The 56,785-nt window shown below is 62.8% G+C and carries 54 protein-coding genes and 1 pseudogene (2 of these 55 only partly in view); 35 read left to right on the top strand and 20 right to left on the bottom strand.

The features are described from left to right. The 5 genes from I6F17_RS08035 to I6F17_RS08015 all read left to right on the top strand — a co-directional run. Positions 1-789 carry the 3' portion of a pilus assembly protein TadG-related protein gene (locus I6F17_RS08035; RefSeq protein ID WP_225125399.1) on the top strand. It extends 585 nt beyond the left edge of the window, so only the last 789 of its 1,374 coding nucleotides appear in the window; its start codon lies off the left edge, out of view; the stop codon is at positions 787-789. Then, positions 789-1,205, top strand: coding sequence for a TadE family protein (locus tag I6F17_RS08030; protein WP_225125402.1), 417 nt, complete (start codon positions 789-791; stop codon positions 1,203-1,205). Before I6F17_RS08035 ends, I6F17_RS08030 begins: the two co-directional genes overlap by 1 nt. 442 nt (positions 1,206-1,647) lie before the next feature. Continuing rightward, on the top strand, positions 1,648-3,276 hold the full coding sequence (locus tag I6F17_RS08025) for a type II and III secretion system protein family protein (RefSeq protein ID WP_225125403.1): 1,629 nt from the start codon (positions 1,648-1,650) through the stop codon (positions 3,274-3,276). Between the two features lie 14 nt (positions 3,277-3,290). After that, a complete protein-coding gene (locus I6F17_RS08020; RefSeq protein ID WP_036008116.1) occupies positions 3,291-3,695 on the top strand; it encodes a hypothetical protein in 405 nt (134 codons plus the stop codon). Between the two features lie 82 nt (positions 3,696-3,777). Further along, positions 3,778-4,314: a tetratricopeptide repeat protein gene (locus tag I6F17_RS08015; RefSeq protein WP_085969012.1), complete on the top strand. Its 537-nt coding sequence runs from the start codon at positions 3,778-3,780 to the stop codon at positions 4,312-4,314. 37 nt (positions 4,315-4,351) lie between these two features. Here I6F17_RS08015 and I6F17_RS08010 read toward each other — a convergent pair whose 3' ends face one another. The 10 genes and pseudogenes from I6F17_RS08010 to I6F17_RS07965 all read right to left on the bottom strand — a co-directional run bounded on the left by I6F17_RS08010 (position 4,352) and on the right by I6F17_RS07965 (position 15,449). Next, positions 4,352-5,122 carry a hypothetical protein gene (locus tag I6F17_RS08010; RefSeq protein ID WP_225190415.1) on the bottom strand — a complete coding sequence of 257 codons (771 nt, stop codon included), beginning with the start codon at positions 5,120-5,122 and terminating at the stop codon, positions 4,352-4,354. 700 nt (positions 5,123-5,822) lie between these two features. Next, positions 5,823-6,554, bottom strand: coding sequence for a TetR/AcrR family transcriptional regulator C-terminal domain-containing protein (locus I6F17_RS08005; RefSeq protein WP_225130249.1), 732 nt, complete (start codon positions 6,552-6,554; stop codon positions 5,823-5,825). A gap of 277 nt (positions 6,555-6,831) precedes the next feature. Continuing rightward, complete coding sequence (locus I6F17_RS37700) at positions 6,832-7,488, bottom strand: TetR/AcrR family transcriptional regulator C-terminal domain-containing protein (protein WP_225130254.1); 657 nt, start codon at positions 7,486-7,488, stop codon at positions 6,832-6,834. Between the two features lie 30 nt (positions 7,489-7,518). Then, a pseudogene (locus I6F17_RS07995) lies at positions 7,519-9,098 on the bottom strand (DHA2 family efflux MFS transporter permease subunit); the annotation flags it as partial. Continuing rightward, a complete protein-coding gene (locus I6F17_RS07990) occupies positions 9,095-10,123 on the bottom strand; it encodes an HlyD family secretion protein (protein ID WP_225130248.1) in 1,029 nt (342 codons plus the stop codon). The pseudogene I6F17_RS07995 and the gene I6F17_RS07990, both read right to left, overlap by 4 nt. Before the next feature lie 104 nt (positions 10,124-10,227). Then, positions 10,228-10,599 (bottom strand): NAD(P)-binding oxidoreductase, encoded by a 372-nt coding sequence (locus I6F17_RS37695; RefSeq protein WP_346657039.1) that lies wholly within the window; start codon positions 10,597-10,599, stop codon positions 10,228-10,230. Positions 10,600-10,875: 276 nt separating this feature from the next. Next, a complete protein-coding gene (locus tag I6F17_RS07980) occupies positions 10,876-11,088 on the bottom strand; it encodes a carboxymuconolactone decarboxylase family protein (RefSeq protein ID WP_225130247.1) in 213 nt (70 codons plus the stop codon). Positions 11,089-11,199: 111 nt separating this feature from the next. After that, positions 11,200-12,129 carry an MBL fold metallo-hydrolase gene (locus I6F17_RS07975; protein ID WP_225130246.1) on the bottom strand — a complete coding sequence of 310 codons (930 nt, stop codon included), beginning with the start codon at positions 12,127-12,129 and terminating at the stop codon, positions 11,200-11,202. Between the two features lie 96 nt (positions 12,130-12,225). Beyond that, positions 12,226-13,443, bottom strand: coding sequence for an NAD(P)/FAD-dependent oxidoreductase (locus I6F17_RS07970; protein WP_225130245.1), 1,218 nt, complete (start codon positions 13,441-13,443; stop codon positions 12,226-12,228). 1,160 nt (positions 13,444-14,603) lie between these two features. Then, complete coding sequence (locus tag I6F17_RS07965) at positions 14,604-15,449, bottom strand: AraC family transcriptional regulator (protein WP_225114641.1); 846 nt, start codon at positions 15,447-15,449, stop codon at positions 14,604-14,606. A gap of 492 nt (positions 15,450-15,941) precedes the next feature. Between I6F17_RS07965 and I6F17_RS07960 the strand changes: the two genes are divergently transcribed. Next, positions 15,942-16,874 (top strand): AraC family transcriptional regulator, encoded by a 933-nt coding sequence (locus tag I6F17_RS07960; RefSeq protein WP_225130244.1) that lies wholly within the window; start codon positions 15,942-15,944, stop codon positions 16,872-16,874. Positions 16,875-16,900: 26 nt separating this feature from the next. Here I6F17_RS07960 and I6F17_RS07955 read toward each other — a convergent pair whose 3' ends face one another. Continuing rightward, complete coding sequence (locus I6F17_RS07955; protein WP_225130243.1) at positions 16,901-17,755, bottom strand: catalase; 855 nt, start codon at positions 17,753-17,755, stop codon at positions 16,901-16,903. A gap of 533 nt (positions 17,756-18,288) precedes the next feature. Here I6F17_RS07955 and I6F17_RS07950 point away from each other — a divergent pair. Then, positions 18,289-18,444: a hypothetical protein gene (locus tag I6F17_RS07950; protein ID WP_225130242.1), complete on the top strand. Its 156-nt coding sequence runs from the start codon at positions 18,289-18,291 to the stop codon at positions 18,442-18,444. Between the two features lie 304 nt (positions 18,445-18,748). Here I6F17_RS07950 and I6F17_RS07945 read toward each other — a convergent pair whose 3' ends face one another. From I6F17_RS07945 to I6F17_RS07925, 5 genes are all read right to left on the bottom strand, one after another. Next, on the bottom strand, positions 18,749-19,396 hold the full coding sequence (locus I6F17_RS07945; RefSeq protein WP_131870224.1) for an XRE family transcriptional regulator: 648 nt from the start codon (positions 19,394-19,396) through the stop codon (positions 18,749-18,751). A gap of 101 nt (positions 19,397-19,497) precedes the next feature. Then, positions 19,498-20,073, bottom strand: a complete 576-nt coding sequence (locus tag I6F17_RS07940) for a sarcosine oxidase subunit gamma family protein (RefSeq protein WP_225130241.1) — start codon at positions 20,071-20,073, stop codon at positions 19,498-19,500. Further along, the gene (locus tag I6F17_RS07935) at positions 20,066-23,050 is read right to left on the bottom strand and encodes a sarcosine oxidase subunit alpha family protein (RefSeq protein WP_225130239.1); all 2,985 of its coding nucleotides are present in this window, start codon (positions 23,048-23,050) and stop codon (positions 20,066-20,068) included. Before I6F17_RS07935 ends, I6F17_RS07940 begins: the two co-directional genes overlap by 8 nt. Continuing rightward, positions 23,047-23,316: a sarcosine oxidase subunit delta gene (locus I6F17_RS07930; RefSeq protein WP_225130237.1), complete on the bottom strand. Its 270-nt coding sequence runs from the start codon at positions 23,314-23,316 to the stop codon at positions 23,047-23,049. Before I6F17_RS07930 ends, I6F17_RS07935 begins: the two co-directional genes overlap by 4 nt. Before the next feature lie 11 nt (positions 23,317-23,327). Continuing rightward, complete coding sequence (locus tag I6F17_RS07925) at positions 23,328-24,578, bottom strand: sarcosine oxidase subunit beta family protein (protein WP_225130235.1); 1,251 nt, start codon at positions 24,576-24,578, stop codon at positions 23,328-23,330. 137 nt (positions 24,579-24,715) lie between these two features. On the opposite strand from I6F17_RS07925, the gene I6F17_RS07920 reads away from it, so the two are divergent. Genes I6F17_RS07920 through glnT form a run of 4 tightly spaced genes read left to right on the top strand, consistent with a single transcriptional unit; the run spans position 24,716 to position 29,003 of the window. Next, positions 24,716-25,609 (top strand): glutamine amidotransferase family protein, encoded by an 894-nt coding sequence (locus tag I6F17_RS07920; protein ID WP_225130233.1) that lies wholly within the window; start codon positions 24,716-24,718, stop codon positions 25,607-25,609. Continuing rightward, positions 25,609-26,304: a protein glxC gene (locus I6F17_RS07915; RefSeq protein WP_225130231.1), complete on the top strand. Its 696-nt coding sequence runs from the start codon at positions 25,609-25,611 to the stop codon at positions 26,302-26,304. The genes I6F17_RS07920 and I6F17_RS07915 overlap by 1 nt, the downstream gene beginning before the upstream one ends. Positions 26,305-26,321: 17 nt before the next feature. Next, complete coding sequence (locus I6F17_RS07910; protein WP_225130229.1) at positions 26,322-27,671, top strand: FMN-binding glutamate synthase family protein; 1,350 nt, start codon at positions 26,322-26,324, stop codon at positions 27,669-27,671. A 33-nt stretch (positions 27,672-27,704) separates the two neighbouring features. Then, entirely contained in the window at positions 27,705-29,003 is a 1,299-nt protein-coding gene (glnT, locus tag I6F17_RS07905; RefSeq protein ID WP_225130227.1) for a type III glutamate--ammonia ligase, read from the top strand. A 14-nt stretch (positions 29,004-29,017) separates the two neighbouring features. On the opposite strand, the gene I6F17_RS07900 is transcribed toward glnT, so the two are convergent. Then, positions 29,018-30,121 carry a murein L,D-transpeptidase family protein gene (locus tag I6F17_RS07900; protein ID WP_249782404.1) on the bottom strand — a complete coding sequence of 368 codons (1,104 nt, stop codon included), beginning with the start codon at positions 30,119-30,121 and terminating at the stop codon, positions 29,018-29,020. 551 nt (positions 30,122-30,672) lie between these two features. Beyond that, on the bottom strand, positions 30,673-31,533 hold the full coding sequence (locus tag I6F17_RS07895; protein ID WP_225130225.1) for a helix-turn-helix transcriptional regulator: 861 nt from the start codon (positions 31,531-31,533) through the stop codon (positions 30,673-30,675). 209 nt (positions 31,534-31,742) lie between these two features. On the opposite strand from I6F17_RS07895, the gene I6F17_RS07890 reads away from it, so the two are divergent. The 19 genes from I6F17_RS07890 (at position 31,743) to I6F17_RS07800 (ending at position 50,160) form a co-directional block, all read left to right on the top strand. Further along, on the top strand, positions 31,743-33,317 hold the full coding sequence (locus tag I6F17_RS07890; RefSeq protein ID WP_225130223.1) for an ABC transporter substrate-binding protein: 1,575 nt from the start codon (positions 31,743-31,745) through the stop codon (positions 33,315-33,317). A gap of 32 nt (positions 33,318-33,349) precedes the next feature. Further along, a complete protein-coding gene (locus I6F17_RS07885) occupies positions 33,350-34,315 on the top strand; it encodes an ABC transporter permease (protein WP_050991902.1) in 966 nt (321 codons plus the stop codon). Continuing rightward, the gene (locus I6F17_RS07880) at positions 34,315-35,148 is read left to right on the top strand and encodes an ABC transporter permease (protein WP_036041939.1); all 834 of its coding nucleotides are present in this window, start codon (positions 34,315-34,317) and stop codon (positions 35,146-35,148) included. The genes I6F17_RS07885 and I6F17_RS07880 overlap by 1 nt, the downstream gene beginning before the upstream one ends. Next, positions 35,145-36,833, top strand: coding sequence for an ABC transporter ATP-binding protein (locus tag I6F17_RS07875; RefSeq protein ID WP_225130221.1), 1,689 nt, complete (start codon positions 35,145-35,147; stop codon positions 36,831-36,833). Before I6F17_RS07880 ends, I6F17_RS07875 begins: the two co-directional genes overlap by 4 nt. Continuing rightward, positions 36,830-38,125 (top strand): ArgE/DapE family deacylase, encoded by a 1,296-nt coding sequence (locus tag I6F17_RS07870; RefSeq protein ID WP_225130219.1) that lies wholly within the window; start codon positions 36,830-36,832, stop codon positions 38,123-38,125. Before I6F17_RS07875 ends, I6F17_RS07870 begins: the two co-directional genes overlap by 4 nt. Positions 38,126-38,165: 40 nt before the next feature. After that, positions 38,166-38,801 (top strand): pyridoxamine 5'-phosphate oxidase family protein, encoded by a 636-nt coding sequence (locus I6F17_RS07865; protein ID WP_036029306.1) that lies wholly within the window; start codon positions 38,166-38,168, stop codon positions 38,799-38,801. Between the two features lie 623 nt (positions 38,802-39,424). Continuing rightward, a complete protein-coding gene (locus I6F17_RS07860) occupies positions 39,425-40,783 on the top strand; it encodes an extracellular solute-binding protein (protein ID WP_225130217.1) in 1,359 nt (452 codons plus the stop codon). Between the two features lie 123 nt (positions 40,784-40,906). After that, on the top strand, positions 40,907-41,830 hold the full coding sequence (locus I6F17_RS07855) for a sugar ABC transporter permease (protein ID WP_225130253.1): 924 nt from the start codon (positions 40,907-40,909) through the stop codon (positions 41,828-41,830). Continuing rightward, complete coding sequence (locus I6F17_RS07850) at positions 41,827-42,789, top strand: carbohydrate ABC transporter permease (RefSeq protein ID WP_036041947.1); 963 nt, start codon at positions 41,827-41,829, stop codon at positions 42,787-42,789. The genes I6F17_RS07855 and I6F17_RS07850 overlap by 4 nt, the downstream gene beginning before the upstream one ends. After that, positions 42,786-42,989: a hypothetical protein gene (locus tag I6F17_RS07845; protein ID WP_036041948.1), complete on the top strand. Its 204-nt coding sequence runs from the start codon at positions 42,786-42,788 to the stop codon at positions 42,987-42,989. The genes I6F17_RS07850 and I6F17_RS07845 overlap by 4 nt, the downstream gene beginning before the upstream one ends. Before the next feature lie 10 nt (positions 42,990-42,999). Continuing rightward, the gene (locus tag I6F17_RS07840; protein ID WP_225130215.1) at positions 43,000-44,097 is read left to right on the top strand and encodes an ABC transporter ATP-binding protein; all 1,098 of its coding nucleotides are present in this window, start codon (positions 43,000-43,002) and stop codon (positions 44,095-44,097) included. After that, on the top strand, positions 44,090-45,112 hold the full coding sequence (locus I6F17_RS07835; protein ID WP_225130213.1) for an ABC transporter ATP-binding protein: 1,023 nt from the start codon (positions 44,090-44,092) through the stop codon (positions 45,110-45,112). The genes I6F17_RS07840 and I6F17_RS07835 overlap by 8 nt, the downstream gene beginning before the upstream one ends. A gap of 13 nt (positions 45,113-45,125) precedes the next feature. Then, a complete protein-coding gene (dhaL, locus tag I6F17_RS07830) occupies positions 45,126-45,749 on the top strand; it encodes a dihydroxyacetone kinase subunit DhaL (protein ID WP_225130211.1) in 624 nt (207 codons plus the stop codon). After that, positions 45,746-46,138: a dihydroxyacetone kinase phosphoryl donor subunit DhaM gene (dhaM, locus tag I6F17_RS07825; protein WP_036041954.1), complete on the top strand. Its 393-nt coding sequence runs from the start codon at positions 45,746-45,748 to the stop codon at positions 46,136-46,138. The genes dhaL and dhaM overlap by 4 nt, the downstream gene beginning before the upstream one ends. 34 nt (positions 46,139-46,172) lie before the next feature. Next, the gene (locus I6F17_RS07820; protein WP_225130209.1) at positions 46,173-46,475 is read left to right on the top strand and encodes an HPr family phosphocarrier protein; all 303 of its coding nucleotides are present in this window, start codon (positions 46,173-46,175) and stop codon (positions 46,473-46,475) included. Position 46,476: 1 nt separating this feature from the next. Beyond that, positions 46,477-48,096: a phosphoenolpyruvate--protein phosphotransferase gene (gene ptsP, locus I6F17_RS07815; protein ID WP_225130208.1), complete on the top strand. Its 1,620-nt coding sequence runs from the start codon at positions 46,477-46,479 to the stop codon at positions 48,094-48,096. A 1-nt stretch (position 48,097) separates the two neighbouring features. Continuing rightward, the gene (locus I6F17_RS07810) at positions 48,098-48,511 is read left to right on the top strand and encodes a hypothetical protein (RefSeq protein WP_225130252.1); all 414 of its coding nucleotides are present in this window, start codon (positions 48,098-48,100) and stop codon (positions 48,509-48,511) included. A 36-nt stretch (positions 48,512-48,547) separates the two neighbouring features. Next, on the top strand, positions 48,548-49,531 hold the full coding sequence (gene dhaK / locus I6F17_RS07805; protein WP_225130205.1) for a dihydroxyacetone kinase subunit DhaK: 984 nt from the start codon (positions 48,548-48,550) through the stop codon (positions 49,529-49,531). A gap of 311 nt (positions 49,532-49,842) precedes the next feature. Further along, positions 49,843-50,160 (top strand): hypothetical protein, encoded by a 318-nt coding sequence (locus I6F17_RS07800; RefSeq protein ID WP_225130256.1) that lies wholly within the window; start codon positions 49,843-49,845, stop codon positions 50,158-50,160. Positions 50,161-50,178: 18 nt separating this feature from the next. Here I6F17_RS07800 and I6F17_RS07795 read toward each other — a convergent pair whose 3' ends face one another. After that, positions 50,179-51,087, bottom strand: a complete 909-nt coding sequence (locus I6F17_RS07795) for a DMT family transporter (protein ID WP_225130204.1) — start codon at positions 51,085-51,087, stop codon at positions 50,179-50,181. Positions 51,088-51,514: 427 nt separating this feature from the next. Here I6F17_RS07795 and I6F17_RS07790 point away from each other — a divergent pair, with 427 nt between their 5' ends. Then, on the top strand, positions 51,515-52,372 hold the full coding sequence (locus I6F17_RS07790; protein WP_225130202.1) for an SDR family oxidoreductase: 858 nt from the start codon (positions 51,515-51,517) through the stop codon (positions 52,370-52,372). A gap of 64 nt (positions 52,373-52,436) precedes the next feature. On the opposite strand, the gene I6F17_RS07785 is transcribed toward I6F17_RS07790, so the two are convergent. Continuing rightward, complete coding sequence (locus I6F17_RS07785) at positions 52,437-52,952, bottom strand: ferritin-like domain-containing protein (RefSeq protein WP_036008066.1); 516 nt, start codon at positions 52,950-52,952, stop codon at positions 52,437-52,439. Between the two features lie 87 nt (positions 52,953-53,039). Here I6F17_RS07785 and I6F17_RS07780 point away from each other — a divergent pair, with 87 nt between their 5' ends. From I6F17_RS07780 to msrA, 4 genes are all read left to right on the top strand, one after another. Further along, on the top strand, positions 53,040-53,234 hold the full coding sequence (locus I6F17_RS07780; protein WP_036029310.1) for a hypothetical protein: 195 nt from the start codon (positions 53,040-53,042) through the stop codon (positions 53,232-53,234). 482 nt (positions 53,235-53,716) lie between these two features. Then, positions 53,717-56,038 (top strand): molybdopterin guanine dinucleotide-containing S/N-oxide reductase, encoded by a 2,322-nt coding sequence (locus I6F17_RS07775; RefSeq protein ID WP_225130200.1) that lies wholly within the window; start codon positions 53,717-53,719, stop codon positions 56,036-56,038. 20 nt (positions 56,039-56,058) lie between these two features. Next, positions 56,059-56,481, top strand: coding sequence for an OsmC family protein (locus I6F17_RS07770; protein ID WP_036029314.1), 423 nt, complete (start codon positions 56,059-56,061; stop codon positions 56,479-56,481). A gap of 269 nt (positions 56,482-56,750) precedes the next feature. Continuing rightward, on the top strand, positions 56,751-56,785 hold the start of the coding sequence (gene msrA / locus I6F17_RS07765) for a peptide-methionine (S)-S-oxide reductase MsrA (RefSeq protein WP_036008049.1). The gene runs 481 nt beyond the window's last position; 35 of the gene's 516 nt are visible here — the first part of the coding sequence; it begins with the start codon at positions 56,751-56,753; its stop codon lies beyond the right edge, outside the window.

The raw sequence follows: 56,785 nt of genomic DNA, 5'->3' as shown, positions 1-56,785 counted from the left end.
GGCACGGGTTGCCCGATAATGTCGGATGCCAGTGTTCAGTTTGCCAGCACTGCCTCTTTCACCGGTTCGGGATGGGCCGTCTTGGGTGTAACCGGCTGTAGTCCAGCCAGCACCTGCGCCAATCCCGGCGTCACGTACAACTATTTCATGCCGTATGCCAACAATCCACTTAGCAAATTGGACAGCCAATCGTTCAATAGCTTGACCTCGAGCGGGAAGCCAAACGATTTGGCATGCAGTGGTACGTTGACGCCTAATACCCCGCCGAGCAGCACTAACCTGTACCGCAACCTAACGTGCACGACCGGGAACGCGGTAGATTTTAGTCCGGGCACGTACTTTTTCTACAATGGCACGATAAGATTCAATGGCGGAACCATCACTTGCAGTGCCTGCACACCCTGGCCACCGGCTGGCACAGGTTTAGGCGTCACTCTTGTATTACTCGGGGATTCCAGCATTTCCATCTCTGGCGGCGCTGTAGTTAATCTGTCCGCGCCTTACACCAACACTTTCTCTTCTGATCTGAACGGCGTTCTGATTGATGATCAAGCACCGAGCAAGAGCAGTAATCAGGTCACCATCAACGGTGGTTCGGTTAAGCTGGGTGGTGCGATGTATTTCCCGCACGTCGACGTGACCTGGAACGGAGCGACGCAAAGTACCAATACGACCTGTTCACAAGTGATCGCCAAAACTCTCACCATGGGCGGTGGCGGCTTCCTGAGCACGGATGGATGTAATCCGGTCACCGTCCCTTACACCCAAGTTGTCCGCTTGGTGCAGTGATGAGAAAGCTCGATCAGCGGGGCATCGCATCGTTCGAGTTCATCCTCGCCTTTGTGTCCCTTTTTATGTTGATCTTCGCCATCTTCGATCTCGGACGCTATGCGATCACGATGCAGTCCTTGCGGACGCTCGCGAGCGCCGGGGCCCGAGCGGTCATGATCAGCTGCTACACGCCCGCCTTGCTTCAAAGCCCGCCTCAGTCGCCGTCAAGCTGCGCGGGCGATCCCATGTCCACGACCGCTAAGCAGACTGCCGCGCCGTTCCTGTATCGCGGCGGTCTCACGCCGACGCTGAGCGTGGCATCCAGCGGCAGCAATTTGACCGTGACTGCTTCTCAAGCCGGCTTCACGATGCTGATGCCGATATGGGGCACAGCACTCAATGCGCCGAGCGCGTCAACGCAGATTCCCTTCTAGGCAAAATATGGCAACGTACCTTACCCATCTTGGCCTCGGGTCGGCGCTCGAGCTGGACAAACCCCTCGGAATCGAACTGCGCCAAAGCAATCTGAGCCTGGCCAAGTGCCGTTTGGAGACGACGAGCCGACGCCGTTCGATCGTGAGCCACGACGGAATCGCGCAAACGTGGTCGTGCTACAGCAGTTCTGAACGGAGCTGCAGAGAGAAATGATGCGCGCCCGCAACATTGGAAAGTTTTCTTTGCCACTTGAGGCTGTGCGGTAAGCGTCTCTTCTTGCACGCAGGCAGCATCAAGGACGATGATCTTGGAAACGCGAAGTAACGAATTGTAGTCGGACATCTTGTAAGCTCTGCGGCGTGGTGCGCAGAGGGGAACTATTGGGGATATCGAGCACGTAGATTTGCGGGGGAGCCGCGGATCGCAGTTGGGGGGACTCGAATGGGTGGCGGTCGCATTTCGGGTAAGATAAGGAGGCTTCTCGCCTTCAGCGTGATGGGTCTTGGGGCGGCGCTCGCCTCCTTTGCGTCCGCTGACCCCGCGACAGCGGCAGACCGGCGGGGCTCCTCCGGCGGCGGCGTCTTCGTCAGCGAAATGAACGACGTCCAGCGGGTCAAGGTGGTGGTCAACAAGTCACGCACCTTCAAGGTCGATACGGCTTTCGCAACTATCGTGGCCGGCTCGCCCGACATTGTGGACGTGAAGTCGCTCAGCGATCACCTGATCTACGTCCAGGGCAAGCAGACCGGCACCACCAACGTCATCCTGCTCGACTCCTCGATGAAGCAGATCGGCATCCTCGACGTCGAGGTCGTGATCGATACCGGCAATCTCCAGCAGAACATCCGCAGCAGCACTGGCGGGCACGGGATCCGGGTCTCGGCTTCCGAGGGCCAGGTGGTGCTCAGCGGAACGGCCGCCGATGCGGTTACGGCCGAGCGGGCCATGGCGATCGCCACCAGCACAGTCGCGAAGGGGGGCACTGTCGTCAACGCGATGAGTGTCGCGGCGCCGCAGCAGGTGATGCTGGAGGTGCGTTTTCTTGAGGTCACCCGGGATGCCGGCCGCGACCTCGGTGTGAACCTGTACGCAGCGAATGCCAACGGGACCAACGTCGGAAACACGGGGCGTGGCGGAGTGGTGACCAGCTTGACCGGCCGGCGACCGATCGGAGGTGTCAATGGGCCTGTCGGTGCTCCCCCAACGGGTAGCCTCCCAGTACTAGCCACGGCAAATACGCTTCTTGGCACGGGGGGCGGCATCGCTCCGGTACCTTTCGGAAGCTTGTTGACCAGCATCGTCAGAACGAGCAATGGGGGTTCGGTGGACCTATTGATCTCGGCGCTTGAGACCAAGGGACTGGCTCGCAGGTTGGCCGAGCCGAACTTGACCACGCTTTCCGGAGATGCAGCGCGCTTCCTGGCCGGTGGTGAATTTCCGGTGCCGATACCAAACACGACCGCGACTGGCTTTCCGACCATCACAATCGATTACAAGAAGTTCGGTGTCGAACTGGCCTTTGTCCCCACCGTGCTCTCGCGGGGGGTCGTCAACCTTCGGGTGGAGCCGTCGGTCAGCGAGCTTGATTTCGCCAATGCGGTGACGATTCAGGGAACGACGGTTCCGGCGTTGACCCGCCGCGATGCACGCACCACGGTGGAGCTGCGGGACGGCCAGAGCTTTGCGATCGCCGGCCTGCTGCAAACCCGCAACCGCCAGGACGTGTCGCAATTGCCCTGGATCGGCTCTGTGCCCGTGCTGGGAGCCTTGTTCAGCAGCAAGTCGTACCAGCAGGAGGAAACCGATCTCGTCATCATCGTGACGCCGCGCCTGGTCGCACCGGCCGCGCCCGGTCAGCAATTGGCGTCACCGCTCGACTCCCGCCTTCCGGCCAACGACGTCGATTTCTTTCTCAATGGCCAGATGGAAGTGCGCAAGCGTTACAATGACTACGTCAACTCCGGAGGCGACGTTAAAGGACCCTATGGTCACATCATCGCTCCCGAGGTCACTGCGACCATTCCGGCACCGGCTGTTGCGAACCAGCCCGTCGTAAAAACGCTCAACTGAGAAGGAAGCGGGAGATGACCATCAGGTATCTGGCTCTGTTCGCACCGCTGCTGCTCGGGGGATGTTACGGGGTGGCTGGTCATGACGAGGTGGACCGCTATTTCCAGCGTTCCGACACCATCACGATGAGTGCCGGCAATGCCAAGGAGGTCAACGCGGTCACCCACACAATCCATCCATGGCCGCGAAACGTCGGTGATCGCAGGATCACGTACGACGCCCGGCGCGTGGGCGCCGCCGTGACTCGCTATGGCAACACGAAACAGCCGGTGGATCAGCTTCCCGACATTGGCGATGCGACGAAACAAATGGGCGTGCGGACTGCCCCAACCCAGAACGTCAACATAGAAGGATTGGGGGCTGGATCGACTGCTGGAGTATCAGTGCCGGTTGGTGGAGTAGGCGTAGGCGGCAGGTAACGATTTTTAGTGCGTGGTTTTGGCGATGTTGTTTGCGAACGGCGCAGTGAAGTTGCTGCGACGTGCGGGGGACCAAGGGGTTATGCGACGTATCATCTTCATGCTGACCTGTTGCTGGTTGGGGATCGGCCTTGCGGGGTGTGATCATACGCTGAGGCAGGCTGCCGTCGTCGCTCCCGTCGAGCCGCCTGGGGGGGACCCCGTGCAGGAGCCGACGGACGTCAAATATTATCCCTCGGACGAGCCGGTACGGCTGGGCTTGGAGCATTTCAACCGCGGCAGCTACGGGTTAGCCAATCGCTATTTCAGGGATGCGGTCGAGAAATCGCCGAAGGACGTGACGGCCTGGGTTGGACTCGCGGCGAGCTATGATCGGATACGTCGCTTTGATCTCGCCGATCAGGCCTATGCCCAAGCGATCCGGCTGGGCGGCGAAACCGTGCAGGTTCTGAATGACCAGGGATATTCGTACATGCTGCGCGGCAATCTGAGTGCGGCGCGCCGAAAGTTCGAGAAGGCCTATTCGCTCGATCCAGGCAACCCGGTTATCGCCAATAACCTCGAGCTTCTCAATGGCAGCCGGCGGTTCATTGAAAGACCACCGAACAACCAGCCTTAAGAGGGCGATCGACTACTGCGATCGCGGCCAGTTCTCGTCAATTGGGCCCAATTACAGCATCAGCGTGACGGCTGCCGCTGCGGACGATGACAACAACGCCATTGCGAACGGTAAATCTCGCGCCGAGCAGCTTCCGCACCCTGTCCGTGATCGGAGAGGAAAAGGGAACGGTTTCTCCCACGACGGGATCGCCGACCTTTGTCGTCTCAGTCGCGGGGCCAGCAACTGGTGCAGGCTTGATATAGTCTCGGACAAGCTGAATCTCTTCACGTGACAGGATGAGCGGAGCCTGGTCGGGTTGGATCTCCGACGGCGGTTTGGGTATTCCACTGCTTGCCTTTTCGCGCATCTCGTTCGTGCTTGCGATCTGATCGAGCCTGGCTACTCGTAGCTTGAGTGCGATGATATCACGTTGCAGTGTTGCGATCTCCAATTTGCGCGCGTTGACCTGCATGAAGACAATGATCGCGCAAACGCAACTCACGACGAAGCCGACGCTCAGCAGTGCGATCAACCAGCGCTCGAAATTTCCCGTCGACCCCCCGGTCGTTCGGGGGAGTTGATCGCGCTGGAGATGGCGCCGCCAGATGCGACGTGCTCGGTCGATCCAATTGGTAGGGCCCGTTACGCCGGTCCCCGCCCGGCCCGACCCAAAATGCGCGGGTGACGAGGCGGCTTTCTCTCGGGCCGGTTCAACGGACGACGACGTGTCGACTTGCTCAAGCCCAAGATTGTCGGGGACGCGATCCGCCGTCGTCAGATGCGCGGCAGGGTGGAACGGATCCATCTGCTTATCGAGCCGGCCCATCTCCGCTCTCCATGCAGCCATCTATCAACTTCGCCAGTTCCGCCGACGCGGCAGAATGAGGGTACCCGAGGATTCGATCAATCGGAACGGAAAAGGCTCCAATCCGCCGCGTGAGCCGCTCTAACGGTAGCTTGCAAGAGACACGGCGCCAACCAGATGCCAGAGTCTACCCCGCGGATGCTCCGACCGCGCGGATGTTAGCCGGTGAAATGCAGCACTTTGATCGTGCGACGAACGCCCACTTTCAGTCGGATAAGCCCGGTCGTGCGACCAGCAAGTCATTGATTGTTCTCAACCCAAGGCTGACTCCTAATCAGCGGGTCCCAGGTTCGAGCCCTGGTGCGCCCACCAAGTTCTTCAAGGACTTGCCCTAGCGAACCGTTTGAGACGACCGAACTCAAAACGGTTTTTGAAACGGTGATTTTGGCGACCAATCGGCGGGGCCATTCTCGGCATTGTGATCTACTTTACCCGCCGAGGCGGAGGCGAAGCCGACTCGAAGGCCGCCCGACAGAACCGCTTTCAACGTTCTGTCTGGATTAGAGCCGGCCGACATAGCCGGCATCTTCCCACTTCGGTTCTTTGTCGTCGGCGACGCATGGGGGCAGCTGCGCCGCGCTGCGAGTATGTAGAGAGACCGGCGCATCCTGGCCATGGCAACCCCACCTCACAGTAGGATTGTCGCTGCGAGTGGCACCAGTCATGCCGTCAATGCCGCTCGAGCAACGATTCCTGTCCTCTCGTCAGGCTCGGCGCCGTCGAGAAAGACTTTCACCGCGGTGCGAGCGCGCAAATCGATGTCGGAAAGCGTTGGTACGTCGCCGAGCTGAAGCACGGCCTCCAGATGGACGTTTCCATGGAGCATCCCAAGAAACTGGCGGGCGCCGCCTTCGCAATGTGCTAGATCGATTTCTCCGGCCTGCTTCGCTTTTGCCAGAATTTTCGTAAGGACCGCGATGGCCGGCGTAGGTCCATGTTGCGCGTAGGCCCGTGTCGCATCGGGGTAGCGGTCCGCTTCAAGTATGGCTGTATAACAGACCTCCAGCAACGACGACGTCATCATCGTTTCGAGGAGATTGCGCCCAATGATGATGAGTAGTTCCCTGAGTGGCAAGGAAAGCTGGTCGGCACTGACACTCAGCGCGTTAGACGAGTAATGGCTGACGACTTTGGTGAACTGGTCGATGAGAAGTTGCTGCACGTTCTCGCGCCGCGTTGACCTTTCGCGCAGTAGCTGCCGGTAGAGACCGTGCGGCGTCCATGTCCAGCTCGGTCGGCCGAGCAAGAACGCCGAGAGAACCGCGCAGTTCGACCAACCGCGAAGCTGGCTCGCTTTGCCCGGGACCGCTTCGCGGACCCGCAGGATATCGCCCGTCGCACCCCACCGAAGAAATCTGACGGCATCGGCCGGTGGCAGGATCGTCACCATCATGCGCGTCCACCACGGCTCAACGAGCAGCCAACTCCCCGTGCTCGTGGGTCGCATGGCAAAGACATGCTTATGCCTGTGATGGACGAAGCGATGCCACCATTGCCGTCGAAGGCCGGGCACGAAACAGACGATCCAGTCGGCGGGGTCGACTGTCACCAGGACCCATTATCGTCGATGCTGTTCGCCAGGTCCGCCGGGACGTCGCCGACGACCTTCAGTCTTGAAGGGCTCTCGCTCGGGCCAGACCATCTTGACCGGCCAATATCATTGGCTGCGCTCATCGCTTCATGCTCCTCGTGCTCCCACATCCATGAATGAAGCTTTCGATACTGGCTCTGACGCGGTCGGCGGCTGGGGCTTCGAGGCTCATTGCCGGAGTCAGCATCAGCGCCTGGTAGAGCGGTTCTCTCAGTAGTCCCAGCAATTGCTCGGCGTATAGCTGAGCGTCCGATATCGACAGGATCCCCCGCTCATTTGCTGCGGACAGAAACTCCCGTAGCTTGAGTGTGACAATCGCTTGTCCCGCCTCGTGCACCCGCTTCTTCAGCGCAGGATTGCGTGCACCCTCGGTCATCATCATCCGAACGAGTCCGACCAGGGTGGTCGAGTATTCCTTCCAGGCGACGCGTCCGAACGCGATGAGTGTTTCGCGTGCATCATCTACGGTGCCGGGGCGCGCTCTCCTCACCAATGGCTGCGATATGAGGGAGGCTTTGTGTTCGGCGATCGCGACAATGAGATCGTCGACGCTCTCGAATGCCGATAGAATGTCTTCCGTCGAGTATCCGCTTCGATCCAAGATATTGTCGAGGTCAGCGGGCGCGCCGCTCGGATTGGCGAGAGCCTCGCTGACCGCCAGCACGATCTCGGCGCGAGGGTCTGGCCTCGACACGGCATTGGCTTGGCGGGAGGGTTTCGACGTGGGGTATGTCATGTACGGCTCCTCGGTTCGGGCTAACTGCGCCGCGCGCTTCTTCGCGTGCAGGGCAAACGCGATCTTGATGGTGACCAGAACCGGCGCAGCGATGACGAAAAGAAGAGCGATGGCAGCGAACGCGGTGTCGAAAGCGATGACCGTGGATTGACCGGTGAGGGCTCGACCCAACAGACCCATCGCAGTCCGGCCGGCGGCCACGCTGTCCATTCCTCGTGCTGCGAGCATGGCACTCGTCGTTCCCAGCCGCTCGCTGACCGCGGGAAGGCCTGCGGTAACACTGGCGCTGAGCACCGTGGCATTGGTGGTGACATTGTGGTCGATCATGGTCTGGAGCCCGGCTACCCCCATGAGGCCACCGAGCTGGCGCCCGGCGTTGAAAAGACCGATGCCGGACGCTCGATTGCGGTTGTTGAGGTCGCTGAAAGCGATAAGGGTGATCGACAGGAAGAGGAAGCCAAGTCCAAAGCCGCGTAGCTGGATGGCGGTCATCATGTCGTCGGCGCCACTTTCGCTGGTCGAGCCGGACAGCATCCACATCGCGGCCATGATCATCAGGATTCCGAACGGCACGGTGACGATCGGCGGGGCGCCGCGGACCTGCATGAGGAAGGCGGCCACGAGGAGGGCGCCAACAAAAAACGCGCCGCTCGGCAACAGGAGCTGGCCGGCATCGGTAGGCGTGAACGCGAGAACGGACACGGCAAACGATGGGATCAGATACGCGCTGCCGAACAGGGCGGCACCAGCGACGAAACTCACGATGAAGGCGAAGGAAAAATCGCTCGACCGGAACAGGGTGAAATCGAACAGGCCTTGGCTTTTGGCCATCGCCTGTTGGCCGAGAAACGCCAGCGAAGCAGCTGCGCCGATCACGGTCAGCCACGCGATGCGAGGCTCCTCGAACCAGCGCCATCGGCTGCCTTGGTTGAGAACATAGGTGAAGCAGAAGAATGTGACTGAGATCAGAAAGAAGCCGACCCAGTCGAACGGAAGGCGCGCAGCCGCAACGGGCCTGGGGCCGTCTGCGATCAGCAGAAGTCCGATAGCGGCGAGGGCTACCGGAACAACGCCGAAGAAGATCCATGCCCACGACTGGCTGTCGATCAACCATCCCTGGAGCGCCGGAGCGATGGTCGCAGGAGCGACCACGGACCCCATCGCAAACAAAGCCTGAAGGATCGGCTGGTAGGATCGCGGATAGGCGAGAAAAATGATCGACTGTCCCGCGACAAGCAAGGTGCCGCCGGAGAAGCCCTGAATGATGCGGAGTGCGACCAGCAGATCTAACCGATACGTGATGGCGGCGATGCCGCAGGCCGTGCCCATGACCAGCGTCGAACCGATGATCAGGCGGCGCGGACTGGTGCGTGTCATGAGCCAGGAGGCGGCCATGAACCCGACTAGCTTCGTTGCGGTGTATCCGATGTCCAGCCAGGCGAACTCGTCGGGAGTCGCATGGGTGTCGCCAATGATGTCGTTGCGCGCCCGAGCGACAGGACGGTGCTTGCGATTGCCTCCGTCAGAGTGGCGAGCACGATGCCCGCGACAAGAATGATTCCTGCCGCGCGCCTGTCGTAGCCTGGCGTGGCGTCGGCGATCGCGGTCATGTGCCGCTTCCTCGATCTATTTCGACACGCGCCGACAGGCCAGGCACGACGCGGCCGGGCAATGGATTTCTGTCGAAGCGGATTTTCACAGGCACGCGTTGAACGACACGAATGAAGTTCCCCGTCGCATTGTCAGTGGGGAGCAGGGTGAACGCAGAACCGCTGCCGGGCGCAAAGCTGTCCACCACACCTTCAATCGTCTGGTTCGGATAGCTGTCCACCTTGATGCGGGCGCGCTGACCGGGCCGGATATGTTCGATCTGGCTTTCCTTGAAGTTCGCCACCACCCACACGTCCTTCACCGGAACGATGTCGAGCAAGGTGGTGCCCGGCGCGACAAGCCGGCCGACGCGAACCTGGCGGTTGCCGACGACGCCGTCGACCGGCGCATGCACCACGGTGTGGTCGAGATCGATCTGGGCGAGATCGCGTGCGGCGTGCGCTTGCGCCACTGCAGCAAGTGCAGCTTCGCGCTGGCTGGCAAGGACGGCGATGCGTGCCCGCTGGGCCTCCACCGTTGCCCCCGCCGCCGATACGCCCGCCTCGGTTCTCGACAACGCCGCATCGCTTTCATCGACCTGCGCCTGGCTGACCGCGTTGGTGCGGATCAGTTCGCGGCGGCGATCGGAGGCCTTCCGCGCCAGATTCATCTCGGCCACGCTCGCAAGTCTTTGAGCTTCGGCCTGCCGTATCAGGGCGTGCTGGAGTTGGATCTCCGCATCGACATTGGTGAGGCGGGCTTGGGCGGCTTCGACATTGGCCTCGGCTTGCGCCAGGCGTGCGCGGTAGTCGCGATCGTCGATCCGGAACAGGACGTCGCCCGCACGAACGGTCTGGTTATCCTGAACCTCCACGGCCGTGACGTAGCCTGCAGCCTTCGGCGCGAGCGACGTCATTTCGCCGCGAATATAGGCGTTATCGGTGAATGTCTCGTTCGAATGGGCATATGCCCAGCCACCAGCCACAAGTACGACAGCGCCGAGGCACAGCACCAAGCCGACCGCCTTCTTGTTAACATGCACCACGATACCCTCCTGCAACGGTTGTTGTCGCTGACAACTCTGCCAATTCACTCGCTTTCCGGCCGCCATCGACGGAGATCGCGGTTCACCGCAATTCGTCGCCAAACCTAGTTGCGCACCGTTATGGCCTTCTTGTATGTCGCGGGGTCATCGAGGATCTTGACCAAATACTCGGCCACGTCCGCGCGGGTGGCTGTTGAGGTGATGTTCCAGCGCAGATCGGTCCCGGCCTTCAGGTTTCCGCGAGCACGCTTGAATGTCAGCGTCGCCGGTCGAACGATCGTCCAATCGCAGTCACTCTCCCGGACAGCTGCCTCCTGCGCCTCCTTGTCTGCCATCACCTCCTTGAGTGCGAGCTTGACCATGAAGCCTGCGCCAAAACTCCCGGTGCGGTAGCTCTCACCGACACTCACCGAGCTCTCAACGATGAGTCGGCCCTGGCCTGGAGGCATGGCGGCCAGAATGTTCTTGGCTCCCACCGAGCAAACCGGGACACCGGGCTGGCGTCGACCTCAGATCCTCCTTCGCCTGGGGTACCATCCCCAACGTGCAGATCACCGCATCCGCACCTTGGACCGCAGATGCCACCGAGGCTGCATCCATTGCATCGCCCTCGACGATCCTGAGATTCGGATGCGTCAAGGGCATGCGCTTCGGGTCACGGACAAAGGCAGTGACGACGTGACCCGCGGACAAGGCGGACTCAACGACGAGCCGTCCTGTCGACCCCGTTGAACCAAAGACAACGACGTTCATCACACTCTCCCATCGCGCGGCTTCGAGGCGCGATCGCCGTACGGAGTGGTTTGGTCCGTGTAGCCAGCAGCATCTTTGCGCGGACACTCAGGTTGCGCCCGGGTCATCAACGGGAGCGCGCACTCGCCGTGGTGGGTGGCTTCCTTGATATGCATGTGCACGCAGAAGGCGCAGCTGTTGACCTGCGAGGCGCGCACGGTCTCGTGTTTCATCGAGGTCGAGCTCCAAAAGGATTTTGAGTGAGCGGGCCGCGCTCCGGTGCCGGTAACGCGGCCCTTATCGAATGAGGTGCTTACGATGCGCCTCTCGTTCGGACCGTGCGGTCAGTAGTCCCAGAAGACCGGGACCCAACGAAAGGCGTCGCCGTCGACTGCCACATGTCCGACGGACGGGAACGGCAGGTGAGTGGCCACCAGCAGTCCACCGGTCTCAGCCAGTTCCCGCAACAGACTGATACGAACGCGGGCCGACTCCTCGGGATCGTGTTCGAAGCCGTTGTACCAGTCGGGGTGCTCGAACCCGACCGCGAACACGAGGTCGCCGGCGAACGTCAGCCGGTCGCCGCCGGACGCCACGCGGACCACGCTGTGCCCGGGGGTGTGGCCGCCGGTGCGAGTGACGATCACTCCCGGTGCCACCTCGTACTCCTCCTCGAACGGCCGTAGCTGGCTGCGGTACTCTTTCACGAACCGCTTGGCGGTCGATCGAAGCGCGTCCGGGAAACCCGGCGGCATTGCGACGTGGGAGAAATCGGGCGCCTCCCAGAACTTGACCTCGGCGGCCGCCACGTGAATCCGCAGGTCCGGACGTAGCCGTTCCTTGACCCCTTCGACGAGCAGCCCACCAATGTGGTCCATGTGCATGTGGGTCAGCACCACGTCGGTCACGGACGCAAGATCGATGCCGGCGGCCGCCAGTCGCTTGATCAATTGCCCGGCGCGCGGCAAGTGCAAGTCCGGGTCGAGCCCAAGCCCAGCATCGACGAGTATGGTCCGGTCGCCGCTACGCACCACGACCACATTCAGCGCCCAATCGTAAGCGTCGGCCGGCAGGAACATGTCTTTCAGCCAGGTCGCCCGGACGGCCGGGTCGATGTTGTGTGCCAACATCGCGGTTGGGAGCGGTAGCACGCCGTCGCTGACGACCAGCACGTCAATGTCGCCGACCTGAACCGCGTAGCGCGACGGAACCAGTTCGTTGGGCCCCGGTCCGCCGGGGTGTGAGGTGTTGGCGAAGCTCGTGTCGACGTCCATGTTCGATCTCCTGTTTCATGTTCAAGGCTACTGGCTGGTCTCGGTTGAGCTGGCCGCGCAGCCAGCGAGAAGCGCGGCCCATTTCGCGTGAAGCATCTAGAAGAAGCCACTCACGTCAGTCACACGCTCCGGATCGGCAGCGGCCAGCGCGGCGGCACGCTCGGGCTGCGGCGGATAGATCCAGACGGTGTTGATCTCCTGCTTGGTCTTCTTGGCGACCTCGCCGACCATCGCCACTTTGCGTTCCCAACCAACGGTGAACAGCGCACCGGCTTCGCCGAGGTCGAGGCAGGTGACATAGCCCTTCTGGTGATAGGGCTTGGTCGGAACGCCCAGCAGTTCGGCGGCGGCGTTGTTGCCGGCAAAAGCGCCCATTCGCGTGGCGTGCTGACACGACATCAGCGCGTAATTGCCGATATCGTCGCTTGCGGCCCTGGCGGCATCGCCGGTAGCGAAGACACCTGGCACTGATGGCACGCGCAAATCCCGGTCGACCAGTAGGCGGCCGAAATTGTCGCGCTCGGCCGGGATCTGCTGGGTCAACGGTGCCGCGCGAATACCTGCCGCCCAGATCACGGTCTCGGCCTCGATGTGCTCGCCGTCGGAAAGCGTGACGCCGGATTCGTCCAGCGATGTAATGCCGGCGCCAAGCCGGGTCTCCACGCCGAGCTTGCGCAGGGCCTCTTCGATGACAGGACGGGGGCCTTCGCCCATATCAGGCGCGATCGCCTTGTTGCGGTCGACGATGATGACGCGCGTCTTGGCGTCCTTGCCGAGGATTCCGCGCAGTCGCGAGGGCATCTCGGTGGCCGCCTCGATGCCGGTGAAACCGCCGCCGGCAACGACAACCGTGTCACGCCCGTTCGCCGCCGGCCGTTTCGCCAGGCCGTGCAAATGCTTGTCGAGGGCGATTGCATCATCGAGCGAGTCGACGCTAAATCCGTGCTCGCTGAGGCCCGGAATGTTCGGACGGAATAGCCGGCTGCCGGTCGCCACCACCAGCCGGTCGTAGGAAAGGGTCTTCTTCGCACCCTTGGTGGCGACGATGCCCACCGTGCGGGATTTGGCGTCGATGGTTTCGGCGCTGCCTTGCACGTAAGTAACATCGACGGCCTTGAGCACATCCAGCAGCGGCGCCGTCAGGGTCTCGGGCTTCGGTTCGTACAGCCGCGGCCGGACCACCAGCGTTGGCTCTGGCGCGACCAGCGCGATCTCGAGCTCCTCGGGCGAAACGCCCTGGATATCGCGCAGGCGGGCTGCGGAAAGTGCGGCGTACATGCCAGCGAAGCCGGCTCCTATGATAACAAGTCGCATGTGACCTACTCCTTTGGTTTGATTTTCTCGGTAGTGCACCGCCGCTTCTCTTGGGCGGCAAGCATCCTCCGATCGACGTCGACGCGAACAGGCGGACCGAGGACCGGCGGGCCTATGGTAGGCAGTTCGGTGCCGAAGACATCGGCATGGGGTTTTCACAAGCCGCGCGGCAGCCTCCGAAAGGGGATGCCCAGGCACGGTTAAGGGTCACGGGCAAAGCTGGGCTCGGGCCCCAGTTCTGGTAGGGGAGCTGGGCGCCTACTTTGGACATGATGGAAATCACGGGACTGGTCCGTTGCACGGCCTGCGCTGGAATTTCCACCTCTTCCCCCGCTGCTGAAGTGAAGCGAACTCCCAACGAAAGTCCGTACACGAGTGCGGTCACGAAGCCTTTTCGGCGTGAAGTGATTGCAAGCCGGTCGACCAAGTTCTTCCTGAGCATGTTGTCTCCGTCTGCTGGGGCGTGGGGCACCCTCATGATCTAGCGGACCGAAGATGCGACTGCGCCAGAGCGATTGCTGTACCTGCAGAGCGATTGCTGCTAACGCATGCGGCGTTGCGCTAGGGCTTTCGCCCAGCCAATCGCTGAACGCCACGGCGAGGGCGTACGAGACCGCGTAGCCGAGCTCCGCCGCCAGCGACAAAAAACCATGCGTCGGCGACTTGCAGCATGTTCATGGTGATCGAGCGGTACTGTGGCGCAGCCGAACGGGCGGCGAGATCCCGGTGCTTTCCTTGAAGGCTCGGAAGAAGTGGAAGCTCGACAGGCCCGCCTCGCGAGTGAGACATCGGTATCGATGTCGGCGCAAGTGTTCGCCGGTGCGGCGGCATTGCCATCGGCGACAACGCGTCAATGACAGGCTGGATCGCGGTCCAAGAGATCGCAGGGGATGCCGTGCCGGACAACGCGCTCGACTGTTGCCTGCGGATTACAGCATCACGTTTCAAGAACCCGGGAATACCCATCGCGAGGTCGAGACCGGTCGATGAGTGTCATCGTGCGAGAACGCGCCGCTCCAAACACCGCCGATTTCCCACTCACCGCTAGAACCGCAGTGATGCCGTGGGGGAAAGCCATGGACGTGGTCGGCCATAAGTGCGACTGCGTCGTGGACAGTTCCCGCTGTGGGGAAAAGCTTGTTACGGTAGACCGAATGCCGTCAACGCTTGTGACGTCTCCAGTCGCTTGGCGTTTCGCCGGTCAGTTTCTTGAATGCCGCGGCGAAGGCGGTCTGGGAGGAGTAGCCGAGGGCCGCCGCGATCGAGACGACGGATTCATCGCTATCGCGCAGCATGCTCATGGCCTGCTCGAGCCGGTACTGGCGCAGCCAGGCATGAGGCGAAAGCCCGGTGCTTTCCTTGAAGGCACGGCAGAAATGAAAGCGCGATAGACCGGCATCCGAAGCCAGCGCCGCGAGCGAGACGTCCGAATCGCTGTCCGAGCGCAAGCGGTCGGTGGCACGGAGCAGGACCTTCGGCGAAAGCCCGCCCATTGTTGGCTGGATCGTCGTTGGCGAGCCGGTGTGCGCAGCCAGAAGACGCGTGGCCAGAAGGTCTATTAATTGGTGCCTGAACAGCGTATCCAGCGCCTCATTGCTCTCCAGGACATCCGTCGCGCTCAAGATCAATCGGGACGTAATGGGGTCGTGATGCGCCGTTCGCTCCACGAGGTCGATCGGTGTGGCGGTGTTGGCTTCGTCAGCAACGCGCTTGAGCACTGCGTGAGGAAGATAGAGCTGAACGACATCAACAGGTTTCGGAATATCCCATCGTGAGCTTGATCCTTCCGGAATGATTATCAATACACCGGGCCGAAACGTTCCGATCGCAACCGATCTGCCTGTCCGACGCTCCATGCGCTGCATCGAGCCGTTGTAAGCCATAATGACGTGATGGCTCATAGGCTCGACGACGTCGTGCAATGGCTCATGTTTCCAGTGAGCGATCGCGCTCCCAGAGGGGTCCAAAGCCATGCTGAGTGGTTTGGTGTGAAGCACGCGTGCCATCTCAACATCGGCAGGACGGCGGTCGGCAACCTGCAAATAACGCTGCTGCGCGCCGGAAGCGTCTGACTGGTTTTGTTGGTGCGAATGATCGCGCAAGATTGGCTGGCTCATGAACTGTCCTAGCTTCGAGGAGCATCGTTGAGCGTTCGGCGCGCGTTCTAAGCGGGTAGAGTCCCAGCGTCTTTCTCAAAACTCCCATGCTTTGCCTGATCCTGCTGTAAGCTGATGCTAAGTGCCCGCGCCGCGATTAAAGTCGCAATCAGCGCGGCGGACGGTGGCGGTTAGCTGCTGTCGAAATAGGCAATCGACGCCGGGAGCCGTCGTAAGCGGCAGCGAATGGACAAAATCGCTGACGTTCTCGAGCAGACATCGAGCTTTGTGTCACGAAACTGCCACGACGAAACTGGACGACCGTGCGCTAGCGTCAGATAATGGGTTCACGAAATCACGTGCGGGCGCTTGTCAGTCCAACTTCGCTGAGAGAGTTATCCTATGACCCAGGCGAGCGCCTTCGGCCGGAAGCTCGGGCGGTTTTTGCACCTGAAGGATGCGCCGCCCTCGCTGATAACGAGGTCACTGCGCGGGGTGGAGCTCGCGGTCACCGAAACCCGGGATGACAATCCAGTGCCGGGTCTTTCCGGTTCCTTTACCGCGGAGGATGCTTTCGTCGTCAGCCTGAAACTTCACGATTATCCCGACTGCGAACTCTGGGAAAATGGCAAGTGCGTGATGAAAGCGGATGTTCCCGCGGGAGCGACCTATCTGTACGATCTCAAGCGCGATCCGCGCTACGTGATCGACAAGCCGTTCCACTCCCTGTTTTTCTATTTGCCGCGCTCGGCGCTCGACGGCCTCACTGAGCACGCCCGCATGCCGCGCGTCGGTCAGCTTGCCTGTGAACTCGGCGTAGGCCATGACGACACGGTCGTCCGTCATATCGGCGCGTCATTGCAACAAGCGCTGCGTCGGCCAGACGAGACGAACCAGCTTTTCATCGATCACATGATGCTCGCGCTCACCGCACACGTCGCCCAGGCCTACGGCGGGCTACGTCCCTGCACTGAACCGAATCGCGGCGGTCTTGCGCCGTGGCAGGTCAAGCGCGTCTGCGAAAGGCTGGAATCTGATCTCGGCGGAAAGCTTTCGTTGCAGGAAATCGCGGCCGAGTTCGATCTTTCGATCAGCCACTTTTCGCGCGCGTTTCGCATCTCCACCGGCCTGCCGCCGCACCAGTGGCTGCTGCGCCAGCGTGTGAAGGCGGCCAAGCAACTGATGACGGTTCGCGACCTGTCGCTGTCGGAAATTGCAATATCGGCCGGGTTCGCCAATCAAAGCCACTTCACGAGGGTGTTTTCGTCTGTGGTCGGCGTCAGCCCGGGAACGTGGCGCCGCGAGGCGCAGGGTGCACCGGAAAGCGAGAAGTGATCGGGCCCCGGCAGAAGCCTTTTCGCTCAGCGACGCGTTGCCTGCGAGATAGCGTAAGCGGCGCGACGCACCGCAAACATCTCGTCCAACGGATGACCGATTCCTTCGGCCAGAGTTGCCGGATTGAACACGGGTTCGTCGCAGGCATCATTTTCTTCGACACCAGTGATCACGATCGTTCCCAGCCGTACCGCTTCGCGTCCGTCCTCATCGGGCCATCGGACGGTCACGTCCATGACCGGGTCGCCCGGACGGTCCAGCAGCGCCATCACACTGAACCTCATATCGCGAGCCGCGATCCGGGATTCGAGGTCGTGCTCGGTGGGTTTTGCGTTGGCTGCGGCCCTGCGCCTCGCCGCCTGTTCGCCGACTGGCGTGACCTTGAACTTGATGAACCTTGTCTCGCCTCTTGAACTGGTCGCGGGAAACGCGTGCACGCCCCAATAGGTTGTTGAGGCAAAGCTTGCGGCAGGCGGATGCGCGGCGATGTAGCTCGCCTGATGCAGCGTCTCGGGATTGGCAACTGAAAATGTCTCGACCACTTCCAGATCCGGCTTGCCGTCGGGTCCTGGAGTACGTGCTCGAAGGAAAGCCAGCATCTGGTCGGGGGTCCTCGCGAAATGAACCGGGGCACTCTGGGTTAAAATATCCGAGCGCTCGCCATCGCTGCCAAGCCGGAAGCTGAATCCGCGCAATAACAGGTAGTTGGTGTCTGGGCCTTCCGCCACCGAGAAGCGCGCCAGGAGGCGCGAAGGCTTGGTGAAGCTACAGGATTTCGTGACCTCCCGCGCCTGGTCCGATGGGGTATAGGTGCCGCGAACGCATCGGCCATTGGCAAAGCTTGCACGTGACTTTGGCGGAAGGCCGCCAACCGTCTTCATGGCGGCGACTATGGATGCGGAGCCGGCAAGGCCGCGGGGGAACTTGGGCAGGACGGGACCTCGTGATCTAGAGTTGGTAAAGTTCTTGGGCAGGACAACTTTGGGCGTCTTTCCCGAATCCTTCCCGCCTTGTCCGTTTCTGCGACAAAGCTTGCCGACGGCAGCATCCCCGATGCGTACCGTTCGCAGGACCTCAGTTCGCTTCTGGTCCGGAGCTGACGCGAACGCTGCAGCTGGCGAAGCCCGCCTTGAGGGGAGCAGACGAGCAGCCGCTTACGTTCTGACGCTTAGCAATCGCGGAGCTCTCTCTGGACAGAGAACCTCCAAAAGACGATCGGCCACTCTCACCTAGGGCGTCAGCTCGACCACTGCGTTGGGGCTGCCCAGTCCGGTGCTGCACCACCGCCAATACACCTTCAGAAGCGAACTTCGGCCGAGGCTGATGCTTGGCCCGCCATTTCGGGCCAGGACCACGCATGTAGTGCAGCTCGGGCCGGTAGCTATCGCGTAGGTCCAAAAATAGGTTCTGAAGAATGCTGGCGATGTCGGACACGGTCACAGCCGTCTTCGAGCAAAAAACAGACTTTGCGGACCAGCGCGCAGAAGCCGGTGCGATCACACGAGGACTGACAATGTTTTTCCAGATCATCGTTTTTCTCCGTCCGCTTGGATGTCGGCCGATGATTTAGCGGATCGGGTCTGCTGCTGCGCCAGAGCGATTGCCGTACCTACAGAGCGATTGCTGCTAATGCATGCGCCCGGCCACTCGGTCGGGCCTCCGCAGGTTCCGCGAGAGCTCAGCCAAGTGCCTTCTCCCGCCGATGGCACGAACCCGACATCCCACCCGGATCAGCCAGGCCGACGAGCGCTTCGGACGTAAGCCGGAGCGGCTTGTTGGAGATACCACTTACGGGGCGGCTCCGATGCTGAACCGGGCGAGGAGAGAGGCATAGCGCCCCATAGGTCAGAACCCGACGCGCTAGATTGCGAAGATCAGCCGCGTGGATACACGATAATAGACAGATACGTCATCGGCAGCTTGACGAGCCTCTCCGGACCATGCAACGCGCCGGAATCAAACAGGATGGAATCGCCGGGCCGCAGACGGTAACTGCTATCGCCGTGCCGATAGTCGACCTCGCCGGTGAGCATGTAGATGAATTCCATGCCGGCGTGCTGGAATGCCGTGAAGGGCTCGGCGTCCTCCTTCAACGTGATCATGTACGGCTCGACGACGACGTCGCCGCCGATGACATGTCCGAGCAATTGGTAGACATGACCCACCTTGGTTCCGCGCCGCTCGATCACGACGCCCTGCTTGGCGCGCACGAATGAACAATCGCGTCGCTCTTCGGAGGCTGCAAACAACAGGCTGAGCGGGACGTTGAGCGCCTTGGCGATCGACTGAAGCGTCGCCAGTGACGGAGAAATCTGCCCGTTCTCGATCTTCGACAGCATGCCGGCCGAGATCGACGATGCGGCTGATAAGTCGAGCACCGACAGATCGCCATCCCGGCGCAACTTTCGGATCTGGGCACCCAGGGCGCGTTCGAGGTTGCGGGGATCCTGCGGTGCATTGGAGCCGGTGCGGTATTCAGGCGCCTCGCGTGAGACTGTTTTCGAGCTTTTGGCCCTCGCCATCAGATAGGTCCTTTAGATGTGACCCGAGCATGTCCCAGGGCCGATCGACCAGTATACCAGGATTGGACGGCACGCAGCTTCGATGCATTGCCGATAGGCGATCAGCTCCGTGCGAGGCGGAACTCTGCCAGGCTGTCATCCAGCCAGCGATGGAAACTGTCGACAAGGCTGCGGAAGACCGCAATCTCGAAAACCGGTGTACCATCTTCCAGATCATCAAGCCGCCAGATGATGGCGCCGAGGTGCGAAACGGCCGTCACGGCGACGGCGCCCGGCGCGAAGGCACGGTTGTGCAGATCGATCGGAAAACCCTTGGCGAGAGCCTGGCCGACCCGCGGCCCGCTGACGCGATGGATGACATAGCCGTCGGTCTGATCGGTCAGCGATGCGGCATCGCCGACAGCCTGCTTCAACGAGACGGAAAATCCATTGCCGCCATCATCCTGCGTCGCGAGCCAGGTCGTAGGCCCGATTCCGAGAAAGGCGACATTGCCAGATGCGCTGCGGCGCGGACCGGGAACGAGATCGATTCCATAGGCGGCCTTGACGCGCTGTTTCAATTGCTCGTCCGCGCCGCGCCGAACCATGATGGTCGCGCAGCCGAGATCATTGCGTATCGATACGATGACGCCCGGGTTGGAGGACACCGCAAAGCGATGATTGAGACGATCAGCCACGCAGCCGCGCTCCTTCCGGATCATAGAAGACGGGAGAACATATCTCGGCCTCGAAATCGGCACCTCGCAGAGGGTCGACGACCCGCAAGATCTGTCCCACGCGTTCTCGGCCGCGTGTCAGCAGAGCCAGCGCAATCCAATGGCCGAGCATCGGCGAGAATGCCGACGACGTGACGTATCCCTGATCGTTCTCGAGCTTGACGGCCGCACCGGGCGAGAGCAGGTGAGCGCCGTTGCGCAGGCGTTGCCGGCGATCGATCGGCTTTAACCCGATCACGGCCGGACGGTCCGGATCGACGAGTCCGGGCCGACGCGAAAGCACTTTGCCGATAAAGTCCTTCTTGCCCACCATCCGGCCGAGCCCGAGATCGTGCGCGGTGGTGGTGCCGTTGAGCTCGTTGCCGGCGACGTGTCCCTTCTCGATACGCATCACGCCAAGCGCTTCGGTGCCGTAGGGAGTGAGGCCGTACCCGGCGCCGGCCTCCATGATGGCTCGGATCGTCTCGTCGGCAAAGCGCGCCGGGACCGCGAGCTCGTAGCCGAGCTCGCCCGAAAAGGAGACGCGGAACAGCCGCGCCGGCCGCTGTCTCCAGCGGAACTCCGCGCAGGCGAGATACGGAAATGCGGCGTCGGATATGTCGATCGCGCCGCCGAGCAGGCGATCCAGAAGCTCGCGCCCACGCGGTCCGGCAATGGCGAATTGGGCCCACTGCTCGGTGACGGAGATGGCCTGGACGTCGAGCTCAGGCCAGAGCACTTGTCGGGCGTGATCGAGATGCTGCATCACCTTCGCTGCGTTCGCCGTCGTCGTCGACATCACGTAGTGATCGGGCGCAAAGCGGGCGCAGGTTCCGTCATCCATCGCGATGCCGTCCTCGCGCAGCATCAATCCATAGCGCACCTTGCCGACGGGCAGGGTGGAGAAGGTGTTGATGTAGATGCGATCGAGGAAGATACCGGCATCCGCGCCCTGGACGTCAATCTTACCCAAGGTCGAGACGTCGCAGACGCCGACGGCGCTGCGCACGGTCTTGACCTCGCGAATCACGGTTGAAAGCCAGTCCGCTTCGCCTGCTCGTGCAAACCACTGCGCGCGCCGCCACGGGCCCGCGTCGACGAAGGTCGCGCCGAGCTGTTCGGCCCAGCGGTGGCTCGGCGCCAGCCGGACCGGGCGGAAATCCTGGCCGCGATGACGGCCGGCGAAGGCGCCGATCGCGACTGGTGTGACGGGGGGGCGCGCGATGGTGGTGCCGACCTGCTGCATCGGACGATCCGTGAGCGCCGCCATCATGGCGTGACCGATCACGGCTGCCATCTTGCCTTGGTCGGTGGCCATGCCGAGCGTGGTGTAGCGCTTCAGATGCTCGACCGACGTAAAGCCCTCGCGGGCGGCAAGCGCGATGTCGGCCTGCGTCACGTCGTTCTGGTAGTCGACGAAAGCCTTCGATCGGGATGCTGAGACTTGCCACAGCGGCTCGCCGGCGATGCTCTCGTCGTCGACGACGAATTCGGGCGGGACCCCTGCATTGAATCCGGCAGCATCCGCACTGGCCGCCCCGGCAGCCGCGCCTTGTTTCAGCGCCTCCGCCAGCGTCAGTGCGCCGCTCGCGGCGCCGATGACGACGAGATCCGGCGGCAGATCGCCGGGCAGGAAGGCCGAGCGTTCCTCGGACCAGCGCGGACGACCGCCGAGATGGGTCGAGAGCGCGAGGTTCGGATTCCAGCCGCCGCTGACCGCAAGCAGGTCGGACTCCATCGCGATGTCGTCGCCCTTATTGGTCCGCACGCGAATTTGGCTGAGGCCATGTGCGCCGCGCGTGTCAACGACGTGCGCGCCCTTCAACAGCCTGGCGCCGATCGTCTGGCCGGAGGCGACCAGCGATGGGGAGATCTCGGATCGTGCATCGATAATGGCTTGGACCTTGACTCCGGCACGCGCGAGGTCGAGCGCCGTGCGCCAGCCATCGTCGCAACTCGTGAACAGGGTCGCCGCCTTGCCCGGCGCCACGCCGTAGCGATTGAGATAGGTGCGCACCGCGGAGGCCAGCATGATTCCGGGGCGGTCATTGCCGCCGAACACGATCGGCCGTTCGATGGCGCCGGCCCCAAGAATGGATCGCTGCGCCACGATCTTCCATAGGCGCTGACGCGGCTGATGTGCGGGGGGAACGGGCAGGTGATCGGAAACGCGTTCGAGCGCGCCGAAAGTGCGCCCGTCATAGGCGCCGAAGATTGTGGTCCGCAGCATCATTGTGACGTTCGGGAGTGCGTCCAACTCTTTGGCGGTGTATTTGGCCCATTCGGCGCCTGAGAGGCCGTCGATGGTGTGGACGTCGTTGTTCAGTCGGCCGCCGGGGATGAAATCATCATCCGCGATGATGACCCGGGCGCCCGCGCGTCCCGCTGCCAGCGCGGCGGCGAGGCCGCCGGGGCCGCCGCCGATGACCAGCACATCGCAGAAGGCGTGCGCCTTCTCGTACTCGTCGGGATCGGGCTGCAGGCTGGCTTTGCCGAGGCCAGCGGCCCGTCGGATCAGAGGCTCATAGACCCGTTCCCAGAACGAAGCGGGCCACATGAAGGTCTTGTAGTAGAAGCCGGCGACAAAAAGGGGCGACAACAGCGAGTTGACGGCACCGATATCATAACGCAGCGACGGCCAGCGGTTCTGGCTCCGCGCCTCGAGCCCGTCAAACAGCTCGATCGTGGTGGCGCGCGTGTTTGGCTCGCGACGTGCGCCGCTCCGCAGTTCGACCAGCGCATTCGGCTCCTCGGCGCCGGCGGTCATGATGCCGCGCGGACGATGATATTTGAACGAGCGGCCGACGATCCTGACGCCGGAGGCGAGAAGAGCGGATGCCAGCGTATCGCCCTGAAAGCCCTGATAGCACTTGCCGTCAAAGTGGAAGCGCAAGGCTTTGCTGCGGTCGATCAGACCGCCTTCGATTCTGTTGGGTTGCGGGGCGCTTTTGTCGCTCATGAACGGACCCGGTCGCGGGCAAAGGTCGCCTTGGTGATGTCATGGGTCCTGGTATTGCGCTCGACTTCCAGCCAGCTTCGGCAGCCCGATGCGTGATACCAGAGTTCGCGATGCAGCCCGGACGGATTCTCCCGCAGATAGAGCGCCTCGAAGAATTGACGGTCGGCGTCGGGGGCGTCGGCAGCCGGCCGCGGGACGCCGGCATCGCCAAGATAGGCGAATTCGCTGACGTCGCGATCGCCGCAGAACGGGCAGGGAATGCGCATGCGATCGCCCTTCAGTGCAGATTGGGTTGGGCGCCCTGGCCCTTTTCATCGAGCAGATGGCCGCTGGCGAAACGATCAAGCCGGAAGGCGCGTGCCACCGGATGCGGTTCGTCGCGGGCAATCAGGTGGGCGAAGCACCAGCCGGATGCCGGCGTGGCCTTGAATCCGCCATAGCACCAGCCGGCATTCAGATAGAGGCCGTGAAGCGCGGTGTGGTCGATGATGGGCGAACCGTCCATGGACATGTCCATGATGCCGCCCCACGAGCGCAACATCCGCAACCGTCCAATCATGGGCATCAATGCCATTCCGCTTTCGCAGACATCCTCTACGGTCGGCAGATTGCCGCGTTGCGCATAGGAATTGTAGCCATCGATGTCGCCGCCGAACACGAGGCCACCCTTGTCGGACTGGCTGATATAGAAGTGGCCTGCGCCAAAGGTGACGACACCCGGAATCAACGGCTTGATGGCCTCGCTGACGAAGGCCTGCAAGACGTGGCTTTCGATCGGCATGCGCAGACCGGCCATGGCCGTCAGCCGCGAGGTATTCCCGGCAACAGCCAGCGCCACCCTTGGTGCGCGGATCGTCCCACGCGTTGTTTCCACGCCGACGATGCGATCGCCCTCGCGGATCATGCCGGTAACTTCGCAATTCTGGATGATGTCGACGCCGCGGTCGCTGGCCGCGCGCGCATAGCCCCATACGACGGCGTCGTGACGGGCCGTTCCGCCGCGTCGCTGCAGCAGGCCGCCCTCGATCGGAAATCGGGCATTGTCGAAATCGAGGAACGGCAGCATGCGCCGGACGGCGGTCCGGTCGAGCAGTTCGGCGTCGACGCCATGCAGTCGCATCGCGTTGCCGCGGCGGGCTGCGGCGTCGCGTTGCGCATCGGAGTGGAACAGGTTCAGCACGCCGCGCTGGCTCACCATCGCGTTGTAGTTCAGATCTTTCTCCAGGCCCTCCCAGAGCTGCATCGAGAATTCGTAGAAGGGATTGTTGCCGGGCAGCAGGTAGTTCGAGCGGATGATCGTGGTGTTGCGGCCAGCATTGCCGGAGCCGATCCAGCCCTTTTCCAGCACGGCGATGTTGGCGATGCCGAAATGTCTCGCGAGATAGTAAGCCGTCGCAAGGCCGTGCCCGCCGCCGCCGACGACGATGACGTCGTAGGACGGTTTCGGGCTGGCGTCGCGCCAAGCCGCCGTCCAGCCGCGATGGCCGAGCAGGGCTTGATGAGCGAGACGGAAGATCGAGTAGTGCATGGAGAGGATCGCATTGGAGTTGGAAGTCGAGCCCGGACCACACTATTCGATATTTCCTGACAAGAAAACATTGTTCTCGATAGTTGACAGCCGTCCACACGGGACGATATGCATGGTTCGCCCGATGGAGAGCAGGCATGTGCGGTATTGTCGGTCTATTCCTCAAGAACCCCGGGTTGCATCCTGAGCTCGGGTTTCACCTTGCGGCCATGCTCGGCGTGATGAGCGATCGCGGTCCCGACAGCGCTGGGTTCGCGGTCTACGGCAGCTCGCAAGCGGATCACGTCAAGCTTACGCTGCGTGCAGCATCGGCCGTCGAGATTCGTGAGGCGGTGGCGGCTCTCGGCAAGGCGGGCGCGGGCGATCTGGACTCAGTCTTTCACGACACCCACGCCGTGGTCTCAGTGCCGTTGGCGCGTGAACAAGAGGTGCGGTTGCTGATCGCGCGCGACAGTCGCGTGACGCTGGTCGGCGTGGGCGCCAGGATGGAGCTGTTCAAGGAGGTCGGGCTTCCGGAGCAAGTCGCCAAGCGGTTCGAACTGTCGGGAATGAGCGGCACGCACGGCATCGGCCACACCCGGATGGCAACCGAATCCGCCGTCACGACGCGTGGTGCGCACCCGTTTTCGACCGGAAAGGACCAGTGTCTGGTTCATAACGGCTCGCTTTCCAACCATTGCGGCGTACGGCGTTTTCTCAGCCGGGAAGGGCTGACGTTCGAAACGGACAACGACAGCGAGGTTGCCGCGGGTTTCCTCACCTGGCGCATGCAGCAGGGTGCGTCGCTGGAGCAGGCGTTAACGGACAGTCTCGCCGATCTCGACGGGTTCTTCACATTCGTGGTCGGAACCGAGAGTGGTTTCGCGGTGCTCCGCGACCCCATCAGTTGCAAGCCGGCGGTCATGGCGGAGACCGACGACTATGTCGCGTTCGGATCGGAATATCGCGCGCTCGCCGTGCTTCCCAATGCCGGAAAAGCGCGGGTGTTCGAGCCGGAGCCGGCCAGGGTCTATGCGTGGGAATTGCGTTGATGCGCTCCGTCGATCTCGAAGAAAGCAGCGTCCGTGAACTCAATGGCGAGCTGCATCGGCTCACGCCAGAGACCAACGAGACGCGATGGGTGATCGAGCATCCGCAAGGCAAGCATGCCATCGCCTGCGGTCTCGATGCCCCCGTGACCGTCGAGGTGAAGGGGCATGTCGGCTATTACTGCGCGGGCATGAACAAGCATGCCACAATCGTCATCCATGGAAATGCCGGCGTCGGGGTTGCCGAGAACATGGTTTCCGGCGAGGTCCGGGTGAAGGGCGACGCCAGCCAGGCAGCGGGGGCGACCGGCGTTGGCGGGCTGTTGGTTATCGAGGGCAATGCGTCGGCACGTTGCGGCATTTCGATGAAGGGCATCGATATCGTCGTGAAAGGCTCGATCGGTCCGATGAGTGCGTTCATGGCGCAGGCCGGCACTCTCGTCGTGTTCGGCGATGCCGGCGAGGCGCTCGGCGATTCCATCTACGAGGCGCGGCTTTTCGTGCGCGGATCGGTGGCAAGCCTCGGTGCAGACTGCATCGAGAAGCCGCTGTCGGACGAGGACAAGGTCATTCTTCGCGAGGTGCTGGAGAGGGCAGGGCTGTCGGCCGGTTCGGACGGCGGCCCAGACGGTTTCCGGCTCTATGGATCGGCCCGCAAGCTCTATCATTTCCACGTCGACAACGTCGATGCGTACTGAGGCAGGACGGCTTCCCGATGAACGCACAAAGTCCGAAAGCCGCCACTCCTCCGCGATTCTCCGCGACCTTCGATCCGCAGGCCATCGCCGAGATCCATCGTGCGGCGGCGACCGGTATCTACGACATCCGGGGCGGCGGCGCCAAGCGCAAGCTGCCGCATTTTGATGACCTGCTGTTTCTCGGCGCGTCGATCTCCAGATATCCGCTGGAGGGTTATCGCGAGCGCTGCGGCACCAATGTTGTGCTCGGCAGCCGCTTTGCCAGCAAGCCGATCGAGTTGAAGATTCCGATCACGATCGCCGGCATGAGCTTTGGTGCGCTGTCGGCGCCGGCAAAAGAAGCCTTGGGGCGCGGCGCATCCGCTGTCGGTACCTCGACCACGACCGGTGACGGGGGCATGACTGACGAGGAACGCGGGCACTCGTCGATCCTGGTCTATCAATATCTGCCTTCGCGTTACGGCATGAACCCGGACGATCTCCGGCGCGCGGATGCGATTGAGATCGTGATCGGGCAGGGTGCCAAGCCCGGTGGTGGCGGCATGCTGCTGGGCCAGAAGATCTCGCCGCGCATCGCCAGGATGCGGACGTTGCCGGAAGGCATCGATCAGCGCTCGGCCTGCCGGCATCCGGATTGGACCGGGCCAGATGATCTCGAAATCAAGATCGAGGAATTGCGCGAGATCACCGACTGGGAAAAGCCCATCTACGTCAAGGTCGGGGCCAGCAGGCCCTATTACGATACGGCGCTCGCGGTGAAGTCCGGTGCCGACGTCGTTGTTCTTGATGGCATGCAAGGCGGCACGGCTGCGACGCAGGATGTGTTCATCGAGCATGTCGGGTTGCCGATCCTCGCTGCGATCCGGCCGGCGGCACAGGCTTTGCAGGATCTCGGCATGCATCGGAAGGTCCAACTGATCGTATCGGGCGGCATCCGCAACGGCGCGGATGTGGCCAAGGCGCTCGCGTTGGGAGCGGATGCGGTCTCGATCGGGACGGCCGCGCTGATCGCGATCGGCGACAACGATCCCGGCCTCGAAGACGAATATCGGAAATTGGGTAGCACTGCAGGGGCCTATGACGACTGGCAGGACGGACGCGATCCCGCCGGGATCACGACGCAGGATCCGGAGCTTGCCGCACGGCTCGACCCGGTCAAGGCCGGCCGGCGCCTTGCAAACTATCTCTCGGTGCTGACACTCGAGACCCAAACCATCGCTCGTGCATGTGGCAAGAGCCACGTCCATAATCTTGAGCCCGAGGACCTCGTAGCGCTGACGATCGAAGCCGCGGCGATGGCGCGCGTCCCCTTGGCCGGAACTTCGTGGATACCGGGTCATCACGATCCGAAGACGGATTTGACGTGAACCTGCTCAATGGCGAGTAGTGTGGAGACAATGATGTCAACGAAGATTTCGGATACAGCGCGCGAGAAGGGGATCAAATACTTTCTGATCTCCTATGCCGATCTGTTCGGCGTGCAGCGGGCCAAGTTGGTGCCGGCCGCGGCGATCGACGGCATGGCCAAGAACGGCGCGGGATTTGCCGGCTTCGCCACTTGGCTCGATATGACGCCTGCTGATCCGGATCTGTTTGCCGTGCCGGATCCCGATACGCTCATCCAGTTGCCTTGGCGGCGCGAGGTCGGCTGGTTGGCCGCCGATCCCTGGATGAACGGCAAACCGGTTGCGCACGCGCCGCGTAACGTGCTCAAGCGCAAGATCGCGGAGGCTGCGAGCGCCGGCCTGACGATGAAGACCGGCGTGGAGTGCGAGTTCTTCCTGCTGACCGAAGATGGCCGCGAGGTCTGCGACACCGCCGACCGGCAGACGAAGCCCTGCTATGATCAGCAGGCGCTGATGCGGCGCTACGATGTCATCAGTGAGCTCTGCGATGCCATGCTGGAGCTGGGCTGGCAGCCCTATCAGAACGATCACGAGGATGCCAACGGCCAGTTCGAGATGAACTGGCAGTTCGCCGAGGCGCTGGTCACGGCGGACCGGCATGCCTTCTTCAAATACATGGCGCGCTCCATCGCCGAGAAGCATGGCCTCCGCGCGACCTTCATGCCGAAGCCGTTCATCTCGCTGACCGGCAGCGGTTGTCATGTGCACGTGTCGCTGTGGAAAGGTGAGCGAAACCTGTTCGAGGACGAAGGCGGCGACCTCGGCGTCTCCGAGCTCGGCTATCATTTCCTCGGCGGCGTGATCAATTCGGCTGACGCCCTGGCCGCTATCCTCAATCCTTCGGTCAATTCCTACAAGCGTATCAATGCACCCCGAACGGTCTCGGGCGCGACCTGGGCGCCGAACTCGGTCACCTACACCGGAAACAACCGAACCCACTTGATCCGAATTCCCGAGGCCGGCCGTTTCGAGCTGCGGCTCGCCGACGGTGCTGCCAATCCCTACCTGCTGCAGGCCGCGGTTCTATCCGCCGGACTCGACGGCCTCAGCAACAAGCGAGATCCCGGAAAGCGACTCGACATCAACATGTATACCGAGGGGCACACCGTGACCTCGGCCAAGCGGCTCCCGATGAATCTGCTCGATGCCTTGCGAGCGCTCGAACATTCAAGCGTGCTGCGGGATCATCTCGGGGAGTTCGTACCCGCCTATCTCAAGCTGAAGCATGAGGAGTGGAACGACTACGCACGCCATCTGACGCAATGGGAGCGAGACAACACTCTGGACTGTTGAGTCGCAACAGGTGTTCAGCACTGGCGCGATGGGAAGCCGGCACGCGCCGTATCACACACAGACGATCTGGAGGACCAAGTACCAAACCATTTGCTCGTCAACGAACCATCATTGTCGGTCCAGGGGATCGGTGGCAATTGCGGCAGGTAGGATGCATATGGCATCACTTTCGCAAGCGTCACCCTGCCCGGGTACCGAGCGAGAAAAGCCTTGTTCATTCCGCCGTCGAATCCGCTGTAGATCGGGGCAACTGGCACGTTGTCTTCAAGCAATTGCGCGTACGCGCGCTCGTCGGCGCGCCGTTTTTCCAGCGCCCTTCGCGCGATTTCCGGATTGACGACAAAGGGAGGGCATTTCTCGATCGGATTGAACACGAGAGGGTGCGGCGAATTCGGGGAAGGTTGCGCATCGAACACATAGCGGCGGTTACACACATCCACTCTGGGTTCGAGTTGTGTCGTCTCGAAATGATCGTTGCCGACCTTGAGCATTTCCCAGAAGGGCAGGTTGGGATTGTTTCGATGGCGCGCCAGATTCACCGGTGTCAGGCGGAACGGGTAGGCTTGGACCTGGAACGATGTTCGGCCGCCGCGGAACGAGTCACGCGCCAGCGAATAGATCTCGCTGATCTGCTCGTCCGTCATGGCATAGCAGCCACTCGACCAGCAGTCGCCGTGGATCATGAGGAAGCTGCCGTTTCGCTTGTTTGCCCTGTCGAAGCTGTTCGGATAGCCGAGGTTGATCGAGAGATAGAAATCGGAGTTGGGGTTCATCAACTCAGGCGTAACTGTATAAAAGCCTTCCGGAGCCTGTCGGTCGCCCTCGTACAATTTCGGCCCGAGATCGCCCGACCACCGGCAGATCGGATAGGTCTTCAGCAATTGGAAACGGCCGGCCGTGTCCTGCTTCCAGACTTCGAGCTCTGCCTCGTCCTTGAAAAGACGCACAAGGATAGGGGAATATTTCGGCATCTTCTTCTGTTCGAGCAGCGCGAGCAGCTCGGCCGGCAATTCCTGCGTCGCCTTGGCGGGCAGCGGCTTGCTGCTTTCGCCGAAGCATGTGGCAGGTGCTAAGGCAGCGGCAAAAGCCGCCGCCAGCACAATTGCGTGTCGGACCATGGCGCGTATCACTGCTGTACCTCCAGCCCGCCGCGCGCCGTTATTTCTCAAATCCGACGAACATCGTAGCCTCCTCGACCGACTTCCGCTCCGACACCATCGCATTTGCCGGAAAAGTCTATTCATTCTGCCCCCGATGTCGCCGAACCACCGGACGCTGTTTCAGCGGTTCGACACCGCGCCCGGCAAGCACGCGAAGGCGCAACACAAGTCGTTCGATTGCAGTACTATGGATCAATCGGACGACATCGTCTACGGAGTGCTCGACCTCGAGGCAATGTGCTCTTCGCAAGCCTCGCCCGTTCGGCAGGCTCAGCTGAGCTCGACGAGAGGTGATCGCGCTGGTGCACCGTGCCTCGCCGGTACCTCCGGCAGGCGCCCGGCGATCCATCACGGCGCCTGTACGCTTCAGCACGCGATGACACATCATGGTTCTGCTGCAAGATGGTCCCCGCTACGGGCGAACGCACGCGCTGGCGCGACCACCATTACTACAAGATGGCTGTCTCAGCGCGATTTTCATCTCGACGAACCGGCGTCGTCGCTAGCGACTAGCGCAGCACGACTTCTTGATCTGTCCAGCGAAGATAATGCCGCGGTGCAGCGCCTAGCTCGCGCTTAAACATGGCGGCGAATGCGCTCGGGCTGTCATAGCCCACGTCCAGCGCTACGCATGTGACGGGTTCGCCTGCGCCCAGGCGTGCCAAAGCTTCCAAGAGCCGCACGCGTTGTCGCCACACTGAAAAGCTCTGACCGGTCTCGCGGCGGAACAGCCTCGTCAGCGTTCGCCGGCTGAGGCTGTATTTGTCTGCCCAGTCGTCGAGCGTAAGGTCCGAGGAGGGGTCGCCAAGCACTGCCTTACAGATCGCCGCAAGGCGGGGGTCCGGTGGCACCTGCACGTGAAGCGTCACCTCCGGCATGTGTGAGATCTCGGCGAGCAGGAGTTCGAGAAGCTTGCCGTCGCGTCCGTCCTGGTCGTAGGTCTGCGGCATCCGCACCGCCTCGTCCATCAGGGCTTCGACGAGCGAGGATGCACGAATCAGGCGGCACGTCTCCGACGTTCCTCGTCGGCGATCAGGCGTGACATAGATCGTCTGGGCCTCGACTTCACCCCAGGCGCGCGACTGATGTACAACGCCAGCCGGAATCCATAAACCATGGCCGGGTGGAACCACGAAATGACCACGCTCGGTCATCATCGCCGTGACGCCGGTGATCTGCAGGACGAACTGGTCGCGCCGATGCGCGTGCCGCGTGCTGGTGCTCTCGTTTGGATAAGTTGCGGTCATCGCGGCGACCGGCCGCGCGATCGTCTGAAGTTGTCCGGCATAGTTGGCGGCCGCTGCGGGGCCCTCCTGTTTGCTGCAGGTGCGCAATTCGCCAGTCACATCTCGCCGCGCTACGACTTTCACGTGTCGTGAACTCCCGATCCAAGTCCTTTTCTGCAAGGCTCTTATGCATCTTCCGGGCCAGATATGGCCCGATCGCGATGGTTCTTGTCCCCGATCAGGTAGCGCGGGACAGGGCGTTTGGCAACAATGCTCGCGCCGGCCAGATTCGTCAAAGCCGAACGGCGTCTGGCAACGTCCTTCTCACGCCGATATGCGACACGGAGAGCTCGATGAACAGACGCGAATTCACCCAGGCCATGCTGGCCGCCGGCGCCGCTATCCCCTTCGGCATCACGCGAGCGGCCGGCCAGACCCGCGGTGGAACACTCAACACGATCATCCAGCCCGAGCCGCCGCTGCTGGTCACCGCCTTCAACCAGCAACAGCCGACGCTGACGCTCGGCGGCAAGATCTACGAGAATCTCAAATATGGCGCTGACCTCAAGCCGATGCCGGGCATGGCGCAGTCCTGGGAGATTTCGCCGGACGGGCTGACCTATACGTTCAAGCTGTTTCCCAACATCACCTTCCACGATGGCAAGCCGATGACGTCCGCGGACGTCGTGTTCAGCTGCATGAAGGTGTTGACCGAGACGCATCCGCGCGCGCGGCAGAATTTTGCGCGCGTCGCTTCGGCCGAGGCGCCCGATCCGCTCACCGTCGTGTTCAAGCTGAAGCAGCCCTTTGCGCCGTTCCTCGGCTGCTTTGACTGCACCTCGGCGCCGATCGTGCCAAAGCACATCTATGAAGGCACCGACTACCGCAAGAACCCGCTGAACGACAAGGCGATCGGCACCGGCCCATTCAAGCTGAAGGAATGGGTGCGCGGCTCGCATGTCCATCTGGTGCGCCATGAAGGATACTATCTGAAGGACCAGCCGTACCTGGATGAGATCATCTACCGCATCATCCCGGATTCGGCATCGCGCGCGCTGGCGCTGGAGAACGGCACGGTGCAACTCGCGCAATGGACCGACGTCGAGTTCTTCGACGTGCAGCGCTTCAAGGCGCAGAAGAACCTCGAAGTCACCACCAAGGGCTATGAGTATTTCGCGCCGCACCAGTGGCTCGAGATGAACAACCGTATCGCGCCGATGAACGACAAGCGCTTCCGGCAGGCGGTGATGCACCTGATCGACCGCGACGCGCTCGCCAAGCGGGTCTATTTCGGCAGCGCCAAGGTCGCGACCGGCCCGATCTCGTCCAAGACGAAATTTTACGACGGCAAGGTCAAGCGCTACGACTATTCGATCGACAAGGCCAAGGCGCTGCTCGACGAGATGGGGCTGAAGCCCGACACCAACGGCAAGCGCGCTGAGATCAAATACATCGTGCCGCCTTACGGCGAATCCTATCAGCGCGCCGGCGAGTTCTTCCGCCAGAGCTTTGCCCGCGTCGGCATCGATCTCGTCCTCGTCGGCACCGATATGGCGGGCTGGGCCGAGAAGGTCGGCAACTGGGACTATGAGATGACCCAAAACCTGCTCTACCAGCTCGGCGATCCCGCGCTCGGCGTCTCCCGCACTTACGTGTCGTCGAACATCAAGAAAGGCATCCTGTTCTCGAACACCGAAGGCTATTCCAACCCTGAGGTCGACAGGCTGTTCGACGAGGCCGCCGTCACGCTCGACGAGGCCAAGCGACTGGAGCTTTATTCCAAGGTGCAGCAGATCCTGGTCGAGGACGTGCCGGTCGCCTGGACGCTGGAGCTCGAATATCCCATCATCTACGACAAGGCGTTCAAGAACATCGTGTCGACCGGCATCGGCTCGCACGAGACTTTCGGGTCGGTCTACAAATCGTGATCCGTCTTGGCAGCGCGGCGACGATCGGGCTGATGGCACTGAGCCGAATTGTCCAGCTCGTCGCCGTCATCCTCGTCATCGCCACTTTCAACTTCGTGCTGGTGCGGGCCGCCCCTGGCGATCCCGCCCAGGTCATGGCCGGCCAATCCGGCGCGTCCGATCCGAAGCTGCTGGAAGATCTGCGCAAGGAATATGGGCTCGACAAGCCTTACGCCGTGCAGCTCGCAAGCTATCTCGGCCGCGTCGTCAGGCTCGACCTCGGCTATTCCTACCGCCAGCGCCGCGCGGTGGTCGATCTCATCCTGGAACGGCTGCCGGCGACGCTGCTGTTGACGGTGACGGCCTTCTGCCTCGCGCTGTTGATCGGCACGACCCTCGGCGCGCTCGCGGGGCTGGCGGCGGGCAGCGTGCTCGATACGGTTTTCACCGTGCTGTCGCTGGTGCTTTATGCGACGCCGGTGTTCTGGCTGGGGCTGATGCTGGTGCTGGTCTTCTCCGTGACACTCGGCTGGCTGCCGCCGTTCGGTTACGAGACCATCAACGTCAAGCTCTCGCCGCTGGAGCATGCGCTCGACATCGCCAAGCACATGATCATGCCGGTGACCTCGCTGGCGGCGATCTATCTCGCGATCTATGCCCGGTTGATGCGGTCCTCGATCATCGAGGTCGCCCAGCAGGACTTCATCAAGACCGCGCGCGCCAAGGGCCTGTCCGGGCCCAGCATTGTGGTCGGCCACATGCTGCGCAACGCGCTGGTGCCCGTCGTCACCGTGGCCGGCATGCAAGCCGGCGCGCTGGTCGGCGGCGCCGTGGTCATCGAGACGGTGTTCGCCTGGCCGGGCCTCGGCCGGCTGACCTTCGATGCGCTGCTCCAGCGTGATTATCCCGTGCTGCTCGGCATTTTTCTCATTCTCTCGATCGTGGTCATCGTGCTCAATCTGCTGACCGACCTGATCTACAGGCTGATTGATCCCCGCATGACGACAGGAGCTGCGTGATGGATGCGGTTCGCGCCTTCCTGCGTCATCCTAGCGGCATGGTCGGCCTCGCCGTGCTGCTTGTCGTGGTCGTCATCGCGCTCATCGCGCCCACCGTCTTTCCGGTCTCGCCCTGGGAAATGGTCAGCGCGCCGTTCACGCCGCCCGGCGAGGACGGCCTGCTGCTCGGCGGCGACACGCTCGGCCGCGACGTTGCGGCTGGCGTCGCCTATGGTGCCCGCGTGTCGCTCGTCATCGGCATCGCCTCGGCCATGGCGGCTATGGTGATCGGCGTCACGATCGGCGCAATTTCCGGCTATTTCGGCGGCAAGGTCGATCTCGTGCTGATGCGGGTGACCGAGCTGTTCCAGACTATCCCCGCTTTCGTGCTTGCGATCCTCTTGGTCGCGACCTTCAACCCGTCGCTGCTGACGATCATCCTGACCATCGGCGCCGTGAGCTGGCCGCCGCTGGCGCGCCTCACCCGCGCCGAGTTCCTGCGCCTGCGCAATCGTGAGTTCGTCGAAGCCGCGCTGTGCCAGGGTGAGGGCTCCTTGCAGATCGTGCTCGGCCATATCCTGCCCAATGCGATTTCGCCGATCCTGGTCGTGACCTCCCTGACGGTCGCCACCGCCATCCTGCTCGAAAGCGCGTTGTCCTTCATGGGCCTCGGCGATCCCAATCTGATGTCCTGGGGTTTCATGATCGGAGCCGGCCGCACCGTCATCCGTAATGCCTGGTGGATGAGCGTGTTTCCGGGGCTCGCGATCCTCATCACCGTGCTTGCCATCAACCTGTTCGGCGAAGGTCTCTCCGATGTGCTCAATCCGCGTGTATCGAGGCGCCGGTCATGAGCGAGGCCGTGCAAGCCAAGGCACCCGTTCTGTCGGTCGAGGGGCTCTCGATCGCGCTGCCCGAAGGCGGCGATCGCCCGTTCGCGGTCGAGAACGTCTTCTTCCAGGTCAAGCCCAACGAGGTCGTCTGTCTCGTCGGCGAGTCCGGCTCGGGCAAGTCGATGATCGCCCATGCGGTGCTGTCGCTGCTGCCGAAGAGCGTCAATATTGCCGCGGGCGCCGTGACTGTCGCAGGACAAGATCCGGCAAAGCTCGACCGGCAGGCGCTGCGCCGCCTGCGCGGCGGCGAAGCCGCGATGATCTTTCAGGAGCCGTTGTCCTCGCTGAATCCGCTCAAGCGGGTTGGCAGGCAGATCGAGGAGATGATCCTCACCCATCAGAAGCCGATGCCGTCGGCAATCGAGGTGCACGAACGCGTGCAGCAGCTCCTGACGCAGGTCGGCCTGCCAAATCCAAAGCTGCTTGAGAAGAGCTATCCGTTCGAGCTGTCCGGCGGCCAGCGCCAGCGCGTCATGATCGCGATGGCGATGGCCAACCGTCCGGCGCTCCTGGTCGCTGACGAGCCGACCACAGCGCTCGACGTCACCACCCAACGTCAGATCCTGCGGCTGATCGACGATCTCCGACGCGACCGCGGCATGGGCGTGCTGTTGATCACCCATGATTTTGGCGTCGTTGCCGATGTCGCCGACCGCGTCGTGGTGCTTCGTCACGGCAAGGTGGTGGAGCAGGGGACGGTCGAGGAAGTTCTGCGCAGTCCTAAGGCTGACTACACCCGCGAGTTGATCGATGCCGTGCCGAAGGCGCGGCTCGACGAGATCCGCCGCACCGCGGTCCATCCTACACCGCTGCTCGAAGTCATCGGTCTTGAGAAGACATTCCGGGTCAAGCGCGGCCTGTTGCAGCCGCCGCGCGAGGTCGTCGCGGCCGACGGCATCTCGCTGACCTTGTACGAGGGCGAGACGCTCGCCGTCGTCGGCGAATCCGGGTCCGGCAAGTCGACGCTCGGGCGCATGATCATGCGTTTGACCGAGCCGGATGGCGGTGCCATCCGCTTCAACGGCCAGGATCTGCGCCAGCTCCGCGGCGAGGCGCTCCGCCAGGCGCGAAAACAGCTCCAGATCGTGTTCCAGGATCCGTTTGCGAGCCTCGATCCGCGCCAGAAGGTCGGCGATGCCATTGCGCGCGGACCAATGGCCTTTGGCACGTCGCGCACGGAAGCGATGGAGCAGGCGAGAAAGCTGCTGGTGCGAGTTGGTCTCAACGCCGTCGCCGCCGATCGTTACCCCCACGAGTTCTCTGGCGGCCAGCGCCAGCGCATCTGTATTGCGCGCGCACTGGCACTCAAGCCGCGCGTGCTCATCGCTGACGAAGCCGTGTCGGCGCTTGACGTTTCCGTCCAGGCTCAGGTGCTGGCGCTGCTTGCCGAGCTCCGTCAGGAGATGAAGCTCGCCATGATCTTCATCACCCACGACCTGCGGATCGCCGCCGAGATCGCCGACCGCGTCATCGTGCTCCAGAAGGGGCGCATCGTTGAAGAGGGCGCGACCGCGGACGTTTTCACGGCCCCTCAAGCCGCCTACACACGCGAGCTGCTCGATGCGATCCCGGGCCGCGATTTCTTCGACCAGCCGGGCTTTGCCAGCGTGACCGGCGCACTACCGACAGCGAGGATGAGTTCATGACCGACAGCCGTCCCCTTCCAGCCGGCGCGCGCGAGCGCATCGAGGCCGCCGTGGATGCCGCCTTCGACGAGCAGATCGACACCACGATCGCGTTCACGGCAATCCCGAGCACGCGCGCGGCGGAGGCGCCCTGTCAGGACATGTTCGCAAAGCTGTTGCGCGATCGCGGCTACGAGGTCGATGACTGGGTCATCAACCAGGACGATCTGAAGGCGCTGCCGGGCTATGGTCCGGTCGAGACCGATTTCTCGCGTGCCCGCTCCGTCGTCGGCACCTGCCGGCCGGCCAGGGAAGAGGGCCGCTCACTGATCCTTCAGGGCCATTGCGACGTCGTGCCGGCAGGTCCGCTCGACATGTGGGAGCGGCCACCGTTTCAGCCGGTGGTCGAGAACGGTTGGCTCTATGGTCGCGGCGCCGGCGACATGAAGTCCGGTACAATCTCGGCGCTCTACGCGCTCGATGCGATCAAGGCCGCGGGCTACAGGCCCAAGGGCCGCATCCACCTGCAATCGGTGATCGAGGAGGAGAGCACCGGTCTCGGCGCGCTCTCCACACTTCAGCGCGGCTATCGTGCCGATGTCTGCATCCTGCCCGAACCGACCGACGAGAAGCTGATGCGTGCCCAGGTCGGCGTGATCTGGTTCCGCCTGAAAGTGCGCGGGATACCAGTCCATGTCGCACGCGCCGGCACCGGCTCAAATGCGATCAAGGCTGCAATCCACCTGATCCAGAAGCTCGAAGGTCTCGAGGCCGAATGGAACGAGCGCGCCAAGACGCACCCCTCGTTCAAATCGGTCGAGCATCCGCTCAACTTCAATCCTGGAATCATCAAGGGCGGTGACTGGGCCTCCAGCGTGCCCGCCTGGTGCGATGTCGATTGCCGCATTGGTGTGCTGCCCGGCTGGAAGATCGCCGACGCCCAGGCCGAGATCGTGGATTTCGTCGCCAAGGCGGCGCGCTCGCATCCATTCCTCGCCAACAATCCGCCGGAGATCGTCTGGTCCGGCTTCCTGTCGCCGGGCTACGAGGCGACCGAGATTCAGGAAAGCGAGGCGGTTCTCGCTCCGGTCTACGAGCACGTGTTCGGCCGCAAGCTGACCAGCTTCTCGTCAACCGCACTGACCGATGCGCGCTTCTATGGTCTCGATTTCGGCGTGCCTGCGTTTTGCTTTGGCGCCACGATGGAAGGCGCGCACGGCTTCAACGAGCGCGTCGATCTCGCCTCGGTCAAGCGCGTCACCAAGGCGCTTGCGCTGTTCACCGCGAGCTGGTGCGGCATCGAGGCCAATTAGCCGAAAGAAGGAAATTCACCGCAAAAAGGGAGGTTCGCGAATGGGCAGCCAGGGTGCAGGCGGCAAGCCGCCGGTCAAGACGCAAGAGGATCTGCGCGCGCATTTCGGGCAGCTCAGCCCGCTCGCCGAGAAGAAGGTTCTCAGCCATCTCGACAGGTTCTGTCGCGACTTCATCGCGCTTTCCCCGTTTCTCGTCCTTGCCACCAGCGACGGCAACGGTCATGCCGATGCAAGCCCGCGCGGCGACGCGCCGGGCTTCGTCGCCGTGCTCGACGACAAGACGCTGCTGATCCCGGACCGGCGCGGCAACAACCGCGTCGACACCTTCGGCAATATCATCGCTTCCCCCGGCATCGGTCTGATCTTCCTGGTGCCGGGGATCAACGAGACCCTGCGCGTCAATGGCCGCGCCGAGATTTCGCAAGATGCCGAGCTGTTGACGCCGCTCGCGGTGCAGAACGTGGTCCCAATCATCGGGCTGAAGATCCATGTCGAGGAAACCTATTTTCATTGTGGCAAGGCGCTGATGCGCTCGAAGCTCTGGAATCCGGCTGCTCAGGTCGAGCGCAACAGTTTCCCGACGCTCGGCCGGATCATCGCCGAGCAGACTGTCGCCATCGCGGTCGAAGAGGCCGAGAAGACGATGGAAGAAGGATATCGTACGAGGCTCTACTGAGAATGACCAATCTGATCTAGCGGTCCGCCCTGCAGAAGGTTTCGACGATACGCTACATGCTCGCGCCTGCCGCTCGTGAAATGTCTACGAGGTAGGTAGCGAGCGGCAGCACTGAGCGCACAGACGCGACGTATCCGAACGGAACGGCATCGTCAGCTTTCGGACGATTAGGCGGCTCCTCGCGCCCGCTTCATTGAACATTCAGTAAAGCAGTTTGCTAAACACGCGGCTATGGCCGACCTTCCTGCTCTCCTGTTGTTCAGATGGAGCGGATTCTCCTGCCGGGTGACGTCGGCGGTCGCATTCGGCAAGATCTTCCGGCATTTTCGCTGCGACTGCGAACATCCCGCTTGCGCGCCAGCGCCGCGGGTCTTTCGCCGGACTCGCGACAAACGAGGCTTGACGATCTCCGAAATTTAGTAATACGTTTAGTGTCACAAAAAACTAAACATCACGCATCGGGCCGATGTGTGGGAGGAGCCCAAGCCATTCCGGAGCCGTCTCCGGAAGCGGCCCGTCTCGTCCTTCACTCATCGTTCCTCAAACTCGGTTTCAGGGTCTTGGCGTCGTTCCGGCAGGACGCGCCAAGCGGGTTAGATGCTTCAACGAGAGAGGAAACGGATATGCGGACTTTCAATTGGTTGAGAGGCTCGGCGGCCACCACGGTTCTTGGGGTGGCGCTACTGGGGGGATTTGGCGGAGGCGAAGCTGCGGCCCAAGGTAAGCAGCTCACGCTGTGCTGGGCGGCATGGGATCCGGCCAACGCGCTGGTCGAGCTCGGCAAGGACTTCACCAAGCAATCCGGCATCGAGATGAAATACGAGTTCGTCCCGTGGACGAGCTATGCCGATCGCTTCCTCAATGAGCTCAACTCCCACGGCAAGCTCTGCGACCTGATTATCGGCGACAGTCAGTGGATCGGCGGCGCGGCCGAGAACAAGTGGTACGTGAAGCTCAACGATTTCTTCGACAAGGAGAAGATATCGATGGACGACTTCGTCCCGGCGACGGTCGTCGGCTATTCGCAGTGGCCGAAGAACTCGCCGAACTATTGGGCGCTGCCGGCCATGGCGGATGCGGTTGGCTGGACCTATCGCAAGGACTGGTTCTCGCGCCCGGATATCCAATCGGCGTTCAAGGCGAAGTACGGCCGCGATCTGGCGCCGCCGAAGACCTATGACGAGCTGAAGCAGATGGCGCAGTTCTTCCAGGGCCGCGAGATCGACGGCAAGAAGGTCTATGGCGCCTACATCTTCACCGAGCGCGGCTCCGAAGGCATCACCATGGGCGTGACCAACGTGCTCTACAATTACGGCTTCAGCTACGACAATCCCAAGAAGCCGTACCAGATGCAGAGCGTCGTCAATTCGGCCGACGCCGCCAAGGGGCTCGAGTTCTACAAGGAGCTCTATAAGTGCTGCACGGCGCCGGGCATGACCAACGCCTACATGCAGGAGGGGCTCGACGCCTTCAAGTCCGGTCAGGTGGCGATGCAGATGAACTGGTTCGCCTTCTTTCCCGGCCTCTACAAGGATCCGAATGTCGGCGGCGACAGAATAGGCTTCTTCGTCAACCCGTCCGGGCCGAACGGACACTTCACCCAGCTTGGCGGGCAGGGGATCTCGGTGGTCGCGACCTCCGACCGCAAGGACGACGCGCTCGCCTACATCAAATGGTTCGCGCAGCCCGCCGTGCAGCAGAAGTGGTGGCAGCTGGGTGGCTACTCGGCGCTGAAGGCCGTGGTCGACGCACCAAGCTTCCCGAAAAGCGCGGCGTTCGCGCCTCAATTCCTGGAGTCGATGGGCATCGTCAAGGACTTCTGGGCCGAGCCATCCTACGCCCAGTTGCTGCTCGACATGCAGAAGCGTGTGCATGACTACGTCGTCGCCGACAAGGGCACGGCGCAGCAGGCGCTCGATCTCCTCGTCAAGGATTGGACCAAGGTCTTCAAGGAGCAGGGCAAGCAGGTCGCCTCGCAATAGGCCGTAGGCCTTGCGTCGACGAAACGGTACCCCGGGGCGTGTGCGCCTCGGGGAACCCGAGCCAGCCAGCCGATGGACAAAATGACCACGATCCTTCAACCTGACGATGCTACGTTTCCCGGCATGAGCGAGCCCGCCAAATCCTGCACCGGGCGACCTGTCCGCGGACTGTCGGACCGGACAATCGCGTGGCTGTTCGTGGCGCCGACGATCGCGCTGTTGCTGGCGATCAACATCTTTCCGCTGCTGTGGATGATCCGGCTGTCCTTCACCAGCCTCAATCTCAGTATGTCCTATCTGCCGCTGCGCTTCGTCGGCCTCGACAATTTCACTGATATCTTGACCGACGAGGACGTCTGGTTCCGGCTCCAGACCACGGCGCAATTCGTGATCTGGTCGGTGGCACTACAGGTGATCATCGGCTATGGCCTGGCGTTGCTGATCAACCGCCAATTTCGCGGTCACAGCTTCTGGACCACGATCATCCTGCTGCCGATGATGCTGTCGCCGGCGGTGGTCGGCAACTTCTGGACGCTGCTGTTGCAGCCGCAGATCGGGCCATTCAACTACGTGATCAGCCTGTTCACCGGCGTGCCGCCGAGCTCGTTCAGCATGACCGGGCAGGTCTCGCTCGCGCCGTGGACCATCGTGCTGGTCGACACCTGGATGTGGGCGCCCTACGTCATGCTGATCTGCCTCGCCGGGCTTCGCTCCATCCCCGACTACATCTATGAGGCGGCCGAAGTCGACCGCGCCTCGGCCTGGCGGCAATTCTGGTCGATCACGCTGCCGATGACAGTTCCATTCCTGATGCTCGCCGTGCTGTTCCGCGCGATCGAGAACTTCAAGATGTTCGACATGGTCAATCTGTTGACGTCCGGAGGCCCGGGCTCCACCACCGAGCTGGTGTCGATCACGCTGAAGCGCGCCGCGTTCGAGAAATGGCGCACCGGCTATTCCAGTGCACTCGCCATCATCCTGTTCGTGACCGTGTTCGGTGCGGCCAACATCTACGTCAAAGCCCTCAACAAGGTGAAGCAACGATGACCGCCGCCCTCACCAAGTCCACCGCGCACTCCATTGTCGAAGCGTCGCCGCGCGCAAAGATGGTGGCGGGTGGCCTCGTCATCCTCTACGCCGTGATCACGATCCTGCCGCTGGTCTGGATCGTCGCCACCGCCTTCAAATCGCAGAGCGACGCGATCGCATATCCGCCCAAGGTGATCTTCGAGCCGACTCTCGAAGGCTTTGTGAACCTGTTCACTGTGCGCACCCGGCAGACGCCTGACTTCATCGCCAAGCTGCCGCCGCCGGAGACGTGGTACGACAAGCTCGTGCGCCAGCGCGACATGGTCATTGCCGGACCGTCGAAGGTCGTGCCGCGTTTCGTCAACTCGCTGATCATCGGGTTCGGCTCGACCTTCCTGGCGGTCTTTCTCGGCACGCTCGCGGCCTACGCTTTCTCACGCTTCCGCATTCCCCTGGCTAACGACCTTCTGTTCTTCATTCTCTCGACGCGCATGATGCCGCCCGTTGCGGTCGCAATCCCCATCTATCTGATGTACCGGCAGCTCAATCTGACCGACACCAGGCTCGGAATGATCCTGCTCTACACTGCCGTGAACGTCTCGCTCGCGGTCTGGCTGCTCAAGGGATTCATCGACGAGATCCCGCGCGAATACGAGGAGGCTGCTCTTGTTGACGGCTACACGCGGCTGCAGGCGCTGCGCAAGGTTGTGTTGCCGCAAGCCGTCACGGGTATCGCAGCCACCGCGATCTTCTGCCTGATCTTCTCCTGGAACGAATATGCCTTCGCGGTTCTCCTGACCAGCGGCGAGGCGCAGACCATGCCCCCCTTCATCCCCTTCATCATCGGAGAGGGCGGGCAGGATTGGCCGGCCGTTGCCGCGGCCACCACCCTGTTCGTCGTGCCGATCGTCCTGTTCACCGTGTTGTTGCGCAAGCACCTGCTGCGCGGCATCACCTTCGGAGCTGTGCGCAAATGAGCAGTTCTGCTGCAATCGCCAAAGGCTTGGTCTCTCGCTGGTTCCGACGCGGACCCTGGGAGACGGCTGCCATGACCCTGATCGGAGGAGGCATCGTCATGCTGGTGCAACCTTGGTCGATCGATCTCTACAGCTATTCCTTCGTGACGATCCTCGCCGGTACGCTCGGCTACGTCGTCGTGAGCCATTTTCCGGAATAGGGCGGCAGACATGGCACAGATCCGCGTCGAAAACCTGCGCAAGTCGTTCGATCAGTTTGCGGCCGTGCAAGGCTCCAACTTCACGATCGACGATGGCGCTTTCTTTGCGATGCTCGGCCCCTCCGGCTGCGGCAAGACCACCACCTTGCGCATGATCGCGGGCCTGGAGCTGCCGACCGAGGGCAGGATCCTGCTCGACAATGAGGACGTGACCTTCCAGCGGGCATCCGCGCGCGATATCGCCTTCGTGTTTCAGCTTTTCGCGCTATATCCGCACATGAACGTCGCCGAGAATATCGGCTTTCCCCTCAAGTGCCAGGGCATGGCCCGGCGCGATATTCACCAGCGGGTGCAGGAGACAGCCAAACTGCTGCGAATCGAGCATCTGCTGTCGAGCAAGACGTCGAAGCTGTCCGGCGGCGATCGGCAGCGGGTTGCGCTGGGGCGTGCCATGGTGCGGCGGCCAAAGGCTTTTCTGATGGACGAGCCGCTGGGCGCGCTCGATTCCGAGTTTCGTCATCTGATGTGCAGCGAGCTCCGCGATCTGCACGATCGCATCGGGGCGACCACCGTCTACGTGACGCATGACCAGCTCGAGGCGATGTCGATGGCGGACCGGATCGCCGTTATGAACCAGGGACGCGTTGAGCAGATCGGCCTGCCGCAGGAGATCTATGATCGGCCCGCGAGCATGTTCGTGGCCGATTTCATCGGCTCGCCGCCCATGAATTTTCTGCGCTTCGAGGCAGGTCTGCGCTGCGGCGATCGGACGATCAGCTTCCATGACACGAGCATCGCGGTGCCGGAGATCCGAGAGGATCGCGCCAGCGCCGGCATGGCACTCGGCGTTCGTCCGGAGCATATCCGCTTCGCCGACGCGGCACCCGTCCGCGGCGAGGTGTTTGGCGCCGAGTATCTTGGGACAACCCAGATTGTCACCGTCGACACCGCACATGGACGCATTGCGGCGCGGTTGCCTTCCAGCGCGCCCGTGCGGATCGGCGAGCGGGTCGGCCTTGAATTCCGTTCGGAACGACTCGCGTTGTTCGACGTCGCCAGCGGCCTTGCGATACGAACTGCCGCCGCGGGGAGCGCAGACCATGGCTGACGTCGCCCTACGCAACATCAGCAAGCGCTTCGGCGCGGTGGCGGCCGTGCGCGAGCTCTCGCTCTCGGTGAACGACGGAGAATTCATGGTGCTGCTCGGACCGACCGGTGCCGGCAAGACCACGACCTTGCGGCTGATCACCGGGCTCGAGACTCCCGATTTCGGCTCGGTCATGATCGACGGACGCGACGTGACGCTGGCTCCTCCGGGAGCGCGCGATATTGCCTTCGTCTTCCAACAATATTCGCTCTATCCGCATCTCACCGTCTATGACAACCTTGCGTTTCCGTTGCGCTCGCCCGCGCGACGGGTAGCGGAGCCCATCATCAAGAAGCGGGTCGAGCAGACGGCGGAGTTGCTGCATATCGCAAGCAAGCTGAACAATCGCGCAACCCGACTTTCGGGCGGCGAGATGCAGCGGGTGGCAATCGGTCGTGCGCTGGTCCGCGATCCCTCGATCTATCTGATGGACGAGCCGCTGTCGTCGCTGGACGCCAAGCTCCGTGCCGAGCTTCGGCTGGAGCTCAAGCGGATCCAGCTCGAGCTTGGTGCGACCATCCTCTACGTGACCCACGATCAGGTCGAGGCCATGACGATGGCGTCCCGGATCGGCGTGATCAAGGACGGCGAGCTGCTCCAGCTCGGCACGCCCCGGGAAATCTACGAGCGTCCCTCCTCGAGCTACGTCGCCTCGCGCCTCGGCACGCCCCAGATCAATTTCCTCCCCGCGCGGCTGTTGTCGGACGTGCCGCTGCCGCCGGGAACGGAGACAGTCGGTATTCGCACCGAGCACCTTCGCCTCGGGGCGCGCAACGGCGGGTCGATGGTCGGCCGCGTGCACCGGGTCGAGCACCTCGGCGAGCAGAATCACGTTCACTTGGACTATAAGGGAGAGATGCTGGTCACGCTTGCGGATCCGCACCAACCGCTGCATGCCGGTCAGGAGGTCGAGCTGGATCTGGTGCAACCACTCTGCTTCGACGGCGCCGGGCAGCGCCTCCCGGCGGTTCATTAGAGGATCAAACGCGATGTCGCTGCAACCCGAGACGTTCAAATCGCTGGTCAAGGTGGCCGCAGAGCGGGTCATTGCCAGCGCGCCGGAGCTCACGAGCCTGGACCAGGCGATCGGCGACGGCGACCATGGATTCAACATGAAGCGCGGGTTCGAAGCCGTGCTCGGCAAGCTCGATGCGATCTCCGAACAGCCGTTCGACGAGGCTCTGAAGACGATCGGCAAGACGCTCGTGATGACGGTCGGCGGTGCTTCCGGCCCGCTTTACGGCAGCTTCTTCCTGGCTGCAGGCGAGGCCCTCTCGCACGACAAGCATCTGCCTGAGGACATCGCTGATGTCTTCGGCAGCGGCGTGAACGCCGTCAGCGCTCGCGGCCGTTCGCACGCCGGTGAAAAGACCATGCTCGACGTGCTCGTTCCCGTGCTGGAGACGCTGAAGAATGCAGCCGGGCAACCGGACCTGATCGCGCGAGTCAACACAACGGCCGCAGAGGCGGTCGAGCGGACCGCGCCGATGCAGGCCACCAAGGGGCGGGCGTCGTTTCTCGGGCCACGCAGCGTCGGTCACATCGACCCCGGCGCGCGCTCGAGCTGTGTTCTCGTGCAGGCGGTATGCGCGAGTCTGGAGGGAAAGCAATGACTGATGCCGTGGGGATCGTGATCGTCTCGCATTCGAAGGACATCGCCAAAGGCACCGCCGACATGGTGCGGCAGATGGTCGGCAGCGAGGTCAAGGTGGCCTTCTGCGGCGGCAATCCCGATGGCGGGCTCGGCACCAGCGTGTCGCTGATCGTCGACGCCATCAACGATGCCTGGTCGGCGAAAGGCGTCGCGATCCTCGTCGATCTCGGCGGCGCCGAAACAAACAGCGAAATGGCGGTCGAAATGCTGGAGCCGGCACGCCGCGATCTCGTTGTCGTATGCAACGCGCCGATCGTCGAGGGCGCCGTGATGGCGGCGACCGAGGCGGCGGGCGGCAGCTCGCTGGCCCAGGTCAAGGCCGTGGCCGAGGAACTCTCTGCCGACTGATGATGCGTCGGCGAAACGATGATGGAATAAGACGATGCTGGATAAAGCGGACGGCCAGATTATCACCGAGAATGTGCGGCTGGTGCACGCGGTGGGCATGCATGCACGCCCGGCGGTCAAGCTGACCAAGCTGGCCAAGAAGTTCCAGGCCCAGATTTCCGTCCGGGTCGCGGGCGCGACCGAGTGGATCAATGCCAAGAGCGTGGCCAAGATCATGGCCATGCGCGCGGCTCACGGCAGCACGATCGAGATCAAGGCGTCGGGCAGCGACGCACAGGCTGCCGTCGCCGCCTTGGTCAACCTGATCGCAACCGACTTTCCGGACGAGGCGTCATAGCATGCAGGGAGGCGCCGCCGGACTGGCTTTTCGCGGCAGGACCGCCTCGATCGGCTTTGCCCACGGCCCGCTCGTCCGTGTCGATGCGGGCACGAACGGCGAACGGATCGCAGGCTCGCTGGTCGAGGAGGCGCTCGATCTTCGCAAGGCGATCGACGCGGCGAGCGGGCAGATCGCCGAGCTCGCCGCGATCGCGGGAGGTGAGGCCGCGCAGATTCTCGAGTTCCAGGTCGCGCTGCTGGAGGATGAGGATTTCATCGAAGCGATCTTCACGGCGATAAGCGAGGGAGATGCCGCCGACGTCGCATGGCGTTCCGCGCTCGACGAGCAGATTGCAGACTATAATTCGGCCGAGGACGAGTATCTGAAGGCGCGCTGCTCCGATCTTGCGGATCTACGCGACCGCATCATCAGCATCTTGCGCGGAGGCGGGGGCGAGGCCCCCAAGATACCGAGCGGTGCCGTCGTTTGCGCCGACGATCTGCCGCCCTCGCGTTTCCTGGAGATCGACTGGTCGACCGGCGGTGGTCTTGCGCTCCTGCGCGGTAGCCCCACGAGCCATGTCGCGATGCTGGCGCGCGCGCGGGGCATCCCCATGGTCGTGCAGCTCGGCGCCATTCCGGAGATCGGCGCGACGGCGCTGCTCGATGGCGAGGGCGCTACGCTCGAGCTCGATCCCAGTGCCGAGCAGCTGCGGCTGTTCGAGAAGCGGCGCGAAATTCATCGCAAGAGCCGGGCGTCCGCGCGGGCGATCCTGCGACGGCCGACCGCATCATGGCGCGGGGAGCGGATCAAGCTGCTCATCAACATCCAGCGCGTCGAGGATCTCGATCATGCCGACGCACAATATGCTGACGGCATCGGGTTGATGCGCACCGAGTTTCTGCTCGCAGAGCGCGGCGGCCTGCCCGACGAGGAGACGCAGTATCGCGCCTACGCTGCCGTTCTGCGCTGGGCCGATCGACGCCCGGTTACCATTCGCACGTTTGATGCCGGCGGCGACAAGCCGGTACCTGGATTCACCGTCGACGGTGAGGCCAATCCCTTTCTGGGCGTGCGTGGCCTGCGGCTTTGCCTCGCCCGCCCCGAGATATTCAGCGTGCAGCTCCGCGCGCTGGCGCGTGCGGCCGTGCATGGAAATCTCAGGGTCATGTTTCCGATGGTCACGGCGCCGGACGAGTTCGAGTGCGGACGGAAGCTGTTCGCCGAAATCGTGCAGCGCTTGCAGGCCGAGGGCATTGCCGCGATGCTCCCCGAGCTGGGAATCATGGTCGAGGTCCCGGCGGCGGCCCTGGCGATCGCGACCTTCAAGGCTTCCTTCTTCTCGATCGGATCGAACGATCTCGCGCAATATGTCCTTGCATGCGACCGTTCCAATGGAGCTCTCGCCCCCTTGATGGATCCCTTGCATCCGGCGCTCCTCGAACTGATCGCGCGAACCGCGGAGCACGGACGTCGCGCCGGAACCAGCGTCAGCCTGTGCGGCGACATGGCGAGCGACCCGCGCTGTCTGCCCGCGCTCCTGAAATGCGGCCTGCGCGAATTGTCGGTGAATGCGTCGGCGCTGGCGCAGATCAAACAGACAATCGACCGCTTGAGCAGCGGAGGCGGGCTTGGCTGATATGGCGATCGATGAACCGGCCGAGGCGGGCGCCGTTGCGGTTTACAAGCGCATCTTCAAGGAGGTGCTTGAGAGCCGCCCGTCAGGCATGCGGCTGCGTCTGGCCCATGCCATGGGCAAGAACCGCAGCTTCGTCAGCCAGATCAGCAACCCGACCTATCCGGTGCCGATTCCCGTGCAGCACCTGAACACGATCTTCGATGTCTGCCATTTCCCGCCGCAGGCGAAGGCGGCGTTCCTTCGTGCCTATACCCGTGCGCACCCGCGCCGGATCGGCCGCCTGACCGAGGGGGCGCATGAACGGACGCTGACGCTGCACCTGCCGGATCTCGGCAGCTCGAAGCGCAATGCGGAGCTCGATGCGCTGCTGCAGGAATTCGCGCGGCGTTTGAGTGCGATCATGCGGGAAAAATGAGCGCCAAGCTCAGAGCGACGAAGCGGGGAGGAGAACATGAAAAAGTTCATCAATTCGGTTGATGGCGTGCTCGCGGAGAGCCTCGACGGGTTGGCTTCGGCGCATGCCGATCTCGTGACGCTCGGGCCCGAGCGGAAATTCGTGCGGCGCCGCGAGCTCAATTCGCGGAAGGTCGCGCTCGTATCCGGCGGCGGTAGCGGGCACGAGCCGCTGCATGCGGGCTTCGTCGGCTATGGCATGCTCGATGCGGCCTGTCCGGGGCAAGTCTTCACCTCGCCGACACCGGACCAGATCGTCGAGGCGGCGCAGGCCGTTTCGGGCGATGCCGGCGTGCTTTTCATCGTGAAGAACTATGCGGGCGATCGCATGAATTTCGAGATGGCGGCCGAGATTTCGGAGGGTCGCACGGCCACCATCGTCACCGACGATGACGTCGCGGTCGAGAATTCCACCCACAGCATCGGCCGCCGGGGTGTGGCCGGCACTCTGATCGTCGAGAAGATCGTCGGCGCGGCGGCCGAGAAGGGTGCTGACCTCCAGGCTTGCGTTGCACTCGGCGAGCGCGTCAACGCCCGGACGCGCTCGATGGGGGTGGCCCTGACGAGTTGCACGGTTCCGGCTGCAGGCACGCCGACCTTTGTGCTCGCCGAGGACGAGATGGAAGTGGGTGTCGGCATCCATGGCGAACCGGGTCGCCGCCGCGTCAAGCTGGAGCGCGCCGATGCGATCGCTTTTGAGATGACAACTGCCATTGCCGGGGATCTCGACGCCCGCGATGGCAACGAAGCCCTGCTTCTCGTCAATGGATTTGGCGGAACGCCCGCGATCGAGCTCTATCTGATGTACAACGCGGCGCGGCGGATGCTCGAAAAGCGCGGCTTGCGCATCGCCCGTTCGCTGGTCGGCAGCTATGTCACCTCGCTGGACATGGCGGGGTGCTCGCTCACCGTGAGCCTGCTCGATACCGAGACCCGGGCGCTGTGGGACCATCCCGTGCGCACGGCCGCGTTGAAATGGTGATGGCGGCTGCGAACGGCTGTTGATGATTTCGATCGTGCTCTGGCGGACGATCGGCCGGGGCCACGCCTCACGCATGCACTCGGGAATTCTCCCGGTTCACCCTCCCTGAAACTTGCCGTGTCCCTTGGACACGGCTTCTTTTTTTGGGGCCGTAGACAGCTATTTCCCTCTCCGCCCCAGGCTGCGGGGTCCAACGAGTGCTTTACGCTGGAAATCTCTCTTGTGCCCCCATGATAGACTGGACCAACTGACGTGTAGCGGCGAGAGCGTCAATCCCAAACGCACAACATGGATCTACCAATCAGGCGATTGTGCGCGAAGATATACGATTTCCTGCGTTTCACACGCCAACTGATTCAGCCTTCCAGCACCGGAGCCCGCAGCGCGATAGTTTTCCCATCCGGCTGCCGGTCGGCCGTCAGCTGATGTTGTTCAACGTACGGGCGATGGCAGCAAAGATTTCGGCGATCTGTTCCTATGCGGCAGCCGACGCCGATGTCCTGGTCACGTCCGCGCCCTATCTGGCAAAGCCCAGGGATGTGCAGGTGCAGATTGCGGCAGCCGAAGCCGACAGACGTAGTGCGCGGCTTGGTCCGAGGAAGGACGCAATCGCTCCGGCATTGACGTAGCTGGAGCAGATCGCCTCGCTATTTGGATGGGCTCTTGGTTTCGGCGTGACCTCCGAGGAGCAGAATGAGCCCGGCGGTGACGATCGCGATGCCGATCCATTCGATGGTTGTAGGAACCTCGCCAAGTATCGGTATCGCCAACAGCGTTGCACTGGCCGGTACCGCCGCAGCCAGACCGGCCGAGGGCGTAGGCCCGAGAATCCTGACGGAAATGGAGAACAGGATGACCGCCAGGAAACCTGGGCCCAAGCCCTGGAAGGCGGCCTGAAGCAGTATGGTCGACCACGGCGCATCCTGCATGGTGGAAGGAAGAAAGAAGAACCAGACCGGTACGAAAAGTAGCGCGTTCGGCACGCTGACCAGCACCAGCGCCTGGCGCGCTTCGATCTGCCAGTGCTTCACGCCCACAAAGTAGATCGAGAGCACGGCTGAGGCTGCGAGGAAGAACCCGATGGCCGATGCCACGCTGTTGCCGCCGGCGCGCATGCCTGGAAGGGCAACGAGCACTGCGCCGACAAGCAGAATGAGAACTGCAATGAGTTGCCGCCGGGACGGCACGCGCCGTGCGAAAAGCAATCCCAGCAGAATGGTGAAGATCGGCAGCGAGCCGTTGGCGAACGCTCCCCCGTATGCCGCCGACGCCCCCTTCAACCCGAAGTACATCAAAATGCTGTATAGCGCGCCGGGACCACAAATTGACATCGACAAGATTGCGTGCAGCGGCAGGTGGCGCGGCCACCAGGCCTTGGCGAACGGAAGAACCAGGGCGCCGGTGACCAGGAACCGAAGTGCGGTCAAATCGAAGGGTGTCAGGCCGGATTGCATGCCGGCTCTCGAGAAGACGAGAAAGCCGGACCAGATGCAGAACACGCCAGCTGCGCTCAGGAGTCCGAAAATTCGCTCGTTCGATTTGGCTACAGGTGTCAAGTCCGTGTCCGATTGCTTGGAGTATATCTTAGCGCACTTGAAACACCTGCGAGTATCAAGATGCTCTCCGCAACATGCTCCTCAAGGGTGACGCCATGGTGAGCGATCCTCGGGAGTTTTTCTAGCCGAGAGTTCCGCAAGCCGCTGGGGCAGCCCGGCATTCGCGAGAAACAGGAGGGTGCGTTGAACGATCACGTCGAGGGCGGCAACCGCCGGCTTGCTGCAGCCTATCCGGGCGTGCCGTTCTCGAATGAGTTCCTGTGGGCGGAGCCCGGCAAGCCAATCGCCATACCCGCTTGGAGGGTGTGCGAGAGATGACGTCGTAATCGGATCTCTGGGGGTGCGGCCACGCTGTGCGATGACGGAATCAAGGCCAGGAACACTTCCGGCGGCGCTCCGTTAGCGCAGCAAACGCCGGGAGTTGTCCATGACCAATTATCCAAAGCCGCCTTATCCTGCGCAGCAGCAGCCGATGCCGGGCTCGACGCGGGCCATGCAGCCGCGCCCGGATCATGGCGAGGAGAGTTACAAGGGCTCCGGCCGTCTTACCGGAAAGAAGGCCATCATCACGGGCGGCGACAGCGGCATCGGCCGCGCGGTGGCGATCGCCTATGCGCGTGAAGGCGCGGATATCGTCATCTCCTATTTGAACGAGGACGAGGATGCGGCCGAGGTCAAGGCGCTGGTCGAGCGGGAGAGACGCAAGGCCGTCCTGATCCCGGGCGATATCAGCAATCCCGAACATTGCCGCGCCATCGTGCGCCGCACCGTCGAGGAGCTCGGCGGCATCGACATCCTCGTCAACAACGCTGCCCATCAGGCGACGTTCAAGGACATCGCGGATATCAGCGACGACGAATGGCGGCGGACATTCGAGATCAACATCCACGCCATGTTCTATCTGGCTAAAGCCGCCGTCCCCCACATGCGACCGGGCTCCGCGATCATCAACACGGCCTCGGTGAACTCCGACATGCCGAACCCGAGCCTCCTGGCCTACGCCACGACCAAGGGCGCCATTCAGAATTTCACCGGCGGGCTTGCGCAGATGCTGGCCGAGAAGGGCATTCGGGTCAATGCGGTGGCCCCGGGTCCGATCTGGACGCCGCTGATTCCCTCGACCATGTCGGAGGAAAGGGTCAAGAACTTCGGCAAGCAGGTGCCGATGCAACGCGCCGGCCAGCCGGCCGAGCTCGCGACGGCCTATGTCATGCTGGCCGATCCGCTTTCGAGCTACACGTCCGGGGCGACGTTGCCCGTCACAGGTGGCAAGCCTTTCATCTGATCCGGGCGAGCACCGTGGCGGCACCGCACTACCGGCGCCGCCACTCTCAATCAGTAGCTTTCAATCACGCAGCGCTGGACGCCTTGGCGTTGACGCCTTTGCGCAGGGCCACCGTGTTCAGCTTGGTGTTGGCGGCCTTCTCTTCGTTCAGATTGGTGGTGAGGAAGCGCACGATGTCGTCGTGGCCGAGCTCTTCCGCCCAGGCGATCAGCGTGCCGTACCGGCACATTTCATAATGCTCCACCGCCTGTGCGTTGGCGACGATCGCGGCGTCCAGCACGGCCTTGTCCTCGATCTCGCCGGCGGTCTCGTCGGCTTCCTTGATCAGGCCGTCGATGGCCGGGCAATGCGTGCCGCTCGGCTCCTTGCCGAGCTTGGCGAAGACCTTGTCGAGGCGCTCGACCTGCTTGTTGGTCTCTTCCAGATGCGCCTTCAGCCCGGCGACGAGATCCCTGTTGGTGGCCTTGTCGATCATCTTCGGCAGCGCCTTCAGGATCTGCTGTTCCGCGTAGTGGATGTCTTGGAGCCCGTGCAGCAGCAGGTCTTCCATCGACTGGATATCCTTGGTGAAGAATCCCATAAAAGACGTCTCCTTTTCACAATGATGGCAGTGGAACGCGGAGCGGCCGCCGCTGTTCCATTCCCGTGTGCAGATCGGGAGAGCCGAATGAGCGATGGAGTGGATCATTTTGTGGGCCTGCTCGGACGTGCGGCGATGGACGTATGGGGCGACATGCCTCGCGACATCCAGGAGGCACTGTTCGAGACCGCGATGAAGGGCCGCGACACCGAGCGTGAGGAGCTGGCGCGATTGCTGCACGAGCGGCATCCGCGCACGCTGCATCCGGCCCGGCCGGGCTGACGCCGGCGCGCTGGGAACGAACATGCGATCTCCTGATTGGTGAATCGGGTGGCGCCACACGGGCTCCAACGAGGACCGCGGGGCGCATCGCCCGAGCCTGTCAACCTGTGAGTCGACCGACGTGACTGAGAATATCGGCAAATGGTACGACCCGATTTCGGAGCGGTGGATCGTGCCTCGCCAACCCCACACCATCGCCGCGTTCGATCGGTCGAGCGCGGAGAACGTGCCGGAGGCGAACAAGAGAGAAGAGACTCAGCGGATCTGGAATCTGCTGGTCGATTGCTGCGCACGCGGATGATGCAGCGTCGGCGCCAAAACGAGCTACATGACGCGCTCGATGACGCTCGGGAGTGTCAACGGCCTTGAGGCTGGCTTTGCGCGGGGCAGGTCAGCGTTCCCGTCAACCCTGATCTCGACGACGTCCGGAGCGGATCGGTATATTACCACACATGCCGACGCCGCCGGAACAAGGATCAGAGATGGACGATACGATTGGCTTCCCCGACCCCGGTCTTGACCTGTCGGACGGCTTCAAGCCGCACACCTCGCATTGGGGCGTGTTCTCCGCGCGTCGGGGCGCGGCCGGGTTGGAGGTCAGGGCCTATGCGGGCGATCCCGATCCGAACGGCATCATCGACAATTTTCCCGGCGCGCTCCGCCATCAGGCGCGCATCGCCCAGCCGGCCATCCGCCGCGGCTGGCTCGAGCGCGGGCCGGGCCCGGACGATCGCCGCGGCCGCGACGAGTTCGTCTCCGTCAGCTGGGAGAAGGCGCTGGATCTTCTCGGCGACGAGCTTGGCCGCATTCGCGACACCCGTGGACCCGCCGCCGTGTTCGGTGGCTCCTATGGCTGGTCGAGTGCCGGGCGCTTCCATCACGCCCAGAGCCAGGTGCATCGCTTCCTCAACATCGCGATGGGCGGCTATGTGCGCTCGGTCAACACCTATTCGTCCGGTGCGTCCTCGGTGCTGCTGCCGCAGATCCTGGCCGGCTACGAGGACATCACCAAGCGCAACGTCACCTGGGAGCAGATCGCGGCCGAGACCGACATCGTGCTGGCGTTCGGCGGCATGGCGCTGAAGAACTCCATGGTGGCCGGCGGCTCTATCAGCAAGCATGTCGAGCGCGGGTCCATGGCGGCGGCGCGGGCGCGCGGTTGCGAGTTCATCCTGGTCAGCCCGCTGCGCGACGATCTGCCGGTCGAGGCCGGCGCCGAATGGATGAGTTGCGTGCCCGGCACCGACACCGCCCTGATGCTCGGCATCGTCCATACGCTGGTCAGTGAGAAGCTGCACGACCAGGCCTTCCTCGACCGCTACACCGAGGGTTGGGCAATCTTCCTGCGATATCTCAACGGTGAGAGCGACGGGCAAGCCAAGCACGCCGAATGGGCCGCCGCGATCTCAGGCGTCAGTGCGGATGCGATCCGCAAGCTGGCGCGGCGTCTCGCCGGAAAGCGCGCGCTCGTCACCGTCTCCCATTCGCTGCAGCGCGCCGAGCATGGCGAGCAGCCAGTGTGGATGGGCATGGTGCTGGCGGCGGCCCTCGGCCAGATCGGCCTTCCCGGCGGCGGCTATGCCTATTCGCTGGGTGCGATCGGCTATTACGGCCGCCGCGTCAACGACGTGCCGGGACCGACGCTGGGGCAGGGCCGCAACGGCGTTGCCGATTTCATTCCGGTGGCGCGCATCGCCGACATGCTGCTCAATCCCGGCACCACGTATCGCTACAACGGCGAGACGCGCACCTATCCGGATATTCGTCTGGTCTACTGGGCGGGCGGCAATCCCTTCCATCACCATCAGGACATCAACCGCCTGCGCAAGGCCTTCGCGAAGGTGGACACGCTGGTCGTGCACGAGCTCGCCTGGACCGCCACCGCCCGCCACGCCGATATCGTGCTGCCCGCGACGATGACGCTGGAGCGCGAGGACATCGGCTATTCCACCAACGATCCCCTGATGGTCGCGATGCACCGGATCGCCGAGCCGTTTGGGCTCGCGCGTGACGATTACGACATCTTCGCCGATCTCGCCGAACGTCTCGGGGCGCGCGAGCCGTTCACCGAAGGGCGCACGTCGCGGCAATGGCTGGAGCATCTCTACGAGCCGACCCGCGCATCGCTTGCCAAGCGCGGCCTCGAAGCGCCGAGCTTCGAAGAATTCTGGGCGCGCGGCAGCCTGGTCGTGCCGCAGCAGCCCGATGACGGCGGCCGGCTACGCCGCTTTCGCGAGGATCCCGACAATCATGCCTTGCCGACGCCGAGCGGACGCATCGAGATCTACTCGGCCAAGATCGCGAGGCACGCTGATGCGGATTGTCCCGGACATCCGGTCTGGCTCGACAAGACCGATATTCCCAAGCCCGGGGCGCCCTGCTTCCTCGTCGCCAACCAGCCGGTGACGCGCCTGCACAGCCAGCTCGATTTCGGCGGACATTCGCTCGACTCGAAGCATCGCGGCCGTGAGGTCGCGCGCATGAACCCGGTCGATGCACAGGCGCGCGGCATCAAGGACGGCGACATCATCCGCCTGTTCAACGAGCGCGGTGCCTGTCTCGCCGCGGTCCGCGTCACCGACGGCATCGTATCAGGCGTGGTTCAGCTGCCGACCGGCGCGTGGTACGATCCGATGGATCCGGAAGACGAGGCGCCGCTCTGCGTTCACGGCAATCCGAACGTGCTGACCCGCGACGTCGGCACCTCGTCCCTGGCGCAGGGCTGCACCGGCCAGTTGACGACCGTCGAGGTGGAGAAGTTCACCGGCAATCTACCGCCGATCCGCGCGTTCGATCCGGTTTAGGCAAACAAGGAGACCTTTAGATGATCCGCAAGGCAACAGCAGTCTGGAAGGGCACTGGTCGCGATGGCACAGGCCATCTGTCGAGCGAATCCGGCGTGCTTGCCGGGACGCCCTATTCATTCAAGACCCGCTTCGAGAACGAGAAGGGCACCAATCCCGAAGAGTTGATCGCCGCGGCCCATGCCGGCTGCTTCACCATGGCGCTCGCCTTCGGCCTGCAGATGGCGGGTTTCACGCCGGACGAGCTCTCGACCGAAGCCGCCGTCACGCTCGAGCCCGAGGGCAAGGGCTTCAAGATCAGCAAATCCGCGCTGACTCTGCGGGCGAAAGTGCCTGGTCTCGACGATGCCGGCTTCGCCCGGCTCGCCGGCGAGGCCGAGAAGAACTGCCCGGTGTCCAAGGTGCTCAACGCCGCCATCACGCTCGACGCCAAGCTGGTCTAGGGCGATGGACTGAGGCTAGATCGCTGCAAAGGCGGAGGTGCGCTCCCTCTCCCGCTTGCGGGAGAGGGTTGGGGAGATGGTGTTTCCGCAATGGGATAGTCTCCTGGAGGAGAAAGCCCTCACCCCGCCTGCGGGCGACCTCGCCCGTAAGCGGGAGAGGCTGCACCGAGCCCTAGCGACCGGGTGGGCGTCAACGCGCGGCTTTCGGCCGGGCGGCCGAAAGCCTATATGATGGACAAGCTTTTGAGCGATCATTGGGAGCACATCACATGACGACGGAACGCGCAGTTTTGGCCGGCGGCTG

This window comes from Bradyrhizobium sp. NBAIM18 (assembly GCF_020193825.1).
GTDB classification, from domain to species: Bacteria; Pseudomonadota; Alphaproteobacteria; order Rhizobiales; family Xanthobacteraceae; genus Bradyrhizobium; species Bradyrhizobium yuanmingense.
The sequence above is the reverse complement of the archived record's forward strand: the minus strand, read 5'-3'. Positions and strand labels throughout refer to the sequence as shown.

Excerpts from the sequence above, each read along its gene's own strand:
- I6F17_RS07945 (WP_131870224.1), bottom strand. The coding sequence starts at position 19,396 with ATGGCGAGGGCCAAAAGCTCGAAAACAGTCTCACGCGAGGCGCCTGAA.
- I6F17_RS07885 (WP_050991902.1), top strand. The coding sequence starts at position 33,350 with ATGGCACTGAGCCGAATTGTCCAGCTCGTCGCCGTCATCCTCGTCATC.
- I6F17_RS07835 (WP_225130213.1), top strand. The coding sequence starts at position 44,090 with ATGGCTGACGTCGCCCTACGCAACATCAGCAAGCGCTTCGGCGCGGTG.
- I6F17_RS07845 (WP_036041948.1), top strand. The coding sequence starts at position 42,786 with ATGAGCAGTTCTGCTGCAATCGCCAAAGGCTTGGTCTCTCGCTGGTTC.
- I6F17_RS08005 (WP_225130249.1), bottom strand. The coding sequence starts at position 6,554 with ATGATGGTGACGATCCTGCCACCGGCCGATGCCGTCAGATTTCTTCGG.
- dhaM (WP_036041954.1), top strand. The coding sequence starts at position 45,746 with ATGACTGATGCCGTGGGGATCGTGATCGTCTCGCATTCGAAGGACATC.
- I6F17_RS07950 (WP_225130242.1), top strand. The coding sequence starts at position 18,289 with ATGCTGGCGATGTCGGACACGGTCACAGCCGTCTTCGAGCAAAAAACA.
- I6F17_RS07900 (WP_249782404.1), bottom strand. The coding sequence starts at position 30,121 with ATGGTCCGACACGCAATTGTGCTGGCGGCGGCTTTTGCCGCTGCCTTA.
- I6F17_RS07980 (WP_225130247.1), bottom strand. The coding sequence starts at position 11,088 with ATGAAACACGAGACCGTGCGCGCCTCGCAGGTCAACAGCTGCGCCTTC.
- I6F17_RS07965 (WP_225114641.1), bottom strand. The coding sequence starts at position 15,449 with ATGGCACGCGTGCTTCACACCAAACCACTCAGCATGGCTTTGGACCCC.
- I6F17_RS07935 (WP_225130239.1), bottom strand. The coding sequence starts at position 23,050 with ATGAGCGACAAAAGCGCCCCGCAACCCAACAGAATCGAAGGCGGTCTG.
- I6F17_RS07850 (WP_036041947.1), top strand. The coding sequence starts at position 41,827 with ATGACCGCCGCCCTCACCAAGTCCACCGCGCACTCCATTGTCGAAGCG.
- I6F17_RS08025 (WP_225125403.1), top strand. The coding sequence starts at position 1,648 with ATGGGTGGCGGTCGCATTTCGGGTAAGATAAGGAGGCTTCTCGCCTTC.
- I6F17_RS07865 (WP_036029306.1), top strand. The coding sequence starts at position 38,166 with ATGGGCAGCCAGGGTGCAGGCGGCAAGCCGCCGGTCAAGACGCAAGAG.
- glnT (WP_225130227.1), top strand. The coding sequence starts at position 27,705 with ATGTCAACGAAGATTTCGGATACAGCGCGCGAGAAGGGGATCAAATAC.
- I6F17_RS07890 (WP_225130223.1), top strand. The coding sequence starts at position 31,743 with ATGAACAGACGCGAATTCACCCAGGCCATGCTGGCCGCCGGCGCCGCT.
- I6F17_RS08030 (WP_225125402.1), top strand. The coding sequence starts at position 789 with ATGAGAAAGCTCGATCAGCGGGGCATCGCATCGTTCGAGTTCATCCTC.
- I6F17_RS07910 (WP_225130229.1), top strand. The coding sequence starts at position 26,322 with ATGAACGCACAAAGTCCGAAAGCCGCCACTCCTCCGCGATTCTCCGCG.
- dhaK (WP_225130205.1), top strand. The coding sequence starts at position 48,548 with ATGAAAAAGTTCATCAATTCGGTTGATGGCGTGCTCGCGGAGAGCCTC.
- I6F17_RS07975 (WP_225130246.1), bottom strand. The coding sequence starts at position 12,129 with ATGGACGTCGACACGAGCTTCGCCAACACCTCACACCCCGGCGGACCG.
- I6F17_RS07870 (WP_225130219.1), top strand. The coding sequence starts at position 36,830 with ATGACCGACAGCCGTCCCCTTCCAGCCGGCGCGCGCGAGCGCATCGAG.
- I6F17_RS07915 (WP_225130231.1), top strand. The coding sequence starts at position 25,609 with ATGCGCTCCGTCGATCTCGAAGAAAGCAGCGTCCGTGAACTCAATGGC.
- I6F17_RS07820 (WP_225130209.1), top strand. The coding sequence starts at position 46,173 with ATGCTGGATAAAGCGGACGGCCAGATTATCACCGAGAATGTGCGGCTG.
- I6F17_RS07810 (WP_225130252.1), top strand. The coding sequence starts at position 48,098 with ATGGCGATCGATGAACCGGCCGAGGCGGGCGCCGTTGCGGTTTACAAG.
- I6F17_RS07880 (WP_036041939.1), top strand. The coding sequence starts at position 34,315 with ATGGATGCGGTTCGCGCCTTCCTGCGTCATCCTAGCGGCATGGTCGGC.
- I6F17_RS07875 (WP_225130221.1), top strand. The coding sequence starts at position 35,145 with ATGAGCGAGGCCGTGCAAGCCAAGGCACCCGTTCTGTCGGTCGAGGGG.
- I6F17_RS07770 (WP_036029314.1), top strand. The coding sequence starts at position 56,059 with ATGATCCGCAAGGCAACAGCAGTCTGGAAGGGCACTGGTCGCGATGGC.
- I6F17_RS08010 (WP_225190415.1), bottom strand. The coding sequence starts at position 5,122 with ATGGGCCGGCTCGATAAGCAGATGGATCCGTTCCACCCTGCCGCGCAT.
- dhaL (WP_225130211.1), top strand. The coding sequence starts at position 45,126 with ATGTCGCTGCAACCCGAGACGTTCAAATCGCTGGTCAAGGTGGCCGCA.
- I6F17_RS07955 (WP_225130243.1), bottom strand. The coding sequence starts at position 17,755 with ATGAAGACGGTTGGCGGCCTTCCGCCAAAGTCACGTGCAAGCTTTGCC.
- I6F17_RS07925 (WP_225130235.1), bottom strand. The coding sequence starts at position 24,578 with ATGCACTACTCGATCTTCCGTCTCGCTCATCAAGCCCTGCTCGGCCAT.
- I6F17_RS07785 (WP_036008066.1), bottom strand. The coding sequence starts at position 52,952 with ATGGGATTCTTCACCAAGGATATCCAGTCGATGGAAGACCTGCTGCTG.
- I6F17_RS07930 (WP_225130237.1), bottom strand. The coding sequence starts at position 23,316 with ATGCGCATTCCCTGCCCGTTCTGCGGCGATCGCGACGTCAGCGAATTC.
- I6F17_RS07775 (WP_225130200.1), top strand. The coding sequence starts at position 53,717 with ATGGACGATACGATTGGCTTCCCCGACCCCGGTCTTGACCTGTCGGAC.
- I6F17_RS07840 (WP_225130215.1), top strand. The coding sequence starts at position 43,000 with ATGGCACAGATCCGCGTCGAAAACCTGCGCAAGTCGTTCGATCAGTTT.
- I6F17_RS07920 (WP_225130233.1), top strand. The coding sequence starts at position 24,716 with ATGTGCGGTATTGTCGGTCTATTCCTCAAGAACCCCGGGTTGCATCCT.
- I6F17_RS08020 (WP_036008116.1), top strand. The coding sequence starts at position 3,291 with ATGACCATCAGGTATCTGGCTCTGTTCGCACCGCTGCTGCTCGGGGGA.
- I6F17_RS07860 (WP_225130217.1), top strand. The coding sequence starts at position 39,425 with ATGCGGACTTTCAATTGGTTGAGAGGCTCGGCGGCCACCACGGTTCTT.
- I6F17_RS07855 (WP_225130253.1), top strand. The coding sequence starts at position 40,907 with ATGAGCGAGCCCGCCAAATCCTGCACCGGGCGACCTGTCCGCGGACTG.
- ptsP (WP_225130208.1), top strand. The coding sequence starts at position 46,477 with ATGCAGGGAGGCGCCGCCGGACTGGCTTTTCGCGGCAGGACCGCCTCG.
- I6F17_RS37700 (WP_225130254.1), bottom strand. The coding sequence starts at position 7,488 with ATGACATACCCCACGTCGAAACCCTCCCGCCAAGCCAATGCCGTGTCG.
- I6F17_RS08015 (WP_085969012.1), top strand. The coding sequence starts at position 3,778 with ATGCGACGTATCATCTTCATGCTGACCTGTTGCTGGTTGGGGATCGGC.
- I6F17_RS07970 (WP_225130245.1), bottom strand. The coding sequence starts at position 13,443 with ATGCGACTTGTTATCATAGGAGCCGGCTTCGCTGGCATGTACGCCGCA.
- I6F17_RS07790 (WP_225130202.1), top strand. The coding sequence starts at position 51,515 with ATGACCAATTATCCAAAGCCGCCTTATCCTGCGCAGCAGCAGCCGATG.
- I6F17_RS07780 (WP_036029310.1), top strand. The coding sequence starts at position 53,040 with ATGAGCGATGGAGTGGATCATTTTGTGGGCCTGCTCGGACGTGCGGCG.
- I6F17_RS07960 (WP_225130244.1), top strand. The coding sequence starts at position 15,942 with ATGACCCAGGCGAGCGCCTTCGGCCGGAAGCTCGGGCGGTTTTTGCAC.